General features: G+C 32.2%; 57 protein-coding genes, 1 pseudogene and 1 other annotated feature (1 of these 59 running past the window's edge). Of the genes and pseudogenes, 10 read left to right on the top strand and 48 right to left on the bottom strand.

Going from position 1 to position 57,671, the window contains the following annotated elements; translation table 11 throughout:
* From xseB to ACZM4J_RS06790, 11 genes are all read right to left on the bottom strand, one after another.
* A protein-coding gene (xseB, locus tag ACZM4J_RS06840; RefSeq protein ID WP_117999510.1) for an exodeoxyribonuclease VII small subunit crosses the window boundary here: on the bottom strand, positions 1-23 show its 5' end (the start). Its footprint begins 181 nt before the window's first position; 23 of the gene's 204 nt are visible here — the first part of the coding sequence; it begins with the start codon at positions 21-23; its stop codon lies off the left edge, out of view.
* Positions 13-1,227: an exodeoxyribonuclease VII large subunit gene (xseA, locus tag ACZM4J_RS06835; RefSeq protein WP_428244691.1), complete on the bottom strand. Its 1,215-nt coding sequence runs from the start codon at positions 1,225-1,227 to the stop codon at positions 13-15. The genes xseB and xseA overlap by 11 nt, the downstream gene beginning before the upstream one ends.
* A gap of 10 nt (positions 1,228-1,237) precedes the next feature.
* On the bottom strand, positions 1,238-1,651 hold the full coding sequence (gene nusB / locus ACZM4J_RS06830) for a transcription antitermination factor NusB (RefSeq protein WP_412622608.1): 414 nt from the start codon (positions 1,649-1,651) through the stop codon (positions 1,238-1,240).
* An 81-nt stretch (positions 1,652-1,732) separates the two neighbouring features.
* The gene (locus ACZM4J_RS06825; protein WP_022165603.1) at positions 1,733-2,104 is read right to left on the bottom strand and encodes an Asp23/Gls24 family envelope stress response protein; all 372 of its coding nucleotides are present in this window, start codon (positions 2,102-2,104) and stop codon (positions 1,733-1,735) included.
* A 147-nt stretch (positions 2,105-2,251) separates the two neighbouring features.
* Entirely contained in the window at positions 2,252-2,473 is a 222-nt protein-coding gene (locus ACZM4J_RS06820) for a hypothetical protein (RefSeq protein ID WP_489485900.1), read from the bottom strand.
* Between the two features lie 173 nt (positions 2,474-2,646).
* On the bottom strand, positions 2,647-4,914 hold the full coding sequence (locus tag ACZM4J_RS06815; protein ID WP_489485899.1) for an FtsX-like permease family protein: 2,268 nt from the start codon (positions 4,912-4,914) through the stop codon (positions 2,647-2,649).
* Between the two features lie 12 nt (positions 4,915-4,926).
* Positions 4,927-5,625, bottom strand: a complete 699-nt coding sequence (locus ACZM4J_RS06810; protein ID WP_302689511.1) for an ABC transporter ATP-binding protein — start codon at positions 5,623-5,625, stop codon at positions 4,927-4,929.
* 228 nt (positions 5,626-5,853) lie between these two features.
* Positions 5,854-6,000: a FeoB-associated Cys-rich membrane protein gene (locus ACZM4J_RS06805; protein WP_117999505.1), complete on the bottom strand. Its 147-nt coding sequence runs from the start codon at positions 5,998-6,000 to the stop codon at positions 5,854-5,856.
* Between the two features lie 88 nt (positions 6,001-6,088).
* On the bottom strand, positions 6,089-8,221 hold the full coding sequence (gene feoB / locus ACZM4J_RS06800) for a ferrous iron transport protein B (protein ID WP_412622613.1): 2,133 nt from the start codon (positions 8,219-8,221) through the stop codon (positions 6,089-6,091).
* 70 nt (positions 8,222-8,291) lie between these two features.
* Positions 8,292-8,513 (bottom strand): FeoA family protein, encoded by a 222-nt coding sequence (locus ACZM4J_RS06795; RefSeq protein ID WP_022164733.1) that lies wholly within the window; start codon positions 8,511-8,513, stop codon positions 8,292-8,294.
* Between the two features lie 27 nt (positions 8,514-8,540).
* Positions 8,541-8,753 (bottom strand): FeoA family protein, encoded by a 213-nt coding sequence (locus ACZM4J_RS06790; protein WP_022164732.1) that lies wholly within the window; start codon positions 8,751-8,753, stop codon positions 8,541-8,543.
* A gap of 213 nt (positions 8,754-8,966) precedes the next feature.
* Here ACZM4J_RS06790 and ACZM4J_RS06785 point away from each other — a divergent pair, with 213 nt between their 5' ends.
* A complete protein-coding gene (locus tag ACZM4J_RS06785; RefSeq protein ID WP_022164731.1) occupies positions 8,967-9,329 on the top strand; it encodes a metal-dependent transcriptional regulator in 363 nt (120 codons plus the stop codon).
* Positions 9,330-9,389: 60 nt separating this feature from the next.
* On the opposite strand, the gene ACZM4J_RS06780 is transcribed toward ACZM4J_RS06785, so the two are convergent.
* From ACZM4J_RS06780 to ACZM4J_RS06745, 8 genes and pseudogenes are all read right to left on the bottom strand, one after another.
* A complete protein-coding gene (locus tag ACZM4J_RS06780) occupies positions 9,390-9,992 on the bottom strand; it encodes a SpoIIIAH-like family protein (RefSeq protein WP_296964392.1) in 603 nt (200 codons plus the stop codon).
* Positions 9,993-10,003: 11 nt separating this feature from the next.
* Positions 10,004-10,534, bottom strand: a complete 531-nt coding sequence (locus tag ACZM4J_RS06775; protein ID WP_489485905.1) for a hypothetical protein — start codon at positions 10,532-10,534, stop codon at positions 10,004-10,006.
* Complete coding sequence (locus tag ACZM4J_RS06770) at positions 10,509-10,817, bottom strand: stage III sporulation protein AF (RefSeq protein ID WP_296964387.1); 309 nt, start codon at positions 10,815-10,817, stop codon at positions 10,509-10,511. The genes ACZM4J_RS06775 and ACZM4J_RS06770 overlap by 26 nt, the downstream gene beginning before the upstream one ends.
* Before the next feature lies 1 nt (position 10,818).
* Positions 10,819-11,850, bottom strand: a pseudogene (locus ACZM4J_RS06765) (stage III sporulation protein AE).
* Positions 11,851-11,983: 133 nt separating this feature from the next.
* Positions 11,984-12,364, bottom strand: coding sequence for a SpoIIIAC/SpoIIIAD family protein (locus tag ACZM4J_RS06760; RefSeq protein WP_489485897.1), 381 nt, complete (start codon positions 12,362-12,364; stop codon positions 11,984-11,986).
* A 13-nt stretch (positions 12,365-12,377) separates the two neighbouring features.
* Positions 12,378-12,572, bottom strand: coding sequence for a stage III sporulation protein AC (spoIIIAC, locus tag ACZM4J_RS06755; RefSeq protein WP_022164787.1), 195 nt, complete (start codon positions 12,570-12,572; stop codon positions 12,378-12,380).
* A gap of 16 nt (positions 12,573-12,588) precedes the next feature.
* Entirely contained in the window at positions 12,589-13,107 is a 519-nt protein-coding gene (locus tag ACZM4J_RS06750; protein ID WP_412622620.1) for a stage III sporulation protein AB, read from the bottom strand.
* Entirely contained in the window at positions 13,098-13,937 is an 840-nt protein-coding gene (locus tag ACZM4J_RS06745; protein WP_302689519.1) for a stage III sporulation protein AA, read from the bottom strand. The genes ACZM4J_RS06750 and ACZM4J_RS06745 overlap by 10 nt, the downstream gene beginning before the upstream one ends.
* A gap of 209 nt (positions 13,938-14,146) precedes the next feature.
* Here ACZM4J_RS06745 and ACZM4J_RS06740 point away from each other — a divergent pair, with 209 nt between their 5' ends.
* On the top strand, positions 14,147-15,346 hold the full coding sequence (locus ACZM4J_RS06740; protein WP_489485895.1) for a polysaccharide deacetylase family protein: 1,200 nt from the start codon (positions 14,147-14,149) through the stop codon (positions 15,344-15,346).
* Between the two features lie 216 nt (positions 15,347-15,562).
* Here the strand turns inward: ACZM4J_RS06740 and rlmH are convergent, their stop codons facing one another.
* The gene (gene rlmH / locus ACZM4J_RS06735) at positions 15,563-16,042 is read right to left on the bottom strand and encodes a 23S rRNA (pseudouridine(1915)-N(3))-methyltransferase RlmH (protein ID WP_117999495.1); all 480 of its coding nucleotides are present in this window, start codon (positions 16,040-16,042) and stop codon (positions 15,563-15,565) included.
* A 139-nt stretch (positions 16,043-16,181) separates the two neighbouring features.
* On the opposite strand from rlmH, the gene ACZM4J_RS06730 reads away from it, so the two are divergent.
* Entirely contained in the window at positions 16,182-16,736 is a 555-nt protein-coding gene (locus tag ACZM4J_RS06730) for a hypothetical protein (protein ID WP_428244698.1), read from the top strand.
* A gap of 157 nt (positions 16,737-16,893) precedes the next feature.
* On the opposite strand, the gene ACZM4J_RS06725 is transcribed toward ACZM4J_RS06730, so the two are convergent.
* From ACZM4J_RS06725 to ACZM4J_RS06670, 12 genes are all read right to left on the bottom strand, one after another.
* Positions 16,894-17,598 (bottom strand): energy-coupling factor ABC transporter ATP-binding protein, encoded by a 705-nt coding sequence (locus ACZM4J_RS06725; protein ID WP_489485892.1) that lies wholly within the window; start codon positions 17,596-17,598, stop codon positions 16,894-16,896.
* A gap of 108 nt (positions 17,599-17,706) precedes the next feature.
* Positions 17,707-18,474 (bottom strand): cobalt ECF transporter T component CbiQ, encoded by a 768-nt coding sequence (gene cbiQ, locus ACZM4J_RS06720; RefSeq protein WP_489485891.1) that lies wholly within the window; start codon positions 18,472-18,474, stop codon positions 17,707-17,709.
* 30 nt (positions 18,475-18,504) lie between these two features.
* A complete protein-coding gene (locus ACZM4J_RS06715; RefSeq protein WP_489485890.1) occupies positions 18,505-19,506 on the bottom strand; it encodes an energy-coupling factor ABC transporter permease in 1,002 nt (333 codons plus the stop codon).
* A gap of 3 nt (positions 19,507-19,509) precedes the next feature.
* A complete protein-coding gene (larC, locus tag ACZM4J_RS06710; RefSeq protein ID WP_489485888.1) occupies positions 19,510-20,763 on the bottom strand; it encodes a nickel pincer cofactor biosynthesis protein LarC in 1,254 nt (417 codons plus the stop codon).
* A gap of 18 nt (positions 20,764-20,781) precedes the next feature.
* On the bottom strand, positions 20,782-21,564 hold the full coding sequence (gene larB / locus ACZM4J_RS06705) for a nickel pincer cofactor biosynthesis protein LarB (RefSeq protein ID WP_489485887.1): 783 nt from the start codon (positions 21,562-21,564) through the stop codon (positions 20,782-20,784).
* Positions 21,554-22,369: an ATP-dependent sacrificial sulfur transferase LarE gene (gene larE / locus ACZM4J_RS06700; protein WP_489485886.1), complete on the bottom strand. Its 816-nt coding sequence runs from the start codon at positions 22,367-22,369 to the stop codon at positions 21,554-21,556. Before larE ends, larB begins: the two co-directional genes overlap by 11 nt.
* Before the next feature lie 191 nt (positions 22,370-22,560).
* Positions 22,561-23,298 (bottom strand): HAD family hydrolase, encoded by a 738-nt coding sequence (locus ACZM4J_RS06695; protein WP_117999488.1) that lies wholly within the window; start codon positions 23,296-23,298, stop codon positions 22,561-22,563.
* 12 nt (positions 23,299-23,310) lie between these two features.
* Positions 23,311-24,039, bottom strand: coding sequence for a YebC/PmpR family DNA-binding transcriptional regulator (locus tag ACZM4J_RS06690; RefSeq protein WP_428244706.1), 729 nt, complete (start codon positions 24,037-24,039; stop codon positions 23,311-23,313).
* Between the two features lie 81 nt (positions 24,040-24,120).
* On the bottom strand, positions 24,121-24,468 hold the full coding sequence (locus ACZM4J_RS06685; protein WP_117999487.1) for a type II toxin-antitoxin system PemK/MazF family toxin: 348 nt from the start codon (positions 24,466-24,468) through the stop codon (positions 24,121-24,123).
* A gap of 70 nt (positions 24,469-24,538) precedes the next feature.
* Positions 24,539-25,720, bottom strand: coding sequence for an alanine racemase (alr, locus tag ACZM4J_RS06680; RefSeq protein ID WP_022166012.1), 1,182 nt, complete (start codon positions 25,718-25,720; stop codon positions 24,539-24,541).
* Between the two features lie 52 nt (positions 25,721-25,772).
* Positions 25,773-27,245: an NAD(P)H-hydrate dehydratase gene (locus ACZM4J_RS06675; RefSeq protein ID WP_489485884.1), complete on the bottom strand. Its 1,473-nt coding sequence runs from the start codon at positions 27,243-27,245 to the stop codon at positions 25,773-25,775.
* 13 nt (positions 27,246-27,258) lie between these two features.
* Entirely contained in the window at positions 27,259-27,897 is a 639-nt protein-coding gene (locus tag ACZM4J_RS06670; protein ID WP_117999485.1) for a redox-sensing transcriptional repressor Rex, read from the bottom strand.
* 149 nt (positions 27,898-28,046) lie between these two features.
* On the opposite strand from ACZM4J_RS06670, the gene ACZM4J_RS06665 reads away from it, so the two are divergent.
* Positions 28,047-29,960, top strand: coding sequence for an ABC transporter ATP-binding protein (locus tag ACZM4J_RS06665; RefSeq protein ID WP_428244708.1), 1,914 nt, complete (start codon positions 28,047-28,049; stop codon positions 29,958-29,960).
* Positions 29,961-30,059: 99 nt separating this feature from the next.
* Here ACZM4J_RS06665 and ACZM4J_RS06660 read toward each other — a convergent pair whose 3' ends face one another.
* Positions 30,060-32,321: a heavy metal translocating P-type ATPase gene (locus ACZM4J_RS06660; protein ID WP_489485883.1), complete on the bottom strand. Its 2,262-nt coding sequence runs from the start codon at positions 32,319-32,321 to the stop codon at positions 30,060-30,062.
* A 195-nt stretch (positions 32,322-32,516) separates the two neighbouring features.
* On the opposite strand from ACZM4J_RS06660, the gene ACZM4J_RS06655 reads away from it, so the two are divergent.
* Together ACZM4J_RS06655 and arcC are read left to right on the top strand one after the other, a co-directional pair.
* The gene (locus tag ACZM4J_RS06655) at positions 32,517-32,816 is read left to right on the top strand and encodes a metal-sensing transcriptional repressor (protein ID WP_022166017.1); all 300 of its coding nucleotides are present in this window, start codon (positions 32,517-32,519) and stop codon (positions 32,814-32,816) included.
* Between the two features lie 450 nt (positions 32,817-33,266).
* Complete coding sequence (gene arcC, locus ACZM4J_RS06650) at positions 33,267-34,199, top strand: carbamate kinase (RefSeq protein ID WP_489485882.1); 933 nt, start codon at positions 33,267-33,269, stop codon at positions 34,197-34,199.
* 242 nt (positions 34,200-34,441) lie between these two features.
* Here arcC and ACZM4J_RS06645 read toward each other — a convergent pair whose 3' ends face one another.
* From ACZM4J_RS06645 to ACZM4J_RS06635, 3 genes are all read right to left on the bottom strand, one after another.
* A complete protein-coding gene (locus ACZM4J_RS06645) occupies positions 34,442-36,175 on the bottom strand; it encodes an ABC transporter ATP-binding protein (protein WP_428244710.1) in 1,734 nt (577 codons plus the stop codon).
* A 111-nt stretch (positions 36,176-36,286) separates the two neighbouring features.
* The gene (locus ACZM4J_RS06640; RefSeq protein WP_489485904.1) at positions 36,287-37,498 is read right to left on the bottom strand and encodes an NADP-dependent isocitrate dehydrogenase; all 1,212 of its coding nucleotides are present in this window, start codon (positions 37,496-37,498) and stop codon (positions 36,287-36,289) included.
* Between the two features lie 327 nt (positions 37,499-37,825).
* Positions 37,826-38,749 (bottom strand): S8 family peptidase, encoded by a 924-nt coding sequence (locus ACZM4J_RS06635; RefSeq protein ID WP_489485880.1) that lies wholly within the window; start codon positions 38,747-38,749, stop codon positions 37,826-37,828.
* Positions 38,750-39,025: 276 nt separating this feature from the next.
* On the opposite strand from ACZM4J_RS06635, the gene ACZM4J_RS06630 reads away from it, so the two are divergent.
* The 3 genes from ACZM4J_RS06630 (at position 39,026) to ACZM4J_RS06620 (ending at position 40,237) form a co-directional block, all read left to right on the top strand.
* Positions 39,026-39,280 carry a chorion class high-cysteine HCB protein 13 gene (locus ACZM4J_RS06630; protein WP_117999479.1) on the top strand — a complete coding sequence of 85 codons (255 nt, stop codon included), beginning with the start codon at positions 39,026-39,028 and terminating at the stop codon, positions 39,278-39,280.
* A 195-nt stretch (positions 39,281-39,475) separates the two neighbouring features.
* Positions 39,476-39,841, top strand: a complete 366-nt coding sequence (locus ACZM4J_RS06625) for a hypothetical protein (RefSeq protein ID WP_118436425.1) — start codon at positions 39,476-39,478, stop codon at positions 39,839-39,841.
* A 105-nt stretch (positions 39,842-39,946) separates the two neighbouring features.
* A complete protein-coding gene (locus tag ACZM4J_RS06620; RefSeq protein WP_022165351.1) occupies positions 39,947-40,237 on the top strand; it encodes a hypothetical protein in 291 nt (96 codons plus the stop codon).
* 65 nt (positions 40,238-40,302) lie between these two features.
* Here ACZM4J_RS06620 and leuS read toward each other — a convergent pair whose 3' ends face one another.
* The 12 genes from leuS to ACZM4J_RS06560 form a co-directional block, all read right to left on the bottom strand.
* Positions 40,303-42,717, bottom strand: coding sequence for a leucine--tRNA ligase (gene leuS / locus ACZM4J_RS06615; RefSeq protein ID WP_489485878.1), 2,415 nt, complete (start codon positions 42,715-42,717; stop codon positions 40,303-40,305).
* A 115-nt stretch (positions 42,718-42,832) separates the two neighbouring features.
* Complete coding sequence (locus ACZM4J_RS06610; RefSeq protein ID WP_489485876.1) at positions 42,833-44,155, bottom strand: immunoglobulin-like domain-containing protein; 1,323 nt, start codon at positions 44,153-44,155, stop codon at positions 42,833-42,835.
* A gap of 120 nt (positions 44,156-44,275) precedes the next feature.
* Positions 44,276-45,046, bottom strand: coding sequence for a tryptophan synthase subunit alpha (gene trpA, locus ACZM4J_RS06605; protein ID WP_302689535.1), 771 nt, complete (start codon positions 45,044-45,046; stop codon positions 44,276-44,278).
* The gene (gene trpB / locus ACZM4J_RS06600; RefSeq protein WP_489485874.1) at positions 45,039-46,223 is read right to left on the bottom strand and encodes a tryptophan synthase subunit beta; all 1,185 of its coding nucleotides are present in this window, start codon (positions 46,221-46,223) and stop codon (positions 45,039-45,041) included. The genes trpA and trpB overlap by 8 nt, the downstream gene beginning before the upstream one ends.
* Complete coding sequence (trpC, locus tag ACZM4J_RS06595) at positions 46,216-47,001, bottom strand: indole-3-glycerol phosphate synthase TrpC (RefSeq protein ID WP_489485873.1); 786 nt, start codon at positions 46,999-47,001, stop codon at positions 46,216-46,218. Before trpC ends, trpB begins: the two co-directional genes overlap by 8 nt.
* Before the next feature lie 9 nt (positions 47,002-47,010).
* On the bottom strand, positions 47,011-48,021 hold the full coding sequence (gene trpD, locus ACZM4J_RS06590; RefSeq protein WP_489485871.1) for an anthranilate phosphoribosyltransferase: 1,011 nt from the start codon (positions 48,019-48,021) through the stop codon (positions 47,011-47,013).
* Positions 48,022-48,094: 73 nt separating this feature from the next.
* Complete coding sequence (locus tag ACZM4J_RS06585; RefSeq protein ID WP_418261787.1) at positions 48,095-48,673, bottom strand: anthranilate synthase component II; 579 nt, start codon at positions 48,671-48,673, stop codon at positions 48,095-48,097.
* Positions 48,673-50,130, bottom strand: coding sequence for an anthranilate synthase component I (gene trpE / locus ACZM4J_RS06580; RefSeq protein ID WP_412334710.1), 1,458 nt, complete (start codon positions 50,128-50,130; stop codon positions 48,673-48,675). The genes ACZM4J_RS06585 and trpE overlap by 1 nt, the downstream gene beginning before the upstream one ends.
* 396 nt (positions 50,131-50,526) lie before the next feature.
* Positions 50,527-50,781 (bottom strand) — a binding site (T-box leader).
* Between the two features lie 65 nt (positions 50,782-50,846).
* Positions 50,847-52,034, bottom strand: coding sequence for a MalY/PatB family protein (locus ACZM4J_RS06575; protein WP_489485869.1), 1,188 nt, complete (start codon positions 52,032-52,034; stop codon positions 50,847-50,849).
* A gap of 12 nt (positions 52,035-52,046) precedes the next feature.
* A complete protein-coding gene (locus ACZM4J_RS06570; RefSeq protein WP_489485867.1) occupies positions 52,047-53,189 on the bottom strand; it encodes a trans-sulfuration enzyme family protein in 1,143 nt (380 codons plus the stop codon).
* A 120-nt stretch (positions 53,190-53,309) separates the two neighbouring features.
* Positions 53,310-53,747, bottom strand: coding sequence for an RrF2 family transcriptional regulator (locus ACZM4J_RS06565; RefSeq protein WP_302689543.1), 438 nt, complete (start codon positions 53,745-53,747; stop codon positions 53,310-53,312).
* 282 nt (positions 53,748-54,029) lie between these two features.
* Positions 54,030-56,108: an elongation factor G gene (locus ACZM4J_RS06560; RefSeq protein WP_489485865.1), complete on the bottom strand. Its 2,079-nt coding sequence runs from the start codon at positions 56,106-56,108 to the stop codon at positions 54,030-54,032.
* A gap of 287 nt (positions 56,109-56,395) precedes the next feature.
* On the opposite strand from ACZM4J_RS06560, the gene ACZM4J_RS06555 reads away from it, so the two are divergent.
* On the top strand, positions 56,396-57,502 hold the full coding sequence (locus ACZM4J_RS06555; protein WP_489485863.1) for a prephenate dehydrogenase/arogenate dehydrogenase family protein: 1,107 nt from the start codon (positions 56,396-56,398) through the stop codon (positions 57,500-57,502).
* The last annotated feature ends 169 nt before the right edge of the window (positions 57,503-57,671 follow it).

Here is a 57,671-nt window from a genome sequence, read left to right as displayed (position 1 = left end):
TCTATATTTTTTTTATTTTCCATTATAAACTCCTTCAGTTATATCATAGGTTTTTGCTTTTATTTGTCCATCCTTAACAGTCAACATAACATCATCACCTACATTAACCTGTTTTACAGAATTAATTGCTTCGCCCTTATCATTAGCAAAATAAGCAAAGCCTTTTGAAATTTTATTTAAAGGAGATAAACCGTTAAGTTTCTCCGCATATATTGCAAGCATATGCTTTCTGTTAGTGAATAAACTATTAAAAGCATCATTAAGTTTTGTATATAATTCATCTGAATACTGTTTTTTGGTATTTAACTGATTAATTGGATTATATAGATTAAGTTTGGTCTGTATATATTTCAAATTGTTACGTGTGTTTGAAATTTTATTAACCATCTGAGATAGTAACAACTGTTTGTAACGTGTGATATTAAGTAAATATTCATTGTAATCAAATACAGCTATCTCAGCCGCAGCACTTGGAGTTGGTGCCCTTAAGTCTGCCACATAATCAGCAATTGTTGTATCAGTTTCGTGACCTACCGCCGAAATAATAGGTGTATTACAATCGAAAATAGCTTTTGCCACTATTTCCTCATTAAAAGCCCACAAATCTTCAATGGAGCCACCACCACGGCCCACAATAATTACATCTAGAGACAATGAATCTAAATATCTGATACCGTTTACAATATCTATTGCAGCCTCTGCCCCCTGTACAAGACTTGAATATAAATATAACTGCACATAAGGATTTCTTCGCTTTGTAATATTAATAATATCCTGTATTGCAGCACCTGTTTTTGCTGTGCAAATTCCAATTTTTAAAGAATACTTAGGTATGGGTTTCTTATACATGTTATCAAAAAGTCCCATTTCACTAAGTTCGTTTTTTAACTGTTCAAAACGCTGATATAGTAGGCCTGCACCTTCTAAGGTTATACTTTTTGCATATAACTGATATTTTCCATCTCTTTCAAAGACGTTAACGCTGCCTAAAACAATTACCTTCTGTCCTTCTTCTAATGTGAATTTCAAATTGTTTCTGTTACCCTTAAACATTATGGCTGAAATTACACCTGTCTTATCTTTCAATGTAAAATATATATGACCTGAAGAATGATAAGTTACATTGCTTATTTCTCCCTTAATGCAAATATTAGCCAGCATAAAATCCTGACTAAACATTTGCTTTATATATGTGTTTACCTGACCAACTGTGTATATAGACGGCATATATTATCTCCTAAAATAATTTTGCAAGAACCCCATTAACAAATGATGGTGAATCATCTGTTCCGTACTTTTTGGCAAGTTCAACAGCCTGGTCTACGGCAACAGGCTTTGGTATATCATCATCAATATTCATTTCATAGTAAGCTAATCTAAGAATATTTAGGTCAGCTTTTGCCATTCTGTCTGTTTTCCATGATACAGCTACCTTGTCAATTTCTTTATCAATATCATCAATTCTTGAAACTATATCTGTAACACGATTAATTATATATTCTTTATCTTTTTCCTTTATTTCTTTAATTTCGCCTAACTGTTCTAAATTCTCCATGTATAATCTATATTGTTTTTGTAAATCTTCATCCTCATGGAACTCTGTACAATATAACAATTTAAAAACATATTCTCTGATTTCGGCTCTCTTCATATTTCCTCCACATATCTGATTATTAATTATGTTATTACGTTCAAAAAGGGTGTCCTAACAGACACCCTACGTTAATCTAAATTATTTTGATAAAACACTTGAAATGTTTACATTAACATTCTCAACCTTCAAGCCTGTCATATTTTCAACTGTAGTTTTAACTCTGTCCTGTACTTTCTTAGATACTTCAATAATCTTTTCGTTCATTCTGATAATAATTGAAACATCTACCATAACGCTACCTTCAGCTACATCAACTCTAACGCCCTTTGAAAGTTTCTTCATGCCAAGTTTTGCAACAATCTCTGATGTGATATTACCAGCCATACCAACAACACCATCAACTTCTAAAGCTGCCATTGCTGAAATAACAGCAAGTACATCATCACTAATATGAACATCACCTAATTCTGATTTTTCGTTTATTCTATATGTGTTTCTTACATCTTCCATTTCAAACCTCCTACCTTAAGGATAACCTTATAAACTAACGATAGTATATCATTAATAATATAAATTTACAACCATTTAGGCAAAACAGAAACAGCCATCTGACAGGTACCACATTACCTTCAAATGGCTGTTTTTGTTTTTATAAATTTATTGAAGTTTCACTATCATTTCCATTATTGACTCAATATTTAAAAAATTTTCTTCAATCTTTTCTTCTGAAGGAATTTCGATGTCAAAATTGTTTTCCAGCTCCTCAATAAATTCAATCATTTCCATAGATTCTAAATATTCTACAAGGTTTAAATTATTGTTTTCCACACTAATTCCCGGACTAATCATCTCCAAAATTTCAATAATTTCATCTCTCATTATTCATGCCTCATTCTATAAAATATTTTTTGTTTTGAAAATATACTTTCACGTATATAATTACCATACTATGAAATATAATTCAATTCTTTTTTATGATATATGAAAACAAGAAAAAAATATGCAACTTTTTTGATTTTTTTAAACATTTTCCATATTAACGTTTTAATTTCCTATTCAACGTTTTTAAGTGCGTTGTCCATTGGTATCTTCTTAATTTTTTTAAACTGGAAAAATGCAACTATACCATAGCAGACAATTCCTATGATAAACATTTCAACATAAGTTTTTTGTTCCAAATATAAAGTTAGCCAACCATTATAATCTTTCATCATTTCAAAATAAATCTGATCAATAATTTCTGTTGATAAAATAAGGCTTATAATTATTGACAAGCCAACCATCCAGGTTGTTGCTGTTATATAAAGTTTACCGACTTCCCTATTATTGTAGCCTAAAATTTTAACCATTGAGATTGAATTTTTATTCTTCTCAATTATTAATTTTGTTAAAAGATAAATAAGTAAAACAAACAGACAAATTGCAAAAACATTTATAAGATAAAACATATTCCCCATTGAAACGTTTAGCTGTCTGGAGGTTTTGGTCATATCTTTTTCTGTTATTATACTTGCAACATCTTCGTCGTCAATGGACAATTTTTCATTTGAAAAATAGCCTGAAAAATAATTCTTGTCCTTATCAATTAATGAATTTAGTTTATCTCTTGTCATAAATACTGAAAGACTACCCGGATAATTAATTACTCCGGCTACCTTTATTTTGTATTTTTTACCACTGTATTTATCTTTTAATGTAAAAGTATCACCTTTATTTATTTTGTATTTTTCTGATAAGCCATCGGAAATATACATTCCATTTTCTACGTTCTTTTTAAAATATTTACTGTCTTCTTCAATACCATACAGGCTTATATCCTCACTAAGAGAACGTCTGTTAATCTGTAAAGATGTTAAACTGTATTTTTCAGCATCTTTATTTTTTACCTGGACAGAATTCTTTAACACATATTGATTTTTTGCAATCATATTGTCTACAATTTCATTTTGATAATGTGTTAATAAAGGATGCATCATCATACCAAATAACAGCATAATATTGGCAAACAAAATACCAACAAATAAAGTTATGTAATTACCTTTGTTTTGTAAAATTATTCTCAAACGGAATCTTGTAATAAATTTAAAGTTTGGTAATTTTAATGCTCTCCTGTTCTTCTTTCTTGTTAAATCCTTTCTGATAAACTTAAGTGGACTTATGGAAAGTTTAGACATTAATGTAATAAAATTAATTACAAGCATAATTATCAAAGGAACAACCGTAGTTAAAATAAACGCTTCTGCATTCCAAATTGTCTTATATTTTGTAAGGCTGTAACTTCCATAATACATTCCTGCCGCAACATTTTTAAATATTGTATAGCCCAAAACATTTCCAATAATTGCAGCTATAAGCGAAATTATGATTGGAAGTGCCATATAATGTACTACCAACTGTTTCTTTGAATAGCCCATGGCTCTAAGTGTACCTATGGCCGTTGCTTCATTTACAATTGTATGATTAATTGTAACAGCGAATACAAATGCTAAAATTATAATTAAAATATATAAAAGCACAATCATCATAGAATGATCACTACCTATATCATCGCCTGTAAAATTAATAGCCGAATTAGTATATCTTGGTACATATTCATTAATTTCATTTCCGCCTGCATAGACTACTTTTGATATTTCCTTAACTAACTTGTCCGATTTCTTCTTTTCGTTTTTTTCATTTGCAGGTTCATTATTGTATTTCCATGCATAATCATAAAATGTATTTTTGTCAATGGCATCAAACTGATCGTCTGTAACAATTGCCACGCCGAACAACACAGCATCAAACATAAGATCTGTATTATTTGAAAATAGTGCACTGTAATCTGACAACGCCACTAAACCTGTAACTTTGTATTTTTCTTTTGAAAAACCAACCGTATCGCCTATTTTGATTTTATTGTTATCCGCAAACATTCTATCAAGAGCTATTTCGTTATTTTTCTTAGGAAGTTCACCATCCATTATGCAGATTTTATTTACATCTTTTCTGTTTTTAAACAAACGTAAAGTTGCATTTTCACTTCCTGATAGTTTTTTGTCACTTTGTAACTCTTTATAAAAATTTTTATATATTTTTATATTATTTTTTTCTATTTCTTTTTTATCACTATGTGACAAATCATTTTTTAAAACAAAATGACCATTTTCAATATTGTATTTTTCAAAACTGTCATCATAAGTTTTCTTCATGCTTGAACCGGCAACAAGGAAACCTGATATGAAACCGATTGTTAATGTCATAAAAAGAAATATTGCTATATATTTTCCAAGTTCACTTTTTAACTCTCTTGGTAATCTTTTCAGTAAAGGACTTCTCATACCAATCCCCCCCTACCAGTCAAGATCTTTAGCAGATATTTTATTTTCATTTTCAACTATTTTTCTTATTTGTCCATCTTTTAATTTAATGATTTTATCTGCCATATTTTTTATTGCATCATTATGTGTAACCATGATAATTGTATTGCCATATTTTTTGTTTACATCTTCAATTAACTGTAAAATATCTTTTGAAGTATTGTAATCGAGAGCTCCCGTTGGCTCATCACATAATAAAATATCAGGATTTTTTACAATAGCTCTTCCAATGGCTGTTCTTTGTTGCTGACCACCGGATAACTGATTTGGTAACTTATTTCTGTGTTCATACAAGCCTAAAGTATTAAGAAGTTCATCAATATCTAAAGGATTGTCACTTAAATATGCACCTACTTCAATATTTTCTTTTACATTTAAATTAGGAATAAGATTATACATTTGAAAAATATAGCCAAGGTGTTTTCTTCTGTAATTCGTTAATTCGCCTTCGCTCATATTTGAAGTTTTTTCTCCATTAATTGCTACATATCCTTCATCGCCGTTATCTATACCTCCTATTATGTTAAGAAGTGTAGATTTACCTGAACCTGAAGGTCCTAACATTACACAGATTTCACCTTTAGCTACATTAAAATCAATTTCTTTTAAAACTTCTACAGAGTTCTCTCCCTGTCCAAAACTTTTCTTTAAATTTTTTACCTCTAAAAACATCTTTATTCCTTTCTTAAAATAATCTTCATTAATACTTACATTAAGTTTTCAATTTATTTCTAAAATCTACAACCTTTTATATTATTGGAGTTTATACTTTAAGTTGTATATTAATATAATGGCAATTTGAAACTTTCAATTTTAAATCTTAATCTTATTATTAAAGAAAAAAACTGAATAAGTAACGAACTTTAAATTTCAATTACCTATCCAGTCCTTTTCTAAGCCTTAGTGGCAGCCCCTACATTTACTGCAATCTCCACCACATTGGAGAGATTTTCCACTTTTTTTATCCTTTATCATGCTTCTAACTATTAAACACACAATAACTACTAAAACAGCTAAAACAATAAATGTTCCTACTATTCCATTCATAAAACCCTCTCCTTTCAAGTCGGAAACGAAATGCCCAGTTTCATTTCCATATTTCATAATGATTTACACGGCAAGTCTGCCATTTTTATTAATATTTTAAAGTTTTACTTTGTTTATAAGGTCTAAATAATAAGTAAATAAATGCGATTATTATTGCAACGGCAAAAATTGTACCAAATCCAAATGTTGCTCCTGTAAATAATGAACCGATTTGGAAAATACAAAGTGAAACTAAGTAAGCTAAACCACACTGGTATCCAATTGCAAAGAAGAACCATTTTGTATTGTTCATTTCTCTCTTAATAGCACCCATAGCTGCAAAACATGGAGCACATAATAAGTTGAATACTAAGAATGAGTAAGCTGCAATAGCACTCATGCTATGAGCAAGTGTTCCCCAAACTTCCTGACCGTCTTCTGCGATTTCAGAACCAAATCCGAATAACATACCAAATGTACTAACAACGTTTTCCTTAGCAATAAGACCAGTAACAGCAGCAACTGCCATTTTCCAGTTACCCCATCCAAGAGGTTTGAAGATTGGCGCGATAACACCACCGATTTTTGCTAAAATGCTGTCATTTAACTGTGTTTCCATATCAAGCATGCCAAAGTGTCCGTCAAGCCAACCAAAGTTCATTAAGAACCAAAGTAAGATTGTTGAAAGTGTAATAATTGTTCCTGCTTTCTTGATGAATGACCATCCACGTTCCCACATACTTCTTAAAACATTTCCTGCTGTTGGTAAATGGTATGCTGGAAGTTCCATTACGAATGGTGCAGGATCTCCTGCGAACAATTTAGTTTTCTTTAAAATAATACCAGATACGATAATTGCTGCAACACCTACAAAATATGAACTTGGAGCTACCCACCAGGCACCATCAAATAACGCACCTGCGATTAACGCAATGATTGGTAATTTAGCACCACATGGAATAAATGTAGTTGTCATAATTGTCATTTTTCTATCTCTGTCATTTTCAATTGTTCTTGAAGCCATTACACCAGGAACACCACAACCACTACCAATAAGCATAGGGATAAATGATTTACCTGATAAACCGAATTTTCTAAAAATTCTGTCCATGATGAACGCTACTCTTGCCATGTAACCACAAGATTCAAGTACAGCTAAGAAGAAGAATAATACTAACATCTGTGGAACAAAACCAAGAACAGCACCAACACCCGCAACAATACCATCAAGGATAAGTCCCTGTAACCAGTCAGCACAGTTAAGCGCTACTAATACTTTTTCAATCGCAGGTGGAATAATCTCACCAAACAATACATCATTTGTCCAGTCAGTTACAATTGTACCAACTGTTGTAACTGAAATATAATATACAACAAACATTACAATTGCAAAAATTGGAAGAGCTGCCCATCTGTTAGTAACAATTCTATCAATTTTGTCAGATGTTGTTAATTTTTCTTTGTTTGACTTTGTATAGCATCCGTTAATTATTGAAGATATGTATTCGTATCTTTCATTTGTAATAATACTTTCTGTATCATCATCAAACTCTTTTTCTAATGCTTCAATCTGATTGTTTACATTTGGAACATCCTTTAAGTTTTCTGAAATCTTATCATCTTTTTCTAACAACTTAATTGCAAAGAATCTTTTCTGTGCATCAGGAACTTCTGATGATAAAAGAGCTTCTGTCTCATCAATGATTGTTTCAAGCTTTTCATTAAATTTATGTGCTATTTTATTTTCCTGCTTGCTTTCAGCAAGTTTAACTGCTTTGTTTGCAAGCTCTTTAATACCTTTTCCTTTTAAAGCAGATATTTCAACAACTTCACAACCTAACTTTTCGCTAAGTTTGTCAATATGAATCTTATCACCTTTCTTTTCAACGATATCCATCATATTAACAGCCATGATTACAGGAATACCAAGTTCCATAATCTGTGTTGAAAGATATAAGTTTCTTTCTATATTTGTACCATCAACAATATTGATGATTGCATCAGGTACCTCGTTAATAAGATAATTTCTAGCCACAACTTCTTCCAAAGTATATGGTGATAAAGAATAAATACCAGGTAAATCCATAAGCTTAACATCTTTATGTCCTTTTAATTTACCTTCTTTTTTTTCTACTGTTACTCCGGGCCAGTTACCTACAAATTGGTTTGATCCTGTTAGAGCATTAAACAAAGTTGTTTTACCACTATTTGGATTACCAGCCAATGCAATTTTAATCGACATTACTATTTTCCTCCCATTGTTTGTCTTTGCTATCTTTTGTTAGTGTTTTCTAACTGTATAGTAAAAAAAATTATTCTACTTCAATCATTTCGGCATCTGCTTTTCTTAAAGATAATTCATAACCTCTAACAGTTACTTCTACAGGATCACCAAGTGGTGCAACTTTTCTAACGTATACTTCCACGCCTTTAGTTATTCCCATATCCATGATTCTTCTTTTTACAGGGCCGTCGCCAGTAAGTTTCTTAACTTTAACAGTTTGACCTACTGCTACTTCTCTTAACGTTTTCATAAAAAGCTCCTCTCCTTTATGTATTAATTAAACCATTATCTTATTGGCCATATCTTTGCCAATTGCGACTCTGGATTCTTTAACATTAACAATAACGTTGCCTCCAATTTGAGACACAACAGTAACTTTTGCTCCTTGTACAAAACCTAAGTTTTCAAGGAAGCGTCTAGTTTCTTCTTTTCCACCAACTCTTTTTATTTCATTTTCTTCCCCTGAATTCACCATTGTTAAAGGCATCATAAGTTCCTCTTTTCTCTGTTGCTATTTTTTACTCTAGTTAGTATAGTCTAACTTTCATTAGATGTCAATAATATTTTTTCGTCCTTACTAATTTTTGTTTGTTATGTATATTCCTTATTGTAAATATAGTAAAAAAACACACTAATACACAAATTGAATTTTGCCTTATTTTTTGATATAATCATTGTTATAAATGTGAAAAGGAGCTTATTAATGAAAAGTAATGAATCTTCAGAGATGTATTTAGAAACAATTCTTGTTTTAAGTAAACGTCTTCCTGTTGTTCGTTCTGTTGATGTTGCTAATGAACTAGGATTTAAGAAATCAAGTGTCAGCATCGCCATGAAACATCTTCGAGAAAACAACTATATAACTGTAACAGATTCCGGTTTTATATATTTAACTGATGACGGAAAAAGTCTTGCGGAAATGATATATGAACGTCATCAGATTTTAACTGAATGTTTTATAAAACTTGGTGTATCTGAAGATGTTGCTACTGAAGATGCATGTAGAATTGAACATGTTATTAGTCAGGAAACAATTGATGCCATAAAAAAACATATGCATAAATAAAGAAAACGATATATGATTCTTATATTTTAATAAAGACTTTCATATATCGTTTTTCTTTTTTTATTTTGCCGGTGTAATAGTTATATTGTTAACAGATATATTTGTTTTTCTTTTTATAACATCTTCAATCTGTGCTCTTTTCTCATCACTTACTTCTGTGTCTGATAAAATAACATCTGCCTGATTATCATTTATGGTAACTATAATATCGTTAAATCCTTTTGCTTTAAGCAATGTTTCAATATTGTTTTCCATTTCACTGTTTTCAGTAATTTTAACCATTGATTTAACAGCTTTCTTTTTTTCCTTATCGCCTATATCGTTATTGTTAATTACTTCTAACAGTGTTTCTTTGTTTTTAGATCTTGTCTGCTCTCTGTTCAGTTTTGCCTGAACCATATAAGAACTTAATGTGCTTCCATTTGTAAGAACAGCAGCTCCCGGTTCCTCTGTAGTCTCTTCTTCTTTATCCATACTTTCTATGTCTTCATTATTTGTAAGTAAATTATCTTTGGAATAAATTGATTCGTATGTATCATTAGTTACCTTTTTTGATTCATTTTTCTTATCAAGGTTTGCAGAATAATTAAGATATCCTGCCACTGCAATTAACACAGCTAAGAACGTAACAATGAATTGGTTTTTCTTTAAGATTTTTTTCATATTTCCTCCTTTTAATCATTACTAATTATAGATATTTTATGAACGGGTATATTAAATAATGCATTAATCATATTTGTTATCTCATTTATTTTTTCAGCATCCTTTAGTCCCTTTGCCGTAACTGCCACACCTTCAATTTGCGGATATATTTCTTTTATAATGTAAGGATATTCTTCCTGACTTCCATTAAAGATAACTGTTGAAACTTTAGAAGATTTTTTCTCCCCGGATTCTTGACTTTCCTCTTTATCAACCTGTAAAATTTTTTCATTACCTGATTTGAAAGTAATCATTACATTTACATTTGTAACTCCATCTATACTCTCTATAATATTTATTATTTCTTTTTTAGTTTTGTTCTCATAGCTTTCCTTTGATATGCTTTTTTCTGTGTGTTTGACTGTTTTTTCTTTATTATCTACTTTTTCAAAATATGATGAACCAATTAATAATATGCCAGCAAGTGCCAATAAAATTATTTTTTCTTTTCCTATTTTTTTCAGGTTAGTAAGCTTGTCAATTATTTCCTGTTTCATTTCCATACTTTTCACTTAGCCTCTCTTCTATTTTCTTTTCAAAATCATTTAGCCGGGTGTCTAACTGATTTTTTGCATCTATATTAATATTTTCTGTAATTATTCTATCCACATTAATATCTTTTTTGGTAATCTTAAAAACAGGAGACAAAACAATTAATATCAAAAGGATACCTGCAAAAAATTTAATGTACTTTATGTATCTTTTTTCTGGAAAAATATTCGTAATAATTGTAATTACCAACATAAATATACAAATATTTTTAATATAACTATATATAAATTCCATTTTACCCCTTTCCTGTACACATACATATGATAGCAATACTTATTATAAATAAGAGACTGCAACCGGTTATGACTTTTGAAAGCATTCGCATTCCTATGGACATGGAATTAAAACTGGCAACAATTCTACAATCTGCAATAGGCTGAACCAAAGCAGCCACTATTTGCATCAAAAAAGAATACAATTGAATTTTCAAAAAAGGCACCGCACATAAAACAACAATCACTATAATAGCCGTTGTTCCAATAGCGTTTTTTATTAAATTAGCAGATCCTAAAAATATGCCTGTTATTGCATCTGTACTATTTCCAACAACCGGCACACTTCCTATTACCTTTCTTATGGTTTGATTTTTTGTGCTATCAATTGATGGCAAAATAAGAGCCTGTATTATATTCAGTCCTGTTACGATTCCCACAAAAGTTTTCATAAGAAAATTCACTATATTTCCAACCACCACTGCTGTTCTTGACAAAAAGTCTTCCTTTGATATGTTGTTCACTATGCTAACTGCAACATATATTTTAATTAGCGGAATTATTATATGTAGGAAAACAAATTGGGCTACTGATATAATTACCAAACAAAGCTGATAAAAACCTGAAGCAGAAACTTATCCCGTAATTGCCACTGACAAAAAATATGTTGGTACAATTCCATACATAAATTTAAGTAACATCTCAACAAAATCAACAGCAATATTACACAATTCACTGAAAAGACCAAACATAAATGTAACTGAAACAAGATAACATATAAAAAAACCTGTTTCTGAAACATCGTCCTTTGAAAAAACTTTTGTAAAATTTGTAAAAAAGCACGAGATAATTATTGTTAAGAATAATTGCCAAATAATATTAAACAGATAAGAATTATTTCCAAAAGTCTTATAATATATACTTTTAACTATTTCTCCTAAAATAGTAATGACCTTTCCTTTTATAATATTGTTTATAATTTCCTTAACACTTATATCTCTGTTACCGGACTCTCTAAGAATTCTTTGTGGCTCATCAAATTGAAAATCATCCATACTGATAAACGTTTCTTCATTATATGATTTTTCTTTTATATTTTTATCACTACACTTTGCAACATTGCAAACTGACAAAGTAACAGTGATGCACATTATAATTAAAATAATCTTTTTCATAAATCAATTAACCCTAAGATAGCATTTTTCCTATTTTTAATATTAACTCTGAAAAAATAGGTAAACTAATGACCAGAATTGATATTTTTCCAAATATCTGAACCTGATTGGATATGGCAACATATCCACAATCCTTACATATATCTGAAGCAATTTCGCATATAAAGGTTATACCTGTTATTTTTAACAATATTTTAATGTACTCTTTGCTAACATTGGTCAATTCTGATATTTGGTTAAATATATTTATAATGTAAGTAAGTTTTGTAAGCATCATTATAAATATAATTAAACATCCTGTTATGGATAATAATATTCCATATTCGGGTTTAACATTTTTAAACTGAATTCCTAAAACCACCGTGGCAATACTAATAACTCCTACTGCAATCATCTTTTACCTGTCCTTACAACCTGAATAATTTCTTTATTGTTTCAAAAAGCTCATATATGTATGGGACAATCCACGTTAAGACTAATATAAGACCTGCCAGACTTGTCAAAAAAGCCTGTTCCTCTCTACCGCTGTGTTTTAAAATCTGACCTACAACCGACACAATTATACCTACTGCCGCTATTTTAAAAATCATATTTATTTCCATAATTGTTCCTTTCATCTCATATTAATAAAACAGCAATTAGGATTCCTGAAAAGGTTCCCAGGCATTTGTATAATTTACACTTATTATTCTTTTCTTCCTTTAATTGCAAAATCACTTCCTGTATATCATTAATACATTCATCAATGTTACTTAGTTGTGTTTCCCTATCTGTTACACCAAGATTAGTTCCAAAAGTAAGTATTACGTCCGTTTCCTGCTTATCAAATTTAATTTCTTTTTTCAAATATTTGTTAACTGCCATTTTCCAGCTTTCAAATAATGTTTTTTCTTCCATAAAGTAAACTTCGCTTACTTTATGGTAAAAGTTTTCTATTACATTATTATTTATTTTTATAAGTTCCATTGCCTCAAAAACTGATAAATTATCATATTTAATTTTCCCTTTGAGAATTCTTAAACTTTTCTTAAATGCATCTAAGTTATTTATTTTTGCTATATACTCATTTGCCAGAGCAAAACCCATTAAGCTGCACGCTGTTACAACAATAAGCACTCCAATTACTTTTAAACACATAGGTACTCTCCAATATTTAATATACAAATCTTTTTTTCGAACAAATCTACAAAATCTTTTCCAAGCTTTTTTATTACAGCCGCCTGATTTTTTCCATGGACTGTGGCGATTATAAAAATTCCTGACAAATTAGCATATTCTAACGCCTCAATATCCTGTGCTGTTCCTATTTCATCTACTGCAATTAATGTTGGTGCCATTGACCTTATTGCCATAAGTATCCCCTTTGATTTGGAACAGTTGCTTATAACATCTGTTCTTTTTCCTAAATCCATTGTTGGCACGCCTTTATAACAACCACTGATTTCATTTCGCTCATCAATGACACATAAACTTGTACCAGCAAAATTTTCACTAATTTTATAAACTAAATCTCTAAGTAATGTTGTCTTACCAAGTCCCGGTGGTGAAATTATTAATGTATTACACAAGTGATTATTTTTGTATAATTTAGGAAAAATCATTTCACTGCAATTTTTTATATGATGATTTATTCTAAAATTAATAAATCTAATATTTCTAACAATGGGCTTATCATAAATAGTTCCTGCCATATAACCACCAATGCCTACTCTATGACCGCCTGGAATTGTAATAAACCCTTCAGCCATATTCTGCTCGTATGCGTAGGCAGAATATTCTGTAATCAAATTAAAAGTATCGATAACATCTTTTTCATTACATATAACATCAAGTATAATTTCACCCATACCTGTATTTAAAATCACATTTTTGTTTACTCTGATTCTAATTTCATATATGTTTTTTATTTCATATTTTTCTAAAACTTGTCTTATTTTACAATTAAAATATCTGTATATATTTTCCATTTTTATAATTCTCCTTAAAAAAATATATGAAAGATAAAAAAATATATTCTATTTATTTTTATATGTGTTACAATTAGTGAGATGAAAAAAATAATTAAACAAAAAGGATGGTAACTTATATGAAGAAACTAAAGAAAGCATTAATTGTTTTTCTTGTGCTAGGTCTGTTTTGTAGTCTCGGATATACTTTTCTAGGGACGACAAATCCCATGATTAATACAGTTGCAAAAGAAAATGAAACAACAGCTAATCCAAAACCTAACACAGCTACAACTAATTACAAACTGTTGAAAAGCATAAAGTTAGACAAGTTATCTCTTTCCATAACTAAAGGAAAGAAAGCAATTATCAAAGCCAGTTTAAAATACCAACAGGATTCATCTTCACCAAAAGAACCTGTTGTCTGGGTTAGCAAAAACACTTCCATTGTAAGTGTTAATAGCAAAGGCAAGATTACAGCTTTAAAAGCAGGAACTACATATATTGTCTGCAAAGGTGAAACCGGCAAAATAAAAGCAAGATGCAAAATTGAAGTAAGAGATCCTTACAACAAGATTAAGACTTTAAAATTAACATCTACTTCTTTGCGTGTTGGTAAAAATCAAAAAAGATTTTTAGACTTAAAGACAACTTATGATAAAAATAAAAAATACAAAAATGAACCTGTTGTTTGGATAAGCACAAACAACGAAGTTGTAACAGTAAAAAACGGTGTTATTAAAGGTAAAAAAACAGGTACAGCTTATATCAAGGTTCGTTCTAAATACACAAATGAAACTGCAAAATGCCAAGTTACGGTTGTAAAGAAACTTAAATATGTAGCTTATACTTTTGATGACGGTCCTGGTGAATACACAGACAAACTTTTATCAGCATTGAAAAAGTACGAAAGCAAAGCTACTTTCTTCGTATTAGGTAATCGTGCTAATTCATTTAAAAAACAGTTACAAAGAGAATATAATCTTGGCATGGAGATTGGTTCACATACATGGTCACATAAGAACTTAAAGATTTTATCTAAGAAAAATGTTAAGAAAGAAATTTCTTATGCAAGAAATGCAATTAAAAATGTAACCGGAGAATATCCAACATTACTTAGACCACCTTATGGAAATTACAACTCCATAGTTAGCAAGAATGCAAAAGCACCTATGATTTATTGGTCTGTTGATACAGAAGATTGGAAACATCGTAATGTTAAATACATAAAAAATTATGTTATAAATCATGCAGGCGATGGCCAAATTATCTTGTTACATGACATTCATCCAACATCTGTTAACGGATTTATCAAAGCCCTACCGGAGCTTAGAAAAAAAGGTTATGAGCTTGTTACCGTTAGTGAACTTTACAAGATTAAAGGAAAGACCATGAAGAATGGTATTATGTATTTTGGACCAAATTATTAAAAGATATTATTTCGAATAAATATTAAAATTTACATTAAATAGAAAATAGAGGTATAAGTCAATTTGTGAACTTACACCTCTATTTTTTATGACTATTTTCATATAACTGTTTACGAATATCCATTCCAATATAAATCAATTATTATCTCTTGTTCTATGTAATCTGCTAAATCATTACAAATTATCAACCACACTATCATTTTATCAGCCACACCATCATTTATGATATGGCTGATTATTTATTATTCTATAGCTTCTGTAAATCTGTTCTAAAAGAATAACTCTCATTAACTGATGTGGAAATGTCATTTTTGAAAAGCTTAATTTGAAGTCAGCTCGTTTTGATATTGATTCATGTAATCCAAGGGAACCGCCTATTATAAATATGATATGGCTTTTTCCTTCTATTCCTAACTGATTAATTTTCTTTGATAATTCCACTGAATCCAACTGTTTACCAAGGATTTCAAGAGTTATGACAAAAGCCCCTTCCGATATATGCTTGCTAAGTCTTGCTGCTTCTTTTTCTTTTACAATATTGATTTCTGCTTCCGTTGAATTTTCTGTTGTTTTCTCATCAGCAACTTCAATGATATTTAATTTACAATATCTTGATAATCTTTTGCTGTATTCTTTTATGGCATCCACATAAAACTTTTCTTTAATTTTTCCTACTGTTAATAATGTAATTTTCATCTGTATCTCCTTATTTGCAATAGACTTATTGTACTCTATTTGAAAGCAAAAATAAATATCATTTACTTGTTTATAACCATTTAATAGTTTATAATAGTGTTAGTTTATGAATATCAGTTACTTTTTAAGGAGGCACAATATGGAAGATAGCAATTTCAAAAACAACAATACTTCAGATGTGCAGGAAAACAAATTGCCTGAAAGCCTGTACGATTATACAGATAACAAAGTCCATTCCTTTATACGACTATCAGATAAATATAAGGACATTACATCATCAGCCTTAACAATGCTTATTGTTGGTATCGTAGGAATTATTTTTATGATTTTAGTTTTTGCTGATATTATACCACTTCCAATCAACGCATCTACGGCATGGTTGTTTGATTCTGTAATGGGTGGAATTTTCATTATATTTATTATTGCAGGCATTGTTTCTTTTATGCATGCAAAGCAGGTAAAAATCGATGCTGAAGCCGAAGATAAGTTAATTGAAGAAATTTTAGCTTGGGCAAAAGACAATATTTCAAAAGAACTTTTAGATGAAGGTTTAGATTTAAGGGAACCTGAAGAAATATTATATTTTAGTCGTGCTGACAAAATTAAAGATTTATTAATGCATCAGTTTGAAAACGCTGACGAAGCTTTAATTTATGAATACACTGAACAAATTTATCAAAATATTTATGAATAGTGTTTTGAAATTTTTTAGTGGCTTTTCCAATAATTGGAGCAAATATGCATATCCCTAGTGGAATGCTTTTAATGTAACAGAATTTTTTGATAAACATAATGAAAGAGATTGTCTATTTTTAGTAATAGACAATCTCTTTTTTCGTCTTTTCTTTTATTTACATAATTGCTTCTATGCCACCCTCATCCATTAATTCCTGATTATACAAAATCTCATCGCAGTTTCCTTTTGCAAAGAAATTACCATCTTTAATAACAACGGCTTCTCTGCAAATCTCTTTTGCAAAGGCTAAGTCATGAGTGGCTATAAGCATTGTATGTGGTAGGGAATTTAAGACATTAATGAGATTACGCCTTGCCTTAGGATCTAAAAAAGCTGTTGGCTCATCTAATAACATAACACTTGGTTTCATTGCCAAAACAGTAGCTAAGGCTGCCATTCTTTTCTCGCCACCTGATAATTTAAGGGCTGTTTTGTCCTTCAAGTGTTCAATATTCAATAATTTTAATCTGTCTTCTACTCTATATTTTACAGACTCTTCATCTAAACCTGCATTTCTAGGGCCAAAAGCAATATCATCATATATAGTAGCCATAAATAACTGATCATCAGGATTTTGAAAAAGCATCCCCACCTGCTGTCTTACTTTAACAATGTTTTTTGAGTTCACAACTAAATCACCTATTTTAATTTCTCCTGTACTATCTAATATTCCTTCAATGGCTAACATTAATGTAGACTTACCGGCACCGTTAGCTCCTATTAGTGCAAGTTTTTCCCCGGACTTAACATTCAGGGATAAATTATTTATTGCCTTTGTTCCGTCAGGATATTCAACTGTAACATTATTAATTGTAAGCATATTTCTTCCTCTTGTTTTCAAATATAATAGCAAACTCTTAAATACTTAAATTTAAATACTAAAAATTCAACACTCAAAATTCAATACTAAAATGCAAAAGCATTTTCTCTATAATATAACAAAAATCACACTGGACACAGTACATACCAAAAAGAATACTATATCTTTCAATGCAATCTTTTCTTTCTGATATGCAACCTGTTTGGTTCCATAACCTCTGCATTTCATGGCGTTATATATTCTTTCTGCCTTGTTAATGCTTTTTAAAAACAGATTTCCAACAAAGGGGCCCATGTGCTTAATATGTGGCCACTTGTATGCCGGATTCTTTAACCTATAGGATACAAGCATTGTTGAAACTTCTTCAGCCAAAACCCCAATATATCTATATATCATTTCCATTAAATTAACGATTAATGGTGGTATATGTAATCTTATTAACTGCTTTGTCAAATCAGAAAACCGCGTTGTAGCAATTAGTATTAATAAAGCCCAAACCGAAAACATAGTTCTAATAATCAAAACAACAAAAGAAATCAAACCATAAGTAATAGCAATTCTTCCAATAGAAAATGCTGTTTCCCTGTTTATAATCAGATTACTTATACCTGCAAAAAGTACAAAAGGCAAAGCAATCATTGTTCTTTTTATAATAATTTTTAAAGGTAATTCTGCTAAGGCCGTAGTGATTATCAAATAAAACAAAAAATATGAAAATCTAAGTAAATCATAACGTCTGACACTAAGTATACAAACAATATAGACAACTGTAACTACCATCTTTATTAATGGATGTATATTATGTATTATAGTATTTTTCATACTTAACTGTTCTAACGAATAAATTTCATTTACTTTACTTCTTATACCACTCATTAAATTTATAGGTTACCCCTTCCGTAACAGCTATCTCCTATTACTTATTTTTTTCTTAACGTAAGTTATTATTCCACCTGCTCCTAGCGCAAGGCAAAAGGTTATACCCGCTCCTATAATACCTGAAGCCGATGTTCCATTTCCTTTTTGCGACTTAAAATCATAATCAGGCAGTATTGATAATTTTTCCTGAATCTGACTCATTACACTATGAGTTTTATCACTATTTTTAAGTTCTGAAGTACCTGCTGTTTTTTCCATTGACCACTCCAATCCATCAGGATTAGAAGAAGCATAAAGAGATAAAACACCACCTGTTATAACAGCAACAATACCAATAATCACTGTAACTTTTTTTACAGATATTTTTTTGTCTATTTTTTGTTTAAATAAAGCCGAATTAATTATTTCAGGCCTCATTTTCCAAACAAATAAAACAACTGCAGCTGTTACAATTCCTTCACCTACTCCAATTGCCAGATGAATTGGTAACATTAACGCCACGAATGTTTTAAATGGAAACTCTGTTATCCCTGATAAAAGTGTTTCCATTACAACACCAAAAGCACCTATTTGAAGTGCAACCACAGGTCCTAAAAATGCCGATACTGAAAGTTTTGTTTTGGATATGTTATTTTTCAAAAACATCCTTATAATTGGAAATACTATTAAACATGGAATGATACCCATATTAAAAATATTAGCTCCTAGCGCAAGCAAACCTCCATCAGCAAAAATAAGGCATTGTATAACTAAAACTGATGCAATAGTTAATAAGGCAGGAAACTCTCCAAGTAACATTGCCAGTAAAATTCCACCGCCTATATGACCACTTGAACCGGTCCCCGGTATGGTAAAATTAATCATCTGGGCTGCAAAAACAAACGCGCCTGACACAGCCATAACCGGTAGTTTTTTTTCAGACAAATCGCTGTCTGTTATTTTCTTTATACCATACGCTGTTGCCCCTGCTGTTACAGCCCACATTGCTACGCCAACTTCAGGTGACAACAAACCATCTGCCATATGCATCTATTAAATCTCCTTTAATATTTCTTTTTTTATTTCTTTTAATGAAAGATTTTTCTCTTTTGCAATTCTAGCCAAATCTTCATATTCTAATTTTTCTTTTGATATTCCATAGCCGTAAGATTCCTTTAATGAAATGTCACCTAATGAACTTTCAATTGTTTTAACATTTCTTGTAAGTCCGTAACGTTTACAAATATACTCTCTAACGCCTAATGTTGTTGTGTATTTAAAAATTAATTTAAGGAACTTTTCCTTGTCTATATTTTTACACATACATGTAATCATTGTTCCCGGGCGATTTTTTTTCATATTAATATTTGTAGTGTACACATCTAAGGCACCATTATTCATTAAGATTTCTGTAGCAAAACCTATTTCTTCAGCAGTCATGTCATCTATATTACATACCAACTCCAGAACATCATCCATTTTCTGCTCTTCTTCTCCTAAGAAAGCTCTAACGCAATTTGCCACTGGAAAATCTTTATTTCCCATACCGTAGCCTATTTTCTGAGTTTTCATTATAGGCATTGCATCAAAATCATCTGCAAAATATTTAAGTAAAGCTGCCCCTGTTGGTGTACACAACTCACCCTTTATGTTACCTGAATATGAAGGAACCTCTCTTAAAATATACGCTGTAGCAGGTGCCGGCACAGGTAAAATTCCATGAGCACATCTAACATTACCACTGCCTACATGAACAGGTGATGCCATTATTCTGTCAGGATTGATTTTGTCAATCAACATACACACACCAACTACATCGGCAATGGCATCCATTGTACCTACTTCATGGAAATGTATCTCTTTGATACTTTTATTATGAGCTTTAGCTTCTGCTTCGCCAATTAAACCATACACATTAACTGCATCTTTTTTCACTTTAGCAGGAATGTCTAACCCATTAATAATCTCTTCAATATGAGAAAGACTACTATGTGAGTGGTGTCCATGACTATGGTCGTGGTCATGTTCATTGTCATGGGTATGCTCGTGTTCATGTTCATGTAAATCATTGTTTTCTTGTAAGTTAACATCTTCACTTACTTCTTCTTCACCATTAACCATTACTCGCATGTGAGTACCAACAATTCCACATTTTGTGCTTTCTTCTTTTATTAATTTAATGTTAGGTATATTCAAATTATTAAATTCATTTACAAATTCATCTGGTTGGTCAAGTAACTCAACTAAAGTCGCCATAAGCATATCGCCGGCTGCTCCCATATTACATTCCAAATATAATGTTTTCATTTTCATCATCCTTATAAATTATTTTGTTATATGGTTAATCAGACTTGCCATATAGCCTGCTCCAAAACCATTATCAATATTAACAACACTTACACCACTTGCGCATGAATTAAGCATTGAAAGAAGTGGGGTTATACCACCAAAGGCTGCCCCGTAACCTACACTTGTAGGTACGGCAATAACCGGACAATCTGCCAAACCGCCTATAACACTGGCAAGTGCCCCTTCCATGCCTGCAATGGCAATTATGACCTTTGCTTCCATTATTTTATCCACATTATCAAGCAAACGATGCAAACCTGCCACACCTACGTCATATAATCTTTCAACATGATTTCCTAAAAATTCTGCCGTAAGAGCCGCCTCTTCTGCCACAGGCATATCACTTGTGCCACCTGTTGCAACAACAATTTTGCCTAGGCCATCTTTTTCTACCAAATTTCCAACAATACCAACTTTTGATATTTCATCATAAAAATATGTAACTTCCAAAGCTTCTAAATACTTCTCTACATAATCTGACGCTTCCTTACTCATTCTAGTAATAAGAATATTACTTTGATTATTTTTTATGAAGCTTTCTGAAATTTTTGCTATTTGGTCAGGTGTCTTACCGGTGCCATAAATTACTTCCCCAACTCCCTGTCGAAGCTTTCTGTGAAAATCGGGTTTGGCAAAACCTAAGTCCTCAAAAGGCTCTTTCTTTAATTCTAATAATGCATCATCTACAGAAACCTTTTTTTCAGCAACTAACTGTAATAATTCCTTTGTATCCATACTAACTCTCTTTTTATTTTTCATTTAAAATTTCGTTCATGCTACCTGTTCTATAGCCCTGTAAATCAAGGGTTACATAGGAAAAGCCGATTTCTTTAAGCAATGTAGCTACTTCTTCCCTGTCATTTACAATAAAATCATTTATTTGTTCAGGAAGAATTTCAATACGGGCAAGATTTCCATGGACTCTTACTCTTGATTGTACATAACCTTTACTAATTATAACATCTTCAGCCTTATCAATCATCATAAGTTTTTCTTCTGTAATCTTTTCGCCGTATGCAAATCTTGATGCTAAGCACGCCTTACTTGGCTTATCCCAAGTCTTTAAACCTAAAATTTTAGACAATTCTCTAATTTCTGATTTATATAAATTTGCCTTTTGAAGTGGGCTTTCTACTTTAAGCTCCTCAATAGCTTTTAAGCCCGGTCGGTAATCGCCGTTATCACTCATATTTGAGCCTTCTGCCACATAGGCAATATTATTTTCTTTTGCAAGTTTCTTTATTTCAGAAAAAATTACTTTCTTACAAATATAACATCTGTCAGGTGGATTGTCGGCAAAGCCTTCAATATCCAAAGGATTATAACCGCATATTATGTGCTTAATGCCTTCACTCTTACAGAAATCTCTTGCGTCATTAGTTTCTTTTTCAGGAAAAGCCGCCGCATTTAATGTTATGGCTATTGCCTTATCTCCTAATACATCATGGGAAACTTTCAGAAGAAATGTAGAATCTACTCCACTTGAAAATGCTACTGCCACGCTTCCTAATGATTTTAAATATTCTTTTAAATTATTGTATTTAACCTCTAAATCCTTATCCATATTAATCAGTTCCTTCCAATAGACATATTTTTTATTAAACTATTTTATATTTAAAAATATATATAAAACTGTTGCAAATGCCTATATTATATACAATTTTATGCCTAAAAAGCATGAATTAGCTGTAACAATTTCCTATTACGTAAAAAGAAGAAAAGTCATTATTAACAACTTTTCTTCTTTTTATATTTTTATTTTAAAGTAGGAAGATTGGATATATACTGCTTAAATACATTCCAATTTCCTTTTTTTATTTCTGATACATTAATATTATTTTCATTTATAACATTACCTTCTAAAAGAAATACATCCATTCCTATTTGAGAAGCACACATGTCTTCTGTAACATCGTTTCCAACCATTAAACAATCTTCAGCATCCTTATCAAGAACCTTTAATATATGTTTATAATATTCAATGTTAGGTTTTGCAAAACATGAATTCTCATAAGTAGTTATTAATGAAAAATCATCCTGACATAATCCTGTCCATGACAAACGTTCTAAAATTGCCACTTCCGGAAATATAGGGTTTGTTGCAACAACTAATGTATAACCTTTTTCTTTTAAAATTTCTATACATTCATTTACTGTTTCAAGAGGGCTTGTAACATATCTTGCTATGGAAAAATCTTCTTTATAAAACTTCGTAATTTCTTTTTGAATCTTACGTTTTTCTTTGGAATCCATTTTCCCACCGCCACCTGTCATGAAGTTAGCAAAAGCTTTCCAAAAGCACTCTTCATTTGTAATAATACCGTCGTTTGCAACCATTGCTTTCACGCCAACCCAAAGCCCGGCAACAATTTTCTTTGAATCAAAATTGGATGATTCCAGTCTACTACTTAAAAGTTTTATGTACATGTCGGTAAATTCTTTCATGTCCATTGGAAGTAATGTTCCATCTAAATCAAATAATACTGTGTTCATTAATATCTAATCCTATTCGTCCCAGTTGTGGTAAACCTGCTGAACATCTTCATCTTCATCTAATCTGTCAATAATAATGTTCATTTTCTTAATAGCTTCTTCGTCTGTTAATGTAACATAATTCTGAGGAATCATTGTTACTTCAGCATTTGCCATCTTAATTCCTTCTTTTTCTAAAGCTTCGCGAACTTCACTGAAAGCATCAGGATTAGTTAAGATTTCATAACTATCTCCTTCATCTGAAAAATCTTCAGCTCCTACATCTAATGCCACCATCATAAGTTCATCAGGATCCATATCACATTCTTCCTTATCAATGATAATCTGTCCTTTCTCGTCAAACATATATGATACACAACCCTGTGTTCCTACATTACCGCCACCTTTTGTGAAACAGTTTCTAACATTTGCTGCTGTTCTGTTTTTATTATCTGTTAAGGCATCAACAATAATAGCTGTACCGTTTGGTCCATATCCTTCATATCTTGCTGTTTCATAATTAACAGCCGCTGCGTTACCTGCAGCTTTCTTAATACCTCTGTCAATTGTATCGTTTGGCATGTTGTTAGCTTTTGCCTTTGCAATAACATCACGTAACTTACTGTTATTGTCGGGATCAGCTCCGCCTTCCTTAACTGCTACAGCAATTTCCTTACCTATAATTGTAAAAAGTTTTCCCTTTGCTGCATCATTTTTTTCTTTCTTATGTTTAATATTCGCAAATTTTGAATGTCCTGACATAAAATTCCACTCCTTTGTATTTCTTATTTTACACGCACTCTAAAGTGTAACATTTTATATTTTAATAGTCAACTTGCACATCTATGTATCTAATTCCAGACTAATGCACAATGCCTTATTAATCGTCCCCATCATTTCTTCATCCAAATGACAGACTTTATCTTTTAATCTTTGTTTATCTATAGTCCTTAACTGTTCAAGTAAAATAACCGAATCCTTAATTATATCGCATTTATTTTTGTCTATTCTAATATGAGTTGGCAGTTTTGCCTTTGACATTTTAGATGTAATTGCTGCAACAATAACTGTTGGACTATGTCTGTTTCCTGTATCATTCTGTATAATCAAAACCGGTCTTATACCACCTTGTTCAGAGCCAATAACCGGTCTTAAGTCAGCATAAAAAATATCGCCTCTTTTTATAATCATTTCCACACTCCAAATCTATTATAATAACTATAGTATTCCACTTTTTGGAATGTGTATTCAATTTTATAAATTAAAATTCAAGATTATAATCATCTTCAAAATAATCTTTTGTGCCAACTATTTTTCCATCTTTTAAATAAACTCTTGGCACTCTTTTTCCTAAATCACAAATAAATTCGTAATTAAAAGTACCTGCTTCTTCGGCTAATTTATCAATTAATATTGTTTCGTCCCCATCAGTACCTACTAATGTAACTTTATCGCCAACTTTTACATCCATACCTGTAACATCAACCATAAACTGATCCATGCATACCCTTCCAATGATGTTAGCTTTCTTACCATTAATTAAAACATAGCCTTTGTTGCTTAAGTTTCTTGGATAGCCGTCACCATAACCTACAGGAATTGTTGCAACAGTCATCGGCTTATCAGACACAAAAGTATGACCGTAACTTACACCTCTGCCTGCCGGAATTTCTTTTACATATATTACATGTGAATATATACTCATTGCAGGTTCTAGTTTCATTGCCTCATGGTCCATTTCATCTGATGGATAAAGACCATACATTGAAATTCCTGCTCTTGAAAGGCTTAATGATGTTTCAGGCATTTCCATAATGGCTGCACTGTTAGCGCACTGGTGAACCGGTATTTTTACACCATTTGACTCTACTTTTTCCACAAAATCATTAAATTCCTTAAACTGATTGTAAGCTACACTTTTGTCAACATAATCAGCCTTTGCAAAATGAGTAAAAATCGACTCGATTTTTACATTTGGCAGTGCGTCAATGGCTACAATTTCCTTCACAGCTTCATCACTTGGTATATAGCCGATTCTGCTCATACCTGTATCTACTGCTATATCAATATTTACATGTTTATCTAAGCTAATTGCTATATCAGACAATTTCTTAGCATCTTCTATTGAGAAAACTGCAGGTATCATACCTTCCTTAACAACAGTTTCGTAAGTACATTCAGGTGTGTAACCAAGAATAAATATTGGTTTTGTTATTCCATGTCTTCGTAAATTATGTCCTTCGTAAGCTGTAGCAACTGCATAACCATAACAAATATCATCTAATGCTTTTGCAATTGGAACCGCTCCATGTCCATAACCGTCTGTTTTTATTACTGCAACAATTCCTGTTTCCTTTTTCATTTTACATTTCATTAATTCAACATTTCTGTGAATTTTGTCTAAATCAACTGTTGCATAAACTCTAAAATATTTTTTATCCATATCTACTGTTTCCACTTTTTCCACAACCTTTCATTGTCTTCTAATCTTAATTCTAAAAATCGCCGTTGTAAGCTTTTGTAATATTATTACAAATATCTCCTGCCATCATGGATTCCTTACTTGATTCCATGGCTGCCAAATCACCTGCTATTCCATGCAAAAACGTAGCCAGTGCCGGAACTTTTTCAAAATCTGTTTTTGTACCAAGCAAAGCTACCATAATACCTGTTAGAACATCTCCACTTCCTGCTGTGGCCATACCACTATTGCCTGTTAAATTAATATAAGTCCCTTTCTTATTAGCCATAACAGTTCTTGCATCTTTTAAAACAACTGTGGCGCCATATTTATAATTGACTTTTCTTGTATATTTAATTAAATCCTGTGCAATTTCTTTAGCCGGTACTGCAAGGAATCTGCTCATTTCTCCAAGATGAGGTGTTAAAATAACTTTATCATGAAGTTTTTCTTTTATTTCGTTATGTCTTGATATTGTATTAATACCATCAGCATCAATAACTGTAGGTATTTTTGATTCTAACACTTCATTAACAATTTCTGTTTGAACTTCACCGGTTCCCATTCCGGGACCTACTGCTATTACATCGCACCACTTAATTGCTGCCTGTAATGACTTAATATCAAATTTATCAATTGTATAAGTATTAATCATTGCTTCCGGTAAAAGCTTCCCTAAAATATTTCTGTTATTTTCGTGTGTAAATATGCGAACCATACCTGCACCTGTTTTAAAAGCAGCCAAAGCGGACAGTGCCGCGGCACCTGAAATTTCTTTGCTGCCTGCAATAATTAAAACCTTACCGTAATTACCCTTATAAGAATAATTAATTCTTCTTGGCAGATATTTTAAATCTTCTCTTGTAGCATATTTTATAAAATCACTGTTTTCCCATGATTCATATCCAATATCGCTTACAATGACTTTCCCACAATAATCTGCTCCCGGATACAATACCGTACCAACTTTATGAAAGCCGAAAGTCACAGTATAGTCCGCCTTAATCGCAACTCCAAGAACTTCTCCTGTACTTCCGTCAATGCCTGATGGAATGTCCACTGCATAAACCTTTGCCCTTTGATTATTTATATATTCAATGGCATCCTTATACTTACCTTCTACTTTTCTGGATAAACCAACGCCAAAAATTGCATCAACAAAAATATCGCAATCAGCAAAATCTTCAACAATACTTATGCCAAGATTTTCATTTATTCTAAGCTGTGTTTTAAAATCCTCTGTTGCCTTATTAATGTCACCAATAACGCATGTACATGTATTGTAGCCTTTCAAATGAAGCATTCTACATATAGCAAGACCATCTGCTCCGTTATTTCCTACACCGGCTATAACCTGAACAGTTTTTGTTACCGGCTCATTTTCCATAATTAAAGAAGTAACACTTAAAGCCGCTCTTTCCATTAAAACAATTCCCGGAATCCCGATTCTTTCAATTGTTTCAGTATCAACTTTTTTCATTTCACTGCTTGTAAGAATATTTTTCATAGGCCACTCCTATCTATAAACTCTCCTGTTTATTCTTTTCTGATATTCTATATGTAAGCTTCATTAAACTTTCAGACAAATGAACATTTTCAACTAAAATGTCCCCGCCAAAGCCTAAATCTGTATGAGCAAAGTTCCAAAAAGCCTTTACTCCACATTCTACTAATTTTTCAGCAACTTCCTTAGCCGGTCCTTTTGGTAATGTTAACGCAACAATTTCAACATTATTTTCCTTAACATAATCATAAAGTGTAGAAATATCTAAAATTTCCGCATTCTGTGTTTTCTTACCAATTAAATCAGGATTTTTGTCAAACAATGCTGTTATTTCAAAGCCTCTGTTTCTGAAGTTGCCATAATTAGCAATAGCCTGACCTAAATTTCCTGCTCCTACAATAACCATTTTGTGGGGTACATTAAGACCAAGTAACTTTCCTATTTCGTCATAAAGATATTGTACATTATACCCATATCCCTGCTGACCGAAACCACCAAAATTATTTAAGTCCTGTCTAATCTGAGATGCTGTAACATTCATCATCTGACTTAGCTCTTTTGACGAGATTCTTTCGATGTTTTGAGCTTTTAACTCATCTAAATATCTATAATAACGTGGTAGTCTTGAAACTACCGCTTTTGAGATTTTATTCATCACATTCTCCTACCTTATATATATATGGTTAATTATAAGGATATAGCAAAAGATTGTCAAATATTTGTCATTCTATATTTTGTTTTAAATTTCAGCATTTTATGATAAACTAGTTAATTAGTGAAATTCAATTAAACAGGAGGATTCTCATGATATTATCATGTAATCATATAAGCAAATCATACGGTGTTGAAACAATTTTAAATGACTGCTCTTTTTTCATAAATGATAATGAAAAAGCAGCCATTGTTGGAAATAACGGTGCCGGCAAATCTACCATTATGAAGATTATAATGGGGGAACTTTCACCTGATGAGGGAAACGTAATTATTGGCAAGGATAAAACTATCGGTTACCTTGCCCAGTATCAGGATTTAGGTTCAGACACTACTATTTACGAAGAAGTAAAATCTGTTAAACAGAACTTAATTGACATGGAACAAAAACTTTTGGAATACGAGAAAGAAATGGCAAAGGTTTCAGGTGATGAACTTTCTAAATTAATAGAAACTTACACTAACCTGGAACATCGTTTTCAGTTATTAAATGGCTATTCATACAAAAGTGAAATTGAGGGTGTAATAAAAGGTCTTGGATTTACGGAAGATGATTTTAATAAGTCTGTTGGTAATCTTTCAGGTGGTCAGAAAACTCGTGTTGCCCTTTGCAAACTTTTGTTAGAAAAACCTGATATTATTATGTTGGACGAGCCTACTAACCACCTTGATTTAAATTCAATTAAATGGTTGGAAACATATTTGCTTAACTATAACGGGGCTGTTTTAATAATCGCCCATGACCGCTACTTTTTAGACAAGATAGTTTCTAAAGTTATAGAAATTGAAAACCATAAAGCACATGTATACAGTGGTAACTATTCTGACTTTGCTGTAAAAAAACAGGAATTAAGAGTTGCTACAATGAATGCCTATTTAAAACAGCAAAGTGAAATCAAACATCAGGAAGAAGTTATTGCCAAACTTCGCTCTTACAAACAGGAAAAATTTTATAAGCGTGCAGAAAGCCGTGAAAAGCAATTAGAAAAAATAGATCTAATTGAAAAGCCTGAAGAGTTAAAAAATAACATGACCATTAAATTGGAGCCTGACATTGTCAGTGGAAACGATGTTTTGTCTGTTGAGAACCTTGAAAAATCTTATAATACTCTTCTTTTTAAGAATATAAGTTTTGAAATAAAACGTGGTGAACATGTAGCAATTATTGGTGATAACGGCACAGGAAAAACCACTATATTAAAAATAATAAACGGCTTAGTTGATGCAGACTCAGGTATGATTAAGTTGGGCACAAATGTACATATTGGATATTATGACCAGGAACAACACAATCTTACAGATGAAAATACTTTATTTGAAGAAATAGCAAATTCATATCCAAATATGACTAATACAAAAATCCGAAACACTCTGGCTGCTTTTATGTTTACAGGGGAAGATGTTTTCAAGCGTGTATCAGATTTAAGTGGTGGTGAAAAAGGACGCCTTTCCCTTGCCAAATTAATGTTATCGGAAGCTAATCTTATTATTTTGGACGAACCCACAAACCATTTGGATATGGCTTCAAAAGAAATTTTGGAAAATGCAATAAATAATTATACAGGAACAGTTTTGTATGTATCGCACGACAGATATTTTATAAACCAGACTGCCAGTCGTATACTTGAATTAACAAACACAAAACTTATTAATTACCTTGGTAACTATGATTATTATGAGGAGAAAAAGGAAGAACTTACTGCTACTTTTGCTCCTAAGGAAGAAAAAGCAAATGCTGAGAAAACTACTTCCAGCAACAAACAGGATTATTTAGAAAGGAAGGCGGAAGCCGCAAGGATTAGAAAATTGAAAAATGATATCTCAAAAGTAGAAGAAAAAATCAAAAAATACGAAGACCGCTTAAATGAACTTGATGAAATGGTTGCTGATCCAAGTGTTTCAACCAATTCAGCCAAGTTAAATGAAATCGGCAAAGAGCAAAATGAAATCAGTGATAAACTAGATAAGCTTATGGAGGAATGGGAAATTCTTTCTGATCAGTTATAAGAATCACTAAAGATTTTTCTATTACAAAAACGGGACAAGATTTTCTACTGTTAAGTAGTAATTTGTCCCCTTTCTGTTTTATGTTTGTTTTTTATTTTTTTACTTTTCTTTGCTATAAATCTTAGCAAAATTTAATCTTAATGCATTTGATACAACGCAGAAGCTACTTAAACTCATTGCCGCTGCCCCAAACATGGGATTTAATGTAATTCCAAATGGTATAAACAAACCTATGGCTAAAGGTATGCCTATAACATTGTATATAAATGCCCAGAATAAGTTTTCGTGAATGTTTCTAAGTGCTGCTTTACTTAGCTTTATGGCAGCCGGTACATCCATTAAACTGCTTTTCATTAATACAATATCAGCTGCATCTATTGCTACATCTGTTCCTGCTCCTATGGCAATTCCAATGTCAGCTCTGGTTAGTGCAGGTGCATCATTAATGCCATCACCTACCATAGCAACCTTTCCACCTGATTTAAGCTGTTTGATAACTTCTTCCTTACCATCCGGTAAAACGCCTGCAATTACATCATCAGTTCCAACCTGCTTACTAATTGCATTGGCTGTTCTTTCATTATCACCTGTTACCATTACAACTTTTATGTCCATGTTTTGTAATTCTTTAATTGCCTGAGCGCTATCTTCTTTTATAATATCAGCAACTGCAATAATACCCATTAATTTATTATTCTTTGCAAACAATAATGGTGTTTTACCCTGACTTGCATACTCTTGGGATATTTCTTTGGCTTTTTCATTTAAACCAATAGTTTCATCCATATATTTAATACTACCGCCTAATAACTTTTCACCATTTAATGTGCCTGTTAAGCCATTACCCGTTAAAGCCAGAAAATCAGTTATTTCTTCTGAAATTATACCGTCACCTTCTGCTCTTTCCACAACAGCTTTTGCCAAAGGATGCTCACTGTTTATTTCAAGACTGTATGCCATTTGAAGTAATTCATTATCAGTAATCCCTTCCATTGGATAAATGTCTGTAACCTTTGGAGTTCCTGCAGTAATTGTGCCGGTTTTATCTAATGCTATAACATTGATTTTTCCTGTTTCTTCTAATGCTACTGCGTTTTTAAATAAAATCCCGTTTTTTGCACCCTTACCGTTTCCAACCATAATGGCAACAGGTGTGGCAAGTCCCAATGCACATGGGCAGCTTATAACTAAAACTGAAATTCCTCTAGCCAGAGCGAAACCTATTTCTTTTCCAAGTATTAGCCAGCCAATCATTGTAACAATTGCAATTAAAATAACTGCCGGTACGAATATACCTGAAATTTTATCAGCTACTTTTGCAATTGGTGCCTTTGTTGCCGCAGCATCGCTTACCATTTGAATAATTTGAGATAAAGTTGTATCTTCACCAACCTTGGTTGCTTTGCATTTTAACAAACCTGACTGATTTATTGTTGCCCCATAAACCATACTGTTTTCTTCTTTGTCAACAGGAATACTTTCTCCTGTTAAGGCAGATTCATTTACTGCACTATGACCTTCTATTACAACTCCATCAACGGGTATGTTTTCTCCCGGTCTTACAACAAATACATCGTCCTTTAAAACTTCTGATGCATTAACATTTATTTCCTTACCGTCACGTATAACATTTGCTGTTTTAGGAACAAGTTTCATTAAGCTTTTTAATGCATCCGTAGTCTTACCTTTAGAGTGAGATTCAAGCATTTTTCCAACTGTAATTAATGTTAAAATCATTGCTGCCGATTCGAAATACAATTCCATCATATATTTTATAACCAACGCCTCATCGCCTTTAACCTGTGCAGATGTCATTAAAAATAATGATACTGTACTATAACCAAAAGCTGCCGATGAACCTAACGCCACAAGGGTGTCCATATTAGGTGCTAACTGAAACAGGCTTTTGTAACCTGAAATAAAAAACTGTTGATTAATAACCATAATAATTATTGTAAGTAACATCTGAGTTAAGCCCATTGCAACATGGTTGTTGTCATAGAACGAAGGCAGTGGCCAATTCCACATCATGTGACCCATTGAAAAATACATTAAAATAATTAAAAAGAATAAAGACCATATTAATCTTTTCTTTAAAACAGGTGTATCCTTGTCTTCAAGAGAATCATCGATTTCTTCTACAGCTTTTTCACTTTTGTCTTTCTTTTTAACTGATGCTCCATATCCTGCCTTTTTTATAGCTTTAATTATTTCCTTGTCACTAACATCACCTTCAACCCCTAAGGAGTTTGTTAGCAGACTAACAGAACAGGACGTCACTCCCTCTACTTTTGATACAGCCTTTTCTACCCTGGCACTGCAGGCTGCGCAGTGCATTCCTGTAACATTATATTGTTTCATTATATTTACCTGATATACCTGTCCTATTTTGAGCAGAACATACCTTTTCCTTTCATTTTTCACCTTTATATTATACCCCCTAGGGGTATTTGTCAAGTTTATATTTGACACTCTCATTTTCCTTTTATATACTATTTATAATTATGTAAAATTTTATACGTTTTTAGTATAACTTTGTAAAGGTAGGTATTGTATATGTCAGATAATTGTTGTAGCTGTCACACTAAACACAGAAGTGATGATGAACGAAAAAAATTAATTAACAGATTAAGTCGTATTGAGGGACAAATCAGAGGCATAAAAGGTATGGTTGAAAATGACACTTATTGTGTTGACATTCTTGTACAGTCCTCTGCTGTATCTGCAGCTTTAACGGCTTTCAATAAAGAACTTTTAAATAATCATATTAGAACATGTATTGTTGACGACATTAGAAATGGTGAAGATGAAAAGGTGGAAGAGCTACTTGCCCTTCTCCAGAAAATCATTAAATAATTTAACTACATTTTATGTCACTTGGCATTCTAAAATTATTTTAAATAATGGCAATTTAATAAGAAATTCTAAAAAAGTTTCATTTAAAGGAAAAATAAGGCAGTGAGCGTTGCTGTCTTATTTTTTGTGTAGTTTTTGTATGGAATTTTTTAAATTTTGCAAAATTCATTTCGTATTTTCATTTATATTTCAAAGGACTTTCTAGGGGATTTCTTCTATTTACTACTTTATCAAAGGAATAATTCATAATGCCTCCAAATATTTTTTTGCTTACATTAAGCTAGTCTTTTTATCCAGAAATAACAAATACTTTAATTCATAAGCTAAATATGCCTCTAAAGCATGATAATTTTATCTTTTAATCCTGTTAAATTAATGTCTTTTATTGTATTTTAAGTGATTTTATCTTATACTATATATATTGATTTTAACGGATAAGGAGACAGTATTATGGATAACAAAAAAGTAGTTGTTGCCCTTGGAAGAAACGCATTTAGCGAGTCATTTCCAAAGCAGCAGGAAAGAGTTAAAGCCGCTGCAAAAGCTATTGCAGATTTAGTTGAAGAAAAATATGAAGTGATCATCACTCATAGTAACGGACCACAGGTAGGAATGATTCAGACAGCCATGACTGAATATTCAAGACTTGACGAAAACAGAACTGTTGCACCAATGTCAATTTGTGGTGCTATGAGTCAGGGATATATTGGTTTTGATTTGCAAAATGCCATTCGCACAGAATTATTATCACGTGGCATTTACAAACCTGTAAGTACAATTATTACACAGGTTAGAGTTGATCCTTTTGACAAGGCATTTAACGCACCTTCAAAAGTTATTGGTCGTTTAATGACAAAGGAAGAAGCTGATAACGAAAAGAAAAAAGGAAACTACGTTGAATATGAAGAAGGCGAAGACGGCTACAGAAGAATTATTGCAAGTCCAAAGCCAATTGATATTTACGAAATTGATGCCATTAAGGCTTTAGTTGATGCTCACCAGTTAGTTATAGCAGCAGGTGGCGGCGGTATCCCTGTTTTACAGCAGCGTACAGGTTTAAAGGGTGCCAGCGGTATCATTGAAAAAGATTACACAGCAGCAAAACTTGCAGACATGTTAGACGCTTCTACTCTTATGATTCTTACATCAAGCGACTATCTTACAATTGAAAAAGACGGTCACACAGAAAAATTAAAAGAACTTACTGCTTCTGATGCAGAGAAATTAATTGAAGAAGGCTATTTTGATCCTGTAACTTCACTTCCTAAGATTGATGCGTCATTATCATTTGTTCAGGCCGGTAAAGGACGTGAAGCAATTATCACAAATCTTTCAAAAGCTAAAGAAGGAATTCGTGGAAAAATTGGTACAATAATCAAATAAATTCATAGAACAAAAAATACTCTCATTACTATTTTGTAACGAGAGTATTTTTTGTTCTATAGAAGCTTAAAAGTGGTCATTCACAAATTAAAAAGAAAGTGCTCTAACGCGGTTGGTTCATTAAGGCAGCGTAGCTGGCTTGATAGAACCACTACCAGCGTTTGGCAGCGGGAGCGTGCTTTCGTTAATTTGTGAATGACCACTTTTATTTACTAGAAGGCCCTAAAAAACACTTTATTATTTTATACTTCTGTCATGTTGTACAAATCGTAATATATGCCTTTTTTATTTATTAGTTCATTATGAGTTCCCTGCTCTTCTATACCATTTTCGGTTAGAACAAGGATTTTTTCAGCATTTCTAATAGTTGATAGTCTATGGGCAATTACAAGAGTTGTTCTGTTCTTTGCAAGTTTCTCCATTGACTCCTGAACTACTTTTTCACTTTCGTTATCAAGGGCTGATGTTGCCTCATCAAAAATTAGAATTGGTGGATTTTTAAGAAATACTCTTGCTATTGATAATCTCTGTTTTTGACCACCTGAAAGTTTAATACCTCGTTGTCCAATGTCTGTGTCGAAACCATTTGGCAGTGACATTATAAAGTCGTAAGCATTTGCCTCTTTTGCAGCAGCAATTACTTCTTCTTTTGTTGCCGTAGGCTTCCCATATTTAATATTTTCATAAATTGTACCGGCAAAAAGGTAAACATCCTGTTGTACCATACCAATATTGTTTCTAAGAGATTTTAATTTCACATTTCTTATATCTTCATCATCAATAGATATACTTCCTTTTGTTACATCATAAAATCTCGGTATAAGATTACACAGTGTTGTTTTGCCTGCACCTGACGAACCTACTAAGGCAATATAGGAGCCTGCCGGAATTTCAAGATTAATGTGCTTTAAAACTCTATGATCATTATCATTATATCTAAAAGATACATCATCAAATTTAATATTCCCTACAACATTTGTCAGTTCCTTAGCCCCCTCTTTATCTTTAATTTCAGGTTCCATATCCAGAATCTGTCTGAATCTTTCATAGCCGGAATATCCATTTTGGAACTGCTCTGTAAAATCAATCAATGTTTTAACAGGATCAGTAAAAATATTTATATAAAGAAGGAATGTTACAAAATCAGTTACATTAACCATATTTTTTGTAAACATAATGCCACCTGCAACTATAACCACCAAGTTAATCATGGTATTAAAACCTATTAGACCGGCATTATAACCACCCATGTATTTATAGTTGTTTTTCTTTGCCTCTAAGAAAGCCTTGTTACCAATTTTGAATTTTTCATTTTCAAGCTGTTCGTTGGCAAAAGATTTTACTACTCTGATACCTGACAAATTATCTTCTATCTGCTCGTTAATGGCTGCTATTTTCTTTCTGTTGATTCTAAATGTCTGCTTCATTTTCTTATTAAAGAAATATGCATAGACAATCATAAATGGAACTAAAGCAAATGCAGCTAATGCAAGTTTTTTATCGATACTTAATAAAATACATAAAGCACCAATAATTTTTATTACTGAAATAGTTACGTTTTCAGGTCCATGATGTAGTAATTCTGTTATGTCAAATAAGTCAGATGTGATTCTGGACATTAACTGACCTACTTTTTGGTCATCAAAGAATGAAAAAGGCATTTTCTGAAAATGTGCAAAAATTTCTGCTCTCATGTCATATTCTATTTTTGCCCCCATTACATGCCCATAATTTGATATAAAATAATTACAGTAAATTTGAATTATTATTAATACAAAAACAGCTATTGCAATGTACATAATTTGTTTAAATGCCTGTTGTGGGTTCATATGCACAACTGTTGAAGTAATATATCTAACTACCAAAGGTATTATCAGAGCTACTATAGATGCTATAATTGCAAAAAGAGTATCTGCAAAAAACACTCTTTTGTACGGTTTATAGTAGCTAATCATTTTCTTAAGATTTTCTTTCATAATATTGTCCTCTAAAATATTTCTATATTGTAAAACGCAATTAAACTCCTTTGTCATATAAAATTAATTTATACGGCAAAGGAGTTCTTTTACTTTATTTATTATGTACAATTAGTCCATTAATGATTCTAATGTTTTTCTAATTGCTAAAATAAATTCTTCTGTATTTAATTTCTTCTTGTTTTCTAATGTTGAAATTAAATATAAGTCACCTGTCATTTCACCATTTTCGATTGTGTCGATACAAGCTTTTTCGAGTTTGTCTGCAAATGCCATAAGTTCAGGAAGATTATCAATTTCGCCCCTCTTTCTAAGAGCACCTGACCATGCGAAAATTGTTGCAATAGGGTTTGTTGATGTTTCTTCTCCCTTTAAGTATTTGTAGTAATGTCTCTGAACTGTACCATGAGCAGCTTCATATTCGTAGTATCCCTTTGGTGAAGCAAGTACAGATGTCATCATTGAAAGTGAACCAAATGCTGTAGCAACCATGTCTGACATAACGTCACCATCATAGTTCTTACAAGCCCAAATATATCCACCTTCTGATCTCATAACACGTGCTACTGCATCATCGATAAGTGTATAGAAATATTCGATTCCTGCAGCATCAAATTTTTCTTTATATTCAGCTTCAAAAATATCATTAAAGATATCCTTGAATGTATGGTCATACTTCTTTGAAATAGTATCTTTTGTAGCAAACCATAAATCCTGTTTTGTATCAAGGGCAAAATTAAAACAACTTCTTGCAAAGCTTTCAATTGATTCATTAATATTGTGCATACCCTGAATAATACCAGGTGTTTCAAAGTTATGAATTAATTCTCTTGTTTCTTCTCCTGCTTCATTTGTGTATACAAGTTCTGCTTTTCCGGCAGCAGGGATTTTCATTTCAACACCCTTATAAACATCACCGTATGCATGACGTGCAATAGTAATTGGCTTTGTCCAATTCTTTACATAAGGTTCAATACCTTTTACAATAATTGGTGCTCTGAAAACTGTACCATCTAAAATAGCTCTGATAGTTCCGTTAGGACTCTTCCACATTTCCTTTAAATTGTATTCAGGCATTCTTGCTGCGTTTGGTGTAATAGTTGCACATTTAACAGCTACTCCGTATTTCTTTGTAGCTTCTGCTGAATCAAAAGTAACCTGATCATTAGTTTCATTTCTGTACTTTAAACCTAAATCATAATACTCTGTCTTTAAAGCTACGAATGGTAACAATAACTCATCTTTAATCATTTTCCAAAGAATTCTTGTCATTTCGTCTCCATCCATTTCTACTAATGGAGTAGTCATTTTAATTTTTTCCATCATAAGTCCTCCTAAATCTACTGTAGTATCCTTGTAGATTATATCTAAATTCAACAGGAATGTAAAGTCAAAGAGACTTCACAGTAATCCTTTAAACAAAACATTATTTGTCGCAAAGAATCTTATTTTATTTTTACCCTCTTAACATTACTCAATTTTTTTGAAAGAACTTTTCTACTTCCATACTTTTTATAAGCTTTTACTCTGAAGTAATATTTCTTTTTAGACTTCAATTTTTTTAATTGTTACACTTGTTTTAGTAACTAGTAAAGAATCTCCATACATGCCCTTTACGCTATCACATGATAAATTAGGCTTATTTTTTCCCTATATTATTTTAAAAATTTCACATACATTAACAAGACCTGCCCCCTGTCTGTTTCTGTCCATAAACATATCCGTTGCACTGCTTTTTAGGATTTTTTTACATTCCGTATTTGTAAGATTATTATTGCAACTTAACATTAAAGCTATAATGCCCGTAATAATTGGTGTGGCCATTGATGTGCCACTTTTCTTCACATACAAATATTTTTTTCTCCACAAATTACAACAACTAATAATATTGTTTGCCGGTGCTATAATGTCAGGTTTTACTATACATTGTTTTGTAGGACCGCGCCCTGAATAGTTGTAAATAATTTTTCCATTAACTTTCATCTGTAAATTATCATTTTCTGCACCTACAGTTATAATTTTGCCACAATCTCCAGGCGTGGAAATTGAACTTGGCCCCGGCCCGTTATTACCTGCGGCAGCCACTACTATATAACCTAAATCCCATAAAAGTTCCACTTCTTTTAGCAGTCTTTTGTTTTCATCCTTTTCATTACCCAAAGTACCAAAAGAAATGTTAACAATTTTTATGCCATAACTTTTTCCATTGTCAATAATCCAATGTATACCATCAATTACATTTTCTTCTATTCCTCTACCTGTTTTGTCTAATACTTTTAAAGATACTAAGTTTGATTTTGGAGCAATACCTTTGAACACACCTTTTGACAAATTGCCATTGCCACCAATTATTCCTGCCACATGAGTTCCATGACCTTCATCATCATACACTTTGTTTTCTGCTATTTCATCAAAACTTCTTTCCTTTGTAAAATCTTTAAATAGAACAATTCTATTTTCAAAATCAGGATGATTGGCAATTCCACTATCCAAAACTGCTACAACAATATCTTCGCCCATAATTTTCTTTTCATGTATTATATTTATTTTTAATTTATGCCTAACAATATTCATATTAAATCCTAGATTATTTTTTTCTAATTATTTCTAATTTAATATATGCATATACATTTTAATTGTCTATGGAGATTGCCTTTCCCAAAGTTCATCACGCCCATACTCTCACAATTATGAATAATCATTTTGTAACAATATCTGTAATAAATATTTAGGAGCTATAACATCACAATCATATTAAATAGAACATTAATACTTTTTTGATTTTTTTGTAAACATGACAGGCATTAGGTCATATTATTTAGTGTAAGTAAAAATTTTAGGAGATTTAACATGAGTGATTTAGCAGCAACAAACTGTGGATGCGGATGCGGTAATGATGGAGGAAACAACAACTGCCTTTTCCTTATTCTTATTCTCTTATTCTGCGGTGGATGCGGTAATGGCTGTGGAAACAATGGTTTCTTCGGCGGAAATGACTGCTGTTCAAGCATAATCTGGTTATTTATTTTATTTAGCTGTTGTGGTTGTGGAAACGGAAATTTCTTTGGTGGAAACGGCGGTAATGGTTGCGGTTGTGGCTGTTAGTTAATAATAGTGATTATTACGAATATGATTTATTTTGCCTGTTAAACAAATCATTAAACAGTCTAAATTTATATAACGGCAATTTTTTTACTTTGCTTATAATAATTGTTGCCATTGATTAATCTTTATTAATTATATGGCATAAAATTTACCAATATAATTATGTTTCAATAAACCAAAAGGAGTTACAGTCTTATGTGCAAAAACAGGTATAAACAAACAAAATTTGATTGTATGGTCACTAACGAAACCATGCAGCTTATGAAGGCTGTAATTCCTTACATTGACGGTCCTATAAGTAATCTTCTTGGAATAATGATAAAATTTAAAGAATTGGAAAATGCCTCCTTTATTAATTCCAATATAGCAATAACCACAATGAATGAAAATCATAGTAAATCTACCGAAAACATGCTAAGTGATATTATGGAGTTTATGGATGAGGATACAAAAGAATCTATGGAAAATATTAAATCCATGATGGAAATGATGGATATGTTTAAAGATATGGATACGGCAGATATTTTCCAAACTATGGATGACTTTTCAAGTTCAATTTAATTAAATTAGTAATTTTACGATTAATAATATTATAATGGTATTTTTCAATATAAAACTGAATACTATTTAAAGAATAAAAATAAATAATAAATTTAAGGAGTTTTTATGAGCAACAACAAATGGATGGATGATCCTGTGTTAGATGGCATATCAAAAGAACGTCTGGAAGTTCTTACTAATATTATCGAAGGTGCAAAAGGTATGGAGCCTAAGGATATGTTTACATATTTTATCAGACAATCTAACATGGCTGGAAAACAAGGCATTAATTTCACAAATGCCGAAACCGAATTGATTCTTAATGTATTAAAAGAAGATATGTCTCCTGAAGAAATCAAACGGGTTGATATGGTAAAACAAATTGTAAATTCTTTAAGTAAAAAGAGAAAGCACTAAAGGCTTTCTCTCTTTTATAATATATAGTTTTCAAAATAACAACTGATTTAATTGCCACTGTTATTTTATTTTACTACTAAGTTAATGATTCTTCCTGGAACATAGATTTCTTTTACAATGTTTCCGTTAATCTTGTCTGCAATAGCTTCTTTTCCGGCAGCAATTGCATCTTCTTTTGAAATATCCGCAGGTACTTCAATAACTTCTTTTGTCTTACCGTTAATCTGAACAGGAATCTTGATTTCATCATCTTTCATTAATTCCTGGTCAGCTTCAGGCCATGAGTTATTTTCAAATACGCTACCTGTATTTCCAAGTTTCTCCCAAAGTTCTTCAGCTATGTGAGGTGCAAATGGAGCAATAAGAGTTGTAAATGTCTGAATAGTTTCTTTATCAACTCCACCTTCTCTCTTTGCAATTTCATTTAACTTATTATTATATTCCATGAATCCTGAAACAACAGTATTTAAACTAAAGTCTTCAAGACGTTTGGTAATAGTGTGAACCATCTGGTGACGAATCTTTATCATTTCCTTTGTAGCCTTAACATCTTTTTCAATGCTGTCAGTTGCTAATTTCCAGAATTTTGTAATAAATCTATAAACACCATCAATACCTCTTTCATCCCATTCAGAATCAAGTTCAGGTGGTCCTACGAACATTTCATAAAGTCTTAATGAATCACAACCGTAATCTCTTACTAAATCATCAGGTGAAACAACGTTACCTTTTGACTTACTCATCTTGATACCATTTTTACCGGTAATCATACCCTGGTTAAATAACTTCTTAAATGGCTCTTCAAAATCAACTACACCTATATCATATAAGAATTTTGTGTAGAATCTTGAATATAATAAATGAAGAACTGCATGCTCAACACCACCGATGTACATATCTACAGGTAAATTATCATGAGCCTTCTGCTTTGAAACAAGTTCTTTATCATTTTTGTTATCTACATATCTTAAGAAATACCATGATGAACCTGCCCACTGAGGCATTGTGTTTGTTTCACGTTTTGCAGGCTTACCACAACATGGACATGTTGTGTTTACCCATTCATCAATTGCTGCAAGTGGTGATTCACCTGTACCTGTTGGCTCATAAGATTCAACATCAGGTAATAATAATGGTAACTGATCTTCAGGTACCGGTACAGGACCACAGTCAGGACAATGAATAATTGGAATTGGTTCCCCCCAATATCTCTGTCTTGAGAATACCCAGTCACGTAATTTGTAATTAACAGTTGCTCTACCAAAGCCCTTTTCTTCAATAATATGAGGAGCTTCCTTCTTAAGAACTGATGATTCCATACCATTCCATTCGCCTGAATTAATCATAGTTCCAACAGCTTCTGTATAAGCTTCTGTCATATTTTCAATTTCTTTTCCGTCTTTTGCAATAACCTGAATAATAGGAATATCAAACTTCTTTGCAAATTCAAAGTCTCTATCATCATGAGCAGGTACACACATAATAGCACCTGTTCCGTAATCAGCTAATACATAATCTGAAAGCCAGATTGGAACCTTTGCACCATTAAGTGGGTTAATTGCATAACTACCTGTAAATACACCTGTTTTTTCTTTTCCCTGAAGTCTGTCTACTGATGACTTGTTTGCTGCCATCTGAATATATTCTTCTACAGCTGGCTTCTGATCAGGTGTAGCAAGACCTAAAGCCTTTTCATGTTCAGGTGCTAATACCATAAATGTTGCCCCGTGAAGTGTATCAGGTCTTGTTGTATAAACTGTAATAACGTCTTCTGTATTTTCAATCTTAAAGTCAACCTCTGCACCATATGACTTTCCAATCCAGTCACTTTGCATCTTCTTAACTTTTTCAGGCCAGTCAAGCTTATCTAAATCTGCTAATAATCTGTCAGCATATGCTGTAATCTTTAACATCCACTGATTTAAATTCTTCTTTGTAACTTCTGCTCCACATCTTTCACAGCAGCCGTTTACAACTTCTTCGTTTGCAAGACCTGTTTTACATGAAGGACACCAGTTAATTGGCATCTGCTTCTGATAAGCAAGTCCTTTTTTGAACATCTGAACGAAAATCCACTGTGTCCACTTGTAGAAGTTAGGATCAGTTGTGTTTACTTCCATGTCCCAATCATAAAGTGCAGCGATTTCATTAATCTGTCTTTTGATATTCTTAATATTTGCTGCTGTTGAAATTGATGGGTGTGTTTTCATTTTGATAGCATAGTTTTCAGCTGGTAAACCGAATGCATCCCAGCCCATTGGATGAATAATATGATATCCATGAAGCATCTTATATCTACTCCAAACATCACTAATAACATATCCTCTCCAGTGTCCTACATGAAGTCCTGATCCTGATGGATATGGGAACATGTCAAGACAATAATACTTTGGTTTTGTTTTGTCAGCGTTAATAGGATTTACATCCCAATTATGACGCCATTTTTTCTCAATTTCCTTATGATTATAAGGTGTTGCCATAACTTATTTTCCTCCTAGATTTATATGTAAATTAAACTTAATTGCGCTTATAAGCACTTTAAATAATTACCTTTTATAATTTCAATAAACAGTCCCTAAAAATCATAAATATTAATTATTTCTTCTTAGATGACTTCTTTTTATTTTTGGTTGTTTCAGGCTCAATACCTGCTTTCTTTTTTCTCTGTTGTTCTAATTTCTTATTGACTTTGAAATTCTTCTTTACTGTATCTTCTTTTACTTTTATTTCACAAAGCACCTGACATGAGCCAACATTTCCTGCAAGATCTTTTGCCTTAACAACAACAGGTGTTTTTTCGCTTTCTCGAAGCTGTTCCTTTTCAAGTGTATATACTTTTATTTCACTTGTAGGTTCATTACAGGTTACTGTAGACTTAACCATGTCTATGATTTTTTGAACATTCTTCTTTGTATTAATATCATTTGGACTTTTACTTTTTACTTCTAATGTAAATACCTGTTTACTACAACTTACTACAGGTGGTGTAGTATCTACCACCTTTACTTTCTGTGAAATGCTGTACTTCTTACCGTCTTTTGACTTGTATTTATATTTCACAGTATAATTTCCAACTGCTGAAGTATCTACTGTATTATGTTTCAATCTTCCGGTAATATCTTTACCCTTTGTTCCAAAGGCTATTAAATTACAGTAATAATTAAACTGATGTCCTTTTTCAACAGTAACTGTCTGAGAACCTTTAACAACAGTACCGTTTTTTATCTTCTTGTAAGGATTGTCCTCACTTGGATCTGTAGGATCCCAGCCACATTTTCCGGATACTTTTACAACCGGTGAAAAATCTATAGGCAATGTATCTTTTTTCTTGCCTTTTTTTACTGATACCAATGTGTTTTTCTTACAATTTTCAAATATCCAATTAGCGTCATTTGCTGTTAAAACAATATTCTTTCCTGAAGCTTTCTTTTTTCCAATGCTCCTATAAGATGATTTGACCAGTTTGTAATCTTCCTTACCTGAGTATGATGGTGACTGAATCCATACATTCTTATCCAAATATGAATTATACTTGTGCCAACCACTGTATTTATTAAGCCATGTATATTTGGACTTAATTCTAAAATTTCCATTAGGAAGACTCTTTCCAACTGAGCATCTAAAAGACTTAACAGCCACTTTTGTTTTCTTATCCTTTGAATACTGATAAACAATTACTGCCTTAAGTTTCTTATTTACTTCTATATAATACCTATCTGAAAAAGCTGTCTTTTTATTTTCTGTTTCTTCTTCTACACCTTTTCCTGAAAGTTTACTTGCTTTGTCAGCCTCTGACGTAACCTTATTTTGAATAAACATAAGACCACCAAAAATAATACCTGCAACAATTAAAATTTCAAGAAGAGTAATAACTGTATTCTTAAATCTTTTTTCTTTGACAATCTTTTTAATATCCAATTTCGTACTCCATTTTATTTTTATACGCAAAAAGCCACCTTGAGCCTATGCATACTAATTTATTATACAACATTGTAAGCATTTTTCAAGGTGACTTTCATTATATTGTTTTTATTGTTTCTATCTTATTGCATCCTTCATGCTCTTAACATATTCCCCAACATAAGGAACACTTTCTTTTCCATGTTCTGCAACAATTTTTACAATGGCGCTTCCTACAATTGCACCATCTGCATACTGGCATACATTTTTTGCCTGCTCAGGCTTGGCAATACCAAATCCAATTGCACAAGGGACGTCTGTTGCTTCTTTTACAAGTTTAGTCATAGCACCTAAATCTGTTGTAATATTCTGTCTGATACCTGTAACCCCAAGAGATGATACAACATATACAAAACCTTCTGCTGTTTTTGCGATTTTTGTAATTCTTTCTTCTGAAGTTGGAGCAATAAGTGGTATTAAGTCAATGCCTGCTTCCTTACAGAAAGGTGCTAACTCATCTCTTTCTTCGTATGGGCAGTCAGGTACGATAACACCTGAGATTCCACATTCAACACATCTTGCCATGAACTTTTCTGTTCCATAACGGTAAATTACATTTACATATGTCATAAATACTAAAGGTATATTTACCTGTTCTTTTATTTCCTTTATGGCATCAAACAATTTGTCTGTTGTACATCCACCCTGCAGAGCTCTTAAATCTGCTTTCTGAATTACAGGTCCTTCTGCTATTGGATCAGAAAAAGGTATACCAACTTCAATGATATCTGCTCCGCTTTTTTCCATTTCTATAATTAATTTTTGTGTTGTTTCTAAATCAGGATCTCCTCCTGTTACAAAAGCTATGAAAGCTTTTCCATTCTTAAATGCATCACTTACTTTACTCATAAATCTGTACTCCTCTATATCTTGCTATTGCTGCTACGTCCTTGTCACCACGACCTGAAACATTTACTACAATAATTTTGTCCTTATCAAGTGTCTTTGCATACTTCATTGCATAAGCAATGGCATGTGAACTTTCAATTGCTGGAATTATACCTTCCGTTCTTGATAAATATTCAAAAGCCTCAACTGCTTCCACATCAGTAATTGGAACATATTTTGCTCTTCCTGTATCATGTAAATTTGCATGTTCTGGTCCAATTCCCGGATAGTCTAATCCTGCTGAAATTGAATAAACAGGTGCTATCTGTCCATCATCATTCTGACAGAATAAAGATTTCATTCCTTGGAAAATCCCTTCTGTACCATTTGCGATAGTTGCAGCATTTTTAGGATTATCTATGCCAAGGCCCGCTGCTTCACATCCGATTAATGCTACATCTTTGTCTTCAATAAAATTATAAAATGCACCCATGGCATTTGAGCCACCACCTACACAGGCAATAACCCCATCAGGAAGTCTACCTTCTGCTTCCATAATCTGTTCTTTAATTTCCTTACTAATAACACTCTGGAAATCTCTAACAATTGTTGGGAAAGGATGTGGCCCCATAACAGAACCTAATACGTATAATGTATCATCCATTCTATTTGTCCATTCTCTCATTGCCTCATTTACTGCATCTTTTAATGTCATTGTACCACTTGTAACAGGATGAACCTTAGCGCCTAAAAGTTCCATTCTAAACACATTTAAAGCCTGACGTTCACAGTCTTCTTTTCCCATATAGATTTCACATTCCATATCCATAAGTGCTGCAGCTGTTGCTGTTGCCACACCATGCTGACCTGCTCCTGTTTCTGCAATAACTCTTGTTTTACCCATTTTCTTTGCAAGTAAAACCTGACCTAAAACATTATTAATTTTATGAGAACCTGTATGGTTTAAATCTTCTCTCTTTAAATAGATTTTTGCACCACCTAAATCCTTTGTCATTTTTTCAGCATAATATAATAATGAAGGTCTTCCTGCATAATTATTTAAAAGGTCTGTTAATTCCTTATTAAACTCCGAATCATTTTTGTAATGATTGTAAGCTTCTTCAACTTCATTTACCGCTGTCATTAATGTTTCCGGAACATACTGTCCACCATGTATACCAAATCTTCCTTTACTCATCATCTTCTCCTTTTAATTGTTGTAACATTTGTCTTTTATTTTCAGCTTTCATAAATGTTTCTCCAATAAGCACACCATTTACGTTAGCTTTTTTTAATCTTTCAATTTCTATGTTGCTTTTAATACCACTTTCAGCAACAAATAAAATATTATCCGGCACAAGCTTTCTTAATCTTTCGCTATTTCCAATATCCACTGTAAAAGTTTTTAAATCTCTGTTATTTACACCGATTATTCTTGCACCGCTTTTTATTGCTTTTTCAATTTCTTCTTCATCATGGGCTTCAACTAATGCTGACATACCAAGACTGTCGCAGATTTCTATGTACTTTCTTATTGTGTCTTCATCAAGCAATGAACAAATCAAGAGTACAGCAGATGCACCATGAATTTTTCCGTCATATATCATATACTCATCAACAACAAAATCTTTTCTAATTAATGGTATTGATACATTTTCGCTTATTTCTTTTAAGTACTTTTTATCACCTTTAAAATACTCAGGCTCTGTTAAAACTGAAATACAGCTTGCTCCTGCCTTCTCATATTCCTTTGCTATTTCTATATAAGGAAAATCTTCGGCAATAATTCCTTTTGATGGTGAGGCTTTTTTTACTTCGCATATAAAATTAATGCCTTTTTGGGCTAAAGCTTTTTCAAATTCTAAATTTCCTTTTGGCATATTTAAAGCCTTCTCTTTTACTAATTCTAAAGGAATGTTTGCTTTTTCCAATTCAACTCTTTTTCTTGTTGATTGTGCTAGTTTATCTAAAATCATATAACTCCTTTACTTATTGCTTTCTTCTATGTAAGCCTGTAATTTTTCGTATGCTTTTCCGCTGTTAATTGTTTCTCTTGCAATATTGATTGCTTCTTCGTATGTTAAATGGTCATTTTGAACATAAATACAAGCACCTGCATTTAATAAAACTGCGTCTTTCTTTGGTCCCTGAAGTTTTCTACTTAAAATTTCTTTTGTAATCTGAGCATTTTCTGTTCCGTCTCCACCTTCCAAATCAGACTTCTTACAAATTGAGATTCCATAGTCTTCAGGATTGATTTCGTAAGATTTTATTTCACCATTTCTAATTTCACAAACTGTTGTTTTTGTACTAGGTGTAATCTCATCCATTGTGTCCTGACCAAAAACAACCATACCTTTCTTAACTCCAAGATTTATAAGTACCTGTGCAACCGGCTCTACTAATTCTTCTTCATACACACCAATAATATCCATTGATGCACCTGCCGGATTAGTTAAAGGTCCTAAAACATTGAAAATTGTTCTAAGTCCTAAGGCTCCTCTAACAGGACCAACGAATCTCATTGCAGGATGATATTTCTGTGCAAATAAGAAGCAAAAACCAACTTTGTCTAACAACTCTTTGCTCTTTTCAGGTTCTACTGTTATGTTTGCCCCTAAGGCTTCCAAAACATCTGCAGCACCTGACTTACTTGAAACGCCTCTGTTACCATGCTTTGCCACTTTACAACCTGCCGCTGCCGCTACAAATGCTGATGTTGTGGAAATATTAAATGTATTTGCCTTATCTCCACCTGTTCCTACAATTTCAAGGACCTCCATGTCATGTGACAATTTTGTTCCATTATCACGCATACCTTTCGCTGAACCTGATATTTCTTCAATAGTTTCCCCTTTCATTCTAAGTGCTACTAAATAAGCACTAATTAATGTATCAGGTGTTTCACCGCTCATAATTTCATTCATAACTTCTTTTGCTTCATCAAAAGTTAAGTCCTGTTTATTCACTAATTTATCTATGGCTTCTTTAATCATACTTAAACCTCCAATTTTTTTATTTATTGAATTTAATTTCGTATACTTATCTATAAATAATAATCTTTTTAATTTATTTTTTAATCTTTAAAAAGTTATCTACGATTTTTTCTCCTTCAGGTGTCATAACTGATTCCGGATGAAACTGTAAACCGTAAATTTTATATTTTTTGTGTTGGACAGCCATTATTTCATTGTCACATTCATCAATAGCTATAACTTCCAATTCCTCGGGTATTGTATCAGGATTAGCCGACAACGAATGGTATCTTGCACCTTTAAATGGTGAATCCATCCCTTTAAAAATCGGACTGTCATTTGTAATTGTCATGTTGCTTTGTTTCCCATGCATCAATTGTTTTGCGTAAGTAACCTGTGCACCAAATACCTCACAAATACTCTGATGTCCCAAGCAAACTCCTAAAATTGGATATTCGCCCTTAAGCTTTTCTACCACCTCTTCGCATATACCTGCATTTTCCGGCTTTCCAGGTCCCGGAGATAAAATAATATGTGTAGGATTTAATTTTCTAATGTCATCAATTTTATATTCATCATTTCTTACTACCTTAACTTTTCCGTCAGTTAATTTTCCAAATAATTGAACAAGGTTATAAGAGAAACTATCATAATTATCTATTAATAAAACCATTACTTGTTTACCTCACTTCCTCGTTTAATTGCATCTATTACTGCCCCTGCTTTATGAGCACATTCCATATATTCGCTTTCAGGTACGCTGTCTGCAACAATTCCTGCACCTGCCTGAACATATACCTTATTTCCTTTTTTAACTGCTGTTCTAATTGCAATACATACATCTAAATTTCCTGACAAATCAATATAACCAATGGCTCCACCGTATACACCTCTTGGTTCTTTTTCTAATTCATCAATAATTTCACAGGCTCTAAACTTTGGTGCACCTGACAATGTGCCTGCCGGTAAAAGTGCTGAAACTGTATCACAACTGTCTTTATCCTCTCTTAACTCTCCACATACAGTTGAAGCAATATGCATTACTTTTGAAAATCTATGAATCTTCATATAATCTTCTAAATAAACACTTCCATATTTTGCAATTCTTCCAATGTCGTTACGTGCCAAATCAACTAACATATTATGTTCTGCTAATTCTTTCTCATCTTTTAAAAGACCTTCTTCTAAAGCTTTATCTTCTTCCTGATTTTTACCTCTTGGTCTTGTTCCGGCAACAGGAAATGTTGTTAATTTGCCATCTACTAATTTAACCATTGTTTCAGGAGAGGCACCTGCTATCTGCATATCTTCTGACTGGATAAAATACATATAAGGCGAAGGATTAGTAGTTCTTAAAACTCTATAGGCGTTCATTAAACTGCTGTTATATTCAGCTTCAAATCTTCTTGAAATAACGCCCTGAAAAATATCACCCTCTCTGATATATGCCTTTGTTTTTTCAATCATGTTGCAATATTCTTCTTTAGAAACATTACATTTAAAATCTACATTTTCCTGTGCATGATACTCAGGTAATGGACTTTGTTCATTTATAAGTGAAATCATTTTTTCAATTTCAAGTAAAGCTCCGTTATATCCCTGATGACCATCTTTTGACTTCATGTTTGCAATTAATAATATTTTTTGTCTTAAATGATCAAAAGCAATTACCTTGTCAAAAAGCATTAAATGATAATCATCAACATTGCTTTCTTTTAAATTTAATTTAGGTTCAGCATAGCCAATCATTTCGTATCCAAAATATCCAACAAAACCACCGGTAAAAGTTGGCATTCCTTCAATTTTAGGTGACTTATATTTTTCTAACTGTTTTCTTAGTGCATCCATTGGATCCATTGTTACAGTAGTTTCAATCTCGCCACTTTTCTGGGTTACCTTTCCATTCTTGCATGTTATGTGCAAAACAGGTTCATAACCTAAAAAAGAATATCTTGCCCATTTTTCTCCACCTTCTACACTTTCAAGCAAGAAAAAGTTTTTACCAAATTCTTCCATTTTTCTTAAAAGTGAAATTGGAGTAATAACATCAGCATATATTTCCTTGCAAATAGGAATCATGCTATAGTCCTTTGTTAATTCTTCGATTTCTTCAAAGCTTTGTGTTTTCATATGTTCTCCTCTCGCATATCTGACTGTTTAATTATTTCAGTTAAATAGCGCCTATGATTTCCGGCTGTTAAAGTTGGTCTTCGCTTGTTAGAACAGTTCGATTCCGTACACTTTGTGTACTTCATCTCACTTGAGCTGACCGCTCAATGTTTTCGTATAAGTGAATATTTTTTTATAAGCAAGCTTCAAAAATATTTCTTTTAGATGCTCCTATCCGTTTAGAACAGTTCGATTCCGTACACTTTGTGTACTTCATCTCACTTGAGCTGACCGCTCAATGTTTTCGTATAAGTGAATATTTTTTTATAAGCAAGCTTCAAAAAAATATTCACTTATACGAAAACGCTGTTCTAAACAGTAACAAAAAAAAGGCCCTGTCTCTTCACGTCTATAACGTAAAGGGACAAAAGCCTTATAAATTCAACTTCTGCGGTGCCACCCAAATTAATGTATAACACATTCTCTCAACAGCATACCATCATATGCTTACTCTTTTAACGGTGAGTCTCCGTCAGCGTCTACTACCTAATAATATGGTTTCAAGCTGCCCTCTTAAGTCCATTCATCGCTGTTAGTTTGTTGCCTCACACCAACCGACAACTCTCTGAAAAACGTCCCATACGATTACTTACTCTTAATCAACGGTTTCACAATGTGTTTAAATTTTAGTCTACTAAAGCGTTAATGTCAACCCACATATTTAATGTATTCTTGATTTATTTTATGCTTTTTATTTCATCAACTGACTCTTTTAGCTGTTCTAATGCTTTTTTCAATGTTTCTCTTGGACATGCAATATTGATTCTCTGGAAGCCTTCTCCTTCTTTTCCAAAGATATATCCTGAGTCAAGCCACAGTTTGGCTTTTTCAACGATAAACTTTTCAAGTTCTTTGTCCTCAAAACCTAACGCACTACAATCAAGCCAAATCAGATATGTTCCTTCAGGTTCAATTAATTTTATCTGTGGTGTATTTGTTTCTAGATAATCTCTTAAGAAATTAAGATTATCTAATAAATATTCTTTCAATTCATTCAGCCATTGTCTACCATATTTATATGCTGCCTCGCATGCTACAAGTCCCATTAAATTAACCTGACTGTAACCAACCTTATCCAGTTGCTTTAATACTTTTTTTCTAATTTCAAGATTAGGAATAAAAATATTTGAAATTTGAAGTCCTGCAAGATTAAATGTTTTGGTTGGTGCTGTACATGTAATTGTTATATTCTGATATTTTTCATCTAATGATGAAAATACAATATGCTTATTTTCAGGATAAACAAAGTCACTGTGAATTTCATCACTTACAATTTTTACATTGTGTTTCAGACAAATATCTCCTATCTTTTCTAACTCCCACTTTTTCCAGACTCTACCAACCGGATTATGTGGACTACATAAAATAAATAACTTAACATTATTTTCTTTTATTTTCTTTTCAAAATCTTCAAAATCAATTTCATATTTTTTGCCATTTCTAACTAAAGAATTGTTCACTAATTTTCTATTATTATCAATAATTACTTCAGTAAATGGGTAATATACAGGATTTTGAATTAATACACTATCACCTTCATTAGTAAGTGCATTAATTGCCAATACTATGGCAAATACTACACCCGGTGTTTTTATTAGCCATTCTTTTTTTACCTGCCAATTAAAATTATCATTATACCAATTGTATACTGCATCAAAATATTCTTCTTTACCTTCACTGTAGCCATATATACCGTGACTTACTGCTTTATTTAATGCCTCAATAATTTCAGGTGAAGTTTGAAAATCCATGTCTGCAACCCATAAAGGTAACAAATCTTCTGGCATGTTTCTCTCTTTTGCAAAATCATATTTTAAACTTCTTGTATTATTTCTATTTATTATTTTATTAAAATCGTATTTCATTTTTCCTCCAAACTATTGAAATGCCTGTTCCAAATCTCTTATTAAGTCATCAACATTTTCAATTCCTACTGATATTCTTAAAAAGTCTTCCGTAATTCCTAACTGTTCTCTTTTTTCTTTTGGAACATCAGGATGTGTTTGAAACATTGGGTATGTTATCAATGATTCAACACCACCTAAACTTTCAGCAAAGGCTATGACCTTAACTTTTTCCAAAATATTTCTTGCTGTTTCTTCTGAATCAACTTTAAATGAAATCATGCTGCCAAAACCTGTTGCCTGTTTTTTGTTGATTTCATATCCCGGATGCTCTTCTAAACCAATATAATAAACCTTTTTTACCTTTGGTTGCTTCTTTAACCAGTTAGCTATTTTGATTGCATTTTCCTGCTGTCTTTCCAGTCTTACTGATAAAGTTTTAATTCCACGTATAATTAAAAAACTGTCAAATGGTGAAAGACAAAATCCTGTAGTCTTGTATGCAAAACGTATTTTTTCTGCAATTTCTTTATTATTAGTTGACAAAAAACCTGCCAAAGTATCGTTATGACCACCGAGAAATTTTGTTCCACTGTGAATCTCTATATGAGCACCTAGCTGCAGTGGCTTTTGAAAATATGGTGTTAAAAAAGTATTATCTACTATTACAATTAAATTCTTTTCATTTGCCAACTTAACAACTTCGTGCAAGTCAGTTACTTTCATTGTAGGATTGCTTGGAGTTTCTATATAAACTGCCTTTGTATTTTCTTTTATTGTTTCTTTCAAAACTTCAATATCTGATGTGTCAATATATGAGAATTCCAATCCCTGATTAGTCCCTATAGTGTCAAATATTCGAACTGAGCCACCATATAAATCCTCTGTGCATATTATGTGATCCCCTCTGCTAAATAATTCCATACAAAGTCTTATTGCTGCCATACCGCTGGAACATGCTACAGTATCAATTGCCCCTTCTAAAGAAGACACAATATTTTCTAATGTATCTCTTGTTGGGTTGCTTTCTCTTGTATAGTTATGACCTGTTGATTCTCCAATTCCGGGATGTGCAAAAGTTGCAGTCTGATATATTGGAACACTCACTGAACCAAATACGTCCTTATTGGTTTCATTATCTCCATGTATGCATTTTGTTTCTATATTGTAATTCATCGTTCTTTCTCCTATTTCTGATTTTGTTTTCTAGTTAAATATACTAGGGGGTGGAACCTTCCAACTTAATCACATTGGCATTATGTGTTCGTTTTTAACAACTGTGATTTTTAAATAAGCTTAAATGTAATACATGTACTGACTAAAATCATTACTTTGTAAATAATCTTTTTCTAAGTCTTCTAATGAAATATTAAGTAATACTTCATCAAGTTTTTCATTTACTTTATCAATTACTGATTCTTCAATAACCTGTTCTGCTATATTGCCCTGCCCTTCATACTCTTTTTCAATCTTATAAGTTCCGTCAAGTGCTTCAATAATTGATGCCACAGTAATGTCCTTAGCACTCTGATTTAATAAATATCCACCCTGGGCACCTTTAATACTTTTAATAATTCCATGTCTTCTTAGTCCTGCAAAAACCTGTTCAAGATACTGTAAAGATATATCATTTCTTTCTGCAATACTGCTAAGTTTCACATGACCGTTTTTTGAATTAATAGATAAGTCTATTAATGCTATTATTCCATATCTGCTTTTCTTTGATAACTTCATATTACATCTCTTTTCCTTTTTTTAATTAATCCTATATGTTTAGTAGGATATAAAGTATATTACCTTTATTTTATATAAATGTCAACTAAAACATACTATTTTTATATGAATTAAATATTTTAATTATAAAATACTGCTTGCAACACTCCAGATACCAAGTATATACTTTATTACAAAAAAAACAGGAGATTAATTGCACTAATCATTGCTGCCTTGCAACTATAATCAATACAACTAATCCCCTACCCTTAAGGAGTGATTATATAATTTCTATTTAAAATCTTAACCCTGTTTGGATTTTGCTATTTCTTTTTCCTGTACATCAGGTGGTGCCTGTTCGTATCTGGATACAACATATTCAAATTCACCACTTCCCCCTGTCATTGAACGAAGTGAAGTTGAATATTCATACATTTCAAGTAATGGTATTTCAGCTTCTATAATCTGTTTTCCATTATCAGAATTCATATTGTATACACGACCACGTCTTTTATTCAAATCTCCAAGAATATCACCTGAATATTTTTCCGGTGCTATAATTGTAACCATAGCAATTGGTTCTAACAGTACAGGATTAGCTTCCATAAAGCCTTTCTTAAAAGCTATTATTGTTGCCATCTTAAATGCCATTTCAGAAGAATCAACAGGATGGTATGAACCATCTGTTAATGTAGCCTTAATGCCAACAACAGGATAACCTGCCAATGGACCCTCTTTTACACATTCCTGAATTCCTTTTTCAACTGCCGGGAAATAATTTTTTGGCACAGCTCCACCAAATATTTTTTCATCAAAAATATAAGGTTTTGATAAGTCACCTGATGGTTCAAACTCAATTACAACATCACCATATTGTCCATGACCGCCTGACTGTTTTTTGTGTTTACCCTGAACCTGTGCCTTACTCCTTATTGTTTCTTTAAATGGAACTTTTGGTCGTTCTAAAATAACATCTACTTTGTATCTGTCTTTCAGTTTAGATGCAACAACTTCCAATTGCTGATGACCGATTCCGTAAAGAAGAGATTGTTTATTTTCCGCATCAATAACTGACTTCAAAGTCAAGTCTTCAATACATAATTTAGTAAGTGCCTGAGCTAATTTGTCCTCATCCCCCTTTTTCTCAGCTCTATATGCCATATACGCATAAGGCTTTGACATTGTTGTTGGATGATATACAATTGGCCACTGTTTCGTTGATAAAGTATCTCCTGTTCTTGTGCTTGTAAGCTTACCTATTGCCCCAATATCTCCTGAGTGCAATTCACTTACTTCAGTAACATTCTTTCCGCAAATAACATACAGTTTGTTTAATTTTTCTTCTATATTTTTTGTTGGATTGTAAACAACATCACCTGTTTTTAATATGCCTGTTCTTACTTTTACTAAAGAATATTTTCCAACAAATGGATCCATTATTGTTTTAAATACATAAGCAGAAACAGGTTTTGAGTTGTCAAAATCTGCAACCACTTCTTCATCGTTTTCTATGTTTGTTGCTTTTTTCAAAACTTCTGCCTTATCTGCTGATGGAAAATATTTCTCACAGGTCTGTAAGAAACTATTTACACCCTGGCAGGTTACTCCTGATGCAATTTGTACGGGAACAATATCACAATTAATTACACTCTTTCTTAATGCTTTTGATATTTCCTCGTATGTAAAATCTACGCCTGAAAAATACTTATCCATTAATTCTTCATCAGATTCTGCAACAGCCTCCATTAACTGCTCTCTAACCGGAACTAATTTACTTGTAATTGATTCAGGAATTTCCATTTCATCATAATTACCCAAATTATCAATGAACTTTCTACCACCCATTTTCACTACGTTTACATAACCAATTAATTTGTCATTCTCCATAATTGGCAAATGAAATGGTGCTATCTTCTTGCCGAATCTTGACTTTAACTGTTCTACAATTTCCATGTATTTTGCATTGGAATCATCTATATTGGTAACTAAAAATATACATGGGATTTTTCTACGCTCACATGTTTCCCAGGCTTTAACCGTTCCTACTTCTACTCCTGTCTTTCCATTAACCACAATTACAGCAGCGTCCGCAACACTCATGGCATCTTCCATCTGACCGACAAAATCAAAATATCCCGGTGCATCTAATATGTTAATTTTCAATCCGTTCCACTCTATTGGTATAACAGATGCACTTATGGAAAACTTACGCTTGATTTCCTCCTTGTCATAATCTGAAATTGTATTTCCATCATCTATGCGTCCCATTCTGGAAATAGTCTTTGTAGCAAAAGCTACTGCCTCAGCAAATGTTGTTTTTCCGGCTCCGCCATGTCCTAAAAAAACAACATTTCTAATATTCTGTGTTTCATAAATCTTCATAACAAGCCTCCTTATTCAATTGTCTTTTCACCGAACTAAAACCTCTTAACTTTCCTCCTTATTTAATATTTTATTAAGGTTTTATTACTTAAATACTATTTTACTTTACTTATAAACGTAATACAAGAAAGGTTATATTTTTAACAAAGTGTTGCTATATTTACTTTAAAGTGTTAAGCTTTAAAGCGTTGAAGTTTTACACTTTAAAGTTTTTAAGTTTAAGCTTGCTTAACATAATTATCTATATTAGACTTAATTAAGCAATTTATACATGACAGGAGAACATAATGAGAAGAAAAGATGATTTAACATTTGGTTTTGTAGGTATTGGACTAATTGGTGGCTCGGTTGCAAAGGCTTTAAGACGTGTCTATCCAAGTTGCAAAATCATAGTTTATAATAGAGGGGCGAAACCTCGTGTTTTAGCAATAAATGACGGCACAGCAAACATTGCATTAGATACTGTTGATGAAAGATTTTCTGAATGCGATTATATTTTTCTGTGTACACCCGTTGAACGTAATGTAGAATACTTAACTATTTTAAAAGATATAATTAAACCAACATGCATTATTACAGATGTTGGCAGTGTAAAAACAAATATACACGAAGCAGTTAAGGCTCTTTCTTTAGAAGATAATTTCATAGGTGGCCATCCAATGGCAGGTTCAGAAAAAACAAGTTACGAACATGCAAGTGACCGTTTGCTTGAAAACGCCTACTATGCCATTACTCCTACCGAAAACGTTAAACAGGAATATGTTAAAGAATACACTGAAATTGTTTCTGACATTGGTGCAATTCCTGTAGAAATTTCATACAAGGAACATGACAGAGTTGTTGCAGCCATTAGTCATTTGCCACATTTAATTGCTTCAAGCCTTGTTAATTTGGTAAAACATAATGACAGTGATAAAGAATATATGAAAACATTAGCTGCCGGCGGTTTTAAGGATATTACAAGAATTGCTTCTTCTTCTCCGGAAATGTGGGAGCAGATATGCATGACAAACAACGATAATATAAGTGAAATGCTTGATTTATATATAAAAGATTTGGAAAAAGTTAAGAATGAGTTAGACACAAAGAACGGTCTGGCCATTAATCATATGATTGCAGAAAGCAGAGATTATAGAGACAACATTGACGAGCATAACAACAGTATAATTCAAAGAAGTTACAACATATTCTGCGATATTATTGATGAATCAGGTGCCATTGCCACTATTGCTACAATTCTTGCTACAAATGGTGTTAGTATTAAGAACATCGGTATTATTCATAACCGTGAACATGAAGAAGGTGTTTTAAAGATTTCATTTTATGACCAGGCTTCATCAGAGAAAGCTATGGAACAGTTAGAAAAACACAGATACAAAGTTTTTAAACACTAATTTTTTTCCAGTAATCTCCTATTGTCTAAATATTACAAAATTGTTACATTGTATTTTGTAATTGGCCAAGACGAGAGTGTGAAAGTTTTTCTGTAAATTAAATATTTAAATATAATTAATAGGCCTTCTATGATAAAATTTATTATTATAGGAGGCCTTAATTATGGCA

This window comes from Eubacterium sp. (assembly GCF_057858645.1).
The sequence above is the reverse complement of the archived record's forward strand: the minus strand, read 5'-3'. Positions and strand labels throughout refer to the sequence as shown.

What these genes read in the sequence shown, in the direction of transcription:
- ACZM4J_RS06625 (WP_118436425.1), top strand. Translation starts at nt 39,476, where the DNA reads ATGTGCAAAAACAGGTATAAACAAACAAAATTTGATTGTATGGTCACT.
- ACZM4J_RS06770 (WP_296964387.1), bottom strand. Translation starts at nt 10,817, where the DNA reads ATGGAATTTATATATAGTTATATTAAAAATATTTGTATATTTATGTTG.
- ACZM4J_RS06690 (WP_428244706.1), bottom strand. Translation starts at nt 24,039, where the DNA reads ATGTCAGGACATTCAAAATTTGCGAATATTAAACATAAGAAAGAAAAA.
- trpE (WP_412334710.1), bottom strand. Translation starts at nt 50,130, where the DNA reads ATGAAAACACAAAGCTTTGAAGAAATCGAAGAATTAACAAAGGACTAT.
- trpA (WP_302689535.1), bottom strand. Translation starts at nt 45,046, where the DNA reads ATGAGTAAAGTAAGTGATGCATTTAAGAATGGAAAAGCTTTCATAGCT.
- ACZM4J_RS06560 (WP_489485865.1), bottom strand. Translation starts at nt 56,108, where the DNA reads ATGAAGATTTATGAAACACAGAATATTAGAAATGTTGTTTTTTTAGGA.
- ACZM4J_RS06660 (WP_489485883.1), bottom strand. Translation starts at nt 32,321, where the DNA reads ATGAAACAATATAATGTTACAGGAATGCACTGCGCAGCCTGCAGTGCC.
- feoB (WP_412622613.1), bottom strand. Translation starts at nt 8,221, where the DNA reads ATGTCGATTAAAATTGCATTGGCTGGTAATCCAAATAGTGGTAAAACA.
- cbiQ (WP_489485891.1), bottom strand. Translation starts at nt 18,474, where the DNA reads ATGAGTGGTATAAGAAGTAAAGTAAATGAAATTTATTCGTTAGAACAG.
- ACZM4J_RS06815 (WP_489485899.1), bottom strand. Translation starts at nt 4,914, where the DNA reads ATGAGAAGTCCTTTACTGAAAAGATTACCAAGAGAGTTAAAAAGTGAA.
- trpD (WP_489485871.1), bottom strand. Translation starts at nt 48,021, where the DNA reads ATGATTAAAGAAGCCATAGATAAATTAGTGAATAAACAGGACTTAACT.
- ACZM4J_RS06570 (WP_489485867.1), bottom strand. Translation starts at nt 53,189, where the DNA reads ATGAATTACAATATAGAAACAAAATGCATACATGGAGATAATGAAACC.
- trpB (WP_489485874.1), bottom strand. Translation starts at nt 46,223, where the DNA reads ATGAGTAAAGGAAGATTTGGTATACATGGTGGACAGTATGTTCCGGAA.
- ACZM4J_RS06790 (WP_022164732.1), bottom strand. Translation starts at nt 8,753, where the DNA reads ATGATGCCTTTAACAATGGTGAATTCAGGGGAAGAAAATGAAATAAAA.
- ACZM4J_RS06695 (WP_117999488.1), bottom strand. Translation starts at nt 23,298, where the DNA reads ATGAACACAGTATTATTTGATTTAGATGGAACATTACTTCCAATGGAC.
- arcC (WP_489485882.1), top strand. Translation starts at nt 33,267, where the DNA reads ATGGATAACAAAAAAGTAGTTGTTGCCCTTGGAAGAAACGCATTTAGC.
- ACZM4J_RS06665 (WP_428244708.1), top strand. Translation starts at nt 28,047, where the DNA reads ATGATATTATCATGTAATCATATAAGCAAATCATACGGTGTTGAAACA.
- ACZM4J_RS06640 (WP_489485904.1), bottom strand. Translation starts at nt 37,498, where the DNA reads ATGGAAAAAATTAAAATGACTACTCCATTAGTAGAAATGGATGGAGAC.
- ACZM4J_RS06655 (WP_022166017.1), top strand. Translation starts at nt 32,517, where the DNA reads ATGTCAGATAATTGTTGTAGCTGTCACACTAAACACAGAAGTGATGAT.
- spoIIIAC (WP_022164787.1), bottom strand. Translation starts at nt 12,572, where the DNA reads ATGGAAATAAATATGATTTTTAAAATAGCGGCAGTAGGTATAATTGTG.
- ACZM4J_RS06745 (WP_302689519.1), bottom strand. Translation starts at nt 13,937, where the DNA reads ATGGAAAATATATACAGATATTTTAATTGTAAAATAAGACAAGTTTTA.
- alr (WP_022166012.1), bottom strand. Translation starts at nt 25,720, where the DNA reads ATGGATAAAAAATATTTTAGAGTTTATGCAACAGTTGATTTAGACAAA.
- larB (WP_489485887.1), bottom strand. Translation starts at nt 21,564, where the DNA reads ATGAAAAATAAAAAGAGAGTTAGTATGGATACAAAGGAATTATTACAG.
- ACZM4J_RS06715 (WP_489485890.1), bottom strand. Translation starts at nt 19,506, where the DNA reads ATGCATATGGCAGATGGTTTGTTGTCACCTGAAGTTGGCGTAGCAATG.
- ACZM4J_RS06555 (WP_489485863.1), top strand. Translation starts at nt 56,396, where the DNA reads ATGAGAAGAAAAGATGATTTAACATTTGGTTTTGTAGGTATTGGACTA.
- leuS (WP_489485878.1), bottom strand. Translation starts at nt 42,717, where the DNA reads ATGGCAACACCTTATAATCATAAGGAAATTGAGAAAAAATGGCGTCAT.
- ACZM4J_RS06565 (WP_302689543.1), bottom strand. Translation starts at nt 53,747, where the DNA reads ATGAAGTTATCAAAGAAAAGCAGATATGGAATAATAGCATTAATAGAC.
- ACZM4J_RS06750 (WP_412622620.1), bottom strand. Translation starts at nt 13,107, where the DNA reads ATGTGTTTAAAAGTAATTGGAGTGCTTATTGTTGTAACAGCGTGCAGC.
- ACZM4J_RS06685 (WP_117999487.1), bottom strand. Translation starts at nt 24,468, where the DNA reads ATGATTATAAAAAGAGGCGATATTTTTTATGCTGACTTAAGACCGGTT.
- trpC (WP_489485873.1), bottom strand. Translation starts at nt 47,001, where the DNA reads ATGATTTTAGATAAACTAGCACAATCAACAAGAAAAAGAGTTGAATTG.
- ACZM4J_RS06635 (WP_489485880.1), bottom strand. Translation starts at nt 38,749, where the DNA reads ATGAATATTGTTAGGCATAAATTAAAAATAAATATAATACATGAAAAG.
- xseA (WP_428244691.1), bottom strand. Translation starts at nt 1,227, where the DNA reads ATGCCGTCTATATACACAGTTGGTCAGGTAAACACATATATAAAGCAA.
- larE (WP_489485886.1), bottom strand. Translation starts at nt 22,369, where the DNA reads ATGGATAAGGATTTAGAGGTTAAATACAATAATTTAAAAGAATATTTA.
- ACZM4J_RS06675 (WP_489485884.1), bottom strand. Translation starts at nt 27,245, where the DNA reads ATGAAAAATATTCTTACAAGCAGTGAAATGAAAAAAGTTGATACTGAA.
- ACZM4J_RS06630 (WP_117999479.1), top strand. Translation starts at nt 39,026, where the DNA reads ATGAGTGATTTAGCAGCAACAAACTGTGGATGCGGATGCGGTAATGAT.
- ACZM4J_RS06740 (WP_489485895.1), top strand. Translation starts at nt 14,147, where the DNA reads ATGATTAATACAGTTGCAAAAGAAAATGAAACAACAGCTAATCCAAAA.
- ACZM4J_RS06645 (WP_428244710.1), bottom strand. Translation starts at nt 36,175, where the DNA reads ATGAAAGAAAATCTTAAGAAAATGATTAGCTACTATAAACCGTACAAA.
- ACZM4J_RS06725 (WP_489485892.1), bottom strand. Translation starts at nt 17,598, where the DNA reads ATGCTTACAATTAATAATGTTACAGTTGAATATCCTGACGGAACAAAG.
- ACZM4J_RS06730 (WP_428244698.1), top strand. Translation starts at nt 16,182, where the DNA reads ATGGAAGATAGCAATTTCAAAAACAACAATACTTCAGATGTGCAGGAA.
- ACZM4J_RS06670 (WP_117999485.1), bottom strand. Translation starts at nt 27,897, where the DNA reads ATGAATAAAATCTCAAAAGCGGTAGTTTCAAGACTACCACGTTATTAT.
- nusB (WP_412622608.1), bottom strand. Translation starts at nt 1,651, where the DNA reads ATGAAGAGAGCCGAAATCAGAGAATATGTTTTTAAATTGTTATATTGT.
- ACZM4J_RS06760 (WP_489485897.1), bottom strand. Translation starts at nt 12,364, where the DNA reads ATGATTGCAGTAGGAGTTATTAGTATTGCCACGGTGGTTTTAGGAATT.
- ACZM4J_RS06620 (WP_022165351.1), top strand. Translation starts at nt 39,947, where the DNA reads ATGAGCAACAACAAATGGATGGATGATCCTGTGTTAGATGGCATATCA.
- ACZM4J_RS06805 (WP_117999505.1), bottom strand. Translation starts at nt 6,000, where the DNA reads ATGAATGGAATAGTAGGAACATTTATTGTTTTAGCTGTTTTAGTAGTT.
- ACZM4J_RS06825 (WP_022165603.1), bottom strand. Translation starts at nt 2,104, where the DNA reads ATGGAAGATGTAAGAAACACATATAGAATAAACGAAAAATCAGAATTA.
- ACZM4J_RS06785 (WP_022164731.1), top strand. Translation starts at nt 8,967, where the DNA reads ATGAAAAGTAATGAATCTTCAGAGATGTATTTAGAAACAATTCTTGTT.
- ACZM4J_RS06795 (WP_022164733.1), bottom strand. Translation starts at nt 8,513, where the DNA reads ATGAAAACGTTAAGAGAAGTAGCAGTAGGTCAAACTGTTAAAGTTAAG.
- ACZM4J_RS06585 (WP_418261787.1), bottom strand. Translation starts at nt 48,673, where the DNA reads ATGGTTTTATTAATAGATAATTATGATAGTTTCTCTTATAACCTTGTT.
- ACZM4J_RS06775 (WP_489485905.1), bottom strand. Translation starts at nt 10,534, where the DNA reads ATGGAAATGAAACAGGAAATAATTGACAAGCTTACTAACCTGAAAAAA.
- ACZM4J_RS06820 (WP_489485900.1), bottom strand. Translation starts at nt 2,473, where the DNA reads ATGAGAGATGAAATTATTGAAATTTTGGAGATGATTAGTCCGGGAATT.
- ACZM4J_RS06780 (WP_296964392.1), bottom strand. Translation starts at nt 9,992, where the DNA reads ATGAAAAAAATCTTAAAGAAAAACCAATTCATTGTTACGTTCTTAGCT.
- rlmH (WP_117999495.1), bottom strand. Translation starts at nt 16,042, where the DNA reads ATGAAAATTACATTATTAACAGTAGGAAAAATTAAAGAAAAGTTTTAT.
- larC (WP_489485888.1), bottom strand. Translation starts at nt 20,763, where the DNA reads ATGAAAACATTATATTTGGAATGTAATATGGGAGCAGCCGGCGATATG.
- ACZM4J_RS06810 (WP_302689511.1), bottom strand. Translation starts at nt 5,625, where the DNA reads ATGTTTTTAGAGGTAAAAAATTTAAAGAAAAGTTTTGGACAGGGAGAG.
- ACZM4J_RS06575 (WP_489485869.1), bottom strand. Translation starts at nt 52,034, where the DNA reads ATGAAATACGATTTTAATAAAATAATAAATAGAAATAATACAAGAAGT.